The following is a 56,642-nucleotide window of genomic DNA, read 5'->3' as shown; positions in this document are numbered from 1 at the left end:
CACGTAGTTCGACCGAGGTGCTTTCCTCTCGGAGTTTGCGAGGGTCGATGGCCTGGTTGCAAAGAAGGCAGCCTCCGGCTGGCGTAACAAGCCGAGCGGCTGTGTGGACGTTCACAACATCACCAGTGACTTCTTCGACCTGTATCCGGCTTCCGAGCTGAACCCCCGGAACCAGATACTGATGGACCAGACTATTGAAGAGCAGTCGGGCGCGATGCCCGTCAGCGGCCAGAAAGATGTAGTCACAGGTCTTGAGTGCCTCGACAACAGCTTGCGTCTCCATCGAAGTGAAATGTCGCTCGACATGGGCGCTCCGGTTGGCGCGCTTGATGACTCTGCGAGAAAGGTCGACCTTGCGCGTCGCCATCCTCGCCCCCAGTCGTCGCAACCATTCAGGACGTCCTTCGGCTGTGAGCCACGACTTTGCATCCCATCCGGTCGCATCGACAAGCCGGGGTACGTTGCTGATTTGGACGCGATCAGGATCGACGAGAACAAACGAACCAACGCCAAGCCTACCGAGCAGTTCGGCAAGGAGGGAGCCAACGCCACCGAGGCCGATGATGGCAACGCGGCTTTGGGAGAGGATTTCCTGGCCACGTTCGCCGAAAATCCGAACCTGACGGTCATATCGTTCGCGCCTCACAGGATCGATGACGCGCGGGGCTGGCATGAGTTCATTCCGCCGAGGGCCGACGACGATCATCCGACTGACCTCGAGGCGCTTGCACCCAGGCAACCAAATATCTCCGGCGACGGCTTGGTCCGCAAACACGAGAGATCCCACCGGCATACCCTCGACAAGGTCGAGAAGTGCGGGAAAACCCCGCTCATGGGACTCCAAGTCAACGTCGGAGAATCCGACGCGGTTTCCGGGGCCATGATTGTGAACAGCGATGTAGACCAGCTTCTCATCGCGACAGCGCCGCGCCTGCTTGGAAATAAATGGTGCGATCAGTTTGCGATAACCACGCGTCCCCGGAACCCAGTCCCTGCCTTCGACCGCCAAGACGACTTCGCGAACGGTCAGCACGGGGCCGCCGGGCGTATGAATGAGGCCAGCATGTATCACGGCGCCGTGCTCATCGCCGTCGCCGGGAAACAGATGCGCATGCAGTTTCGCGTACATTTCCGAAGAGATGCGAATTTCGCATTGGGTCATTGTTGCACCATCCATTTCAAAACAGTCTTGAGTTTGAGAAGCGGGGACTCGTAGGCAAACGATCCCCGATTTCGCTGCCGCCTCGAAACCATCACGGCGTCCCGGGTTTCCAAAGACGAGCCATCCGCGGGGAAGCGTTGGTTGATGTGAAGAGGCGGACAAAGTGCAGTGCCGTCGGTGCGCGACAAATTGCCGGTGACGTAGAAGGGGTAGGTGTCGTCATACGGACAGGCGTCCGAAAGATAGAAACCCACCCACGTTTTGGCTTGGTTGTATGGGGGGCCAAGCGGAACATCTTCGATGATCACGTTGGCCCCGCCGCTGGGATTCGGCAGGACCTTCACGTCGGAATGACGAAAGTGTTCCCGGATCGCTTGAATGGCCGAGGCAACCCCAGTCTTGAGTTCGGCCATTTTAGCTGTCCTCATGGTGGTCGACCGCGCCGAAGCGCTCGCAGCCCTCAATGAAGGTGCGGTCGTCGTCACCGATGATCTGGGTGTCGCCCCCGCCAGCAGGTTCTTCATCGAGGGTGAAGTCGAGTTCGATCTTCACCCCCTGGGCGATGGCGGCGGACTTGATCTCCAACCCGGTCATCCAGCCGCGCGGAAGATTGACCGGATTGCCGTTGACCGTGACCTTTACAACGGGCCGGGCGACAATGCGCAAACGCTCGGTACCGCTCTCGCCAAGCTGGATTTCACCGCCGTCATTGACGAATTCGTCGGGTCGGTCCTCGCGGTCGAGCTTGAAGACCTGATCCTCGCCGATCTCGCAAATGCCGCGGAGGTCATCTTCGTCGATAGAGGCGTTGCCCCAGTCGAAGCCACGTCCGTCCACGGTGAAGCGGTAGACGCGATCCGCGTGAAAGGCGCGAAATACCTCTTCACCCTTTTCGCCGAGGTCTGTCTTTCGCTCGAGATCCAACGCGAATGTGCGGCGATCGGCGATACGGATGAGGACGTGCTCATCCGCCGGATGGTTCCCGGATATATTAAGGATTTCGCGCGTATCGATATGGCGATCGATCGATACGTGCTCGTTGCCGCTTACACTGAAGCGAAATGCCTTTCGGGCGTCGCTGCGGTCTTTCTTTTCTACCACGGTCATTTCTATTTCCTCTCGGAAGCGCAGCGACATGCCGGGCTTTCAAAGAGTCAATCGTTGGGCGTGGTGGATTCCGGAACGGGGGTCGTTAACTTTTTGGGGGAGCAGGGCAGATGAAGAAGTGTTTGCAGCGCGGGCACTGAAAATCGCTTCGATTAGCTGGGTAAAACCCGTCCTCCATGGCTTTCACCGCATCTCTAGCCGCCGCGACACGGTTGCTTTTCTTCGCAGGCGTCTGATCGACAAGACCAGCGTTTCCCTCGATGACGTGAAACGTCTCAAGACGGAACTGGGAGCCATATTCAAGACGCGCACCCTCCAGGAGAAGGGAATAAGAGATCCTGTCTGCCTCAGACGAAGAGCGCTTTCCGGAACGTACGACGGTCAGGGTTGGACTTTGGGCTGACTCACGTACAAAGTCCGCAGCAACGATGATTTCGCGGCCTCCTATAGAAACGGAGAACGACTTGGCCTTGGCCGCAGACAGGAGCATGGGGGTCAGGTTCCCAAGCATCTTTTCGACCAGGTCTCGGTACGGTTTCTCGAAGGGATGCCCCGGCAGCTTTGTCTCGTTCCAGGCCCGCTCGAAGACTTCACGCATGTCATCACTGGTCAGTGGTGCGTCAGCTGCGCGTGCAGCGTCAACGACGGCGAGAATGCATCCATGAGCCTGGAGGTATGCAGAGCGCGCCATCGAGCCGCCGAGCGCTGCCACCCGATCGTAGAAGAAACGCCGGGGACATCGTTCGAAAGCCTCTATGTCCGCGGCTGTCAGAGTTGCCGGGACGTCCATGTCTGCAATGGGTTCGAGGCCAACTTGCGGAAGAATCCTGAGCACAGGGACGGGGTCGTGCGCCGTCGAGACGGGTAGACGATCGAGGAACTTTGAAGGGTTTGAGTTCTTGCCGCCCGACATGGAAGGGCGATAGAGCTTGAGATACGATCTGGCCCGGGAAAGAGCCACGAAAAACAGGCACTCTTCTTCTGCCTCGTGCGCGTCGACCTCTACGTTCTCCGCAATCATACCTGCGACCGGAGGACAGGCGTCCGGTCTATTGGCGGCGGGGATCGCGCGCCGGGTCAATTGCGGCAAATGGACCGCCTCGAACTCAAGTCCTTTGCTGGCGTGAATCGTCATCAAATTCACACCATCAATATCCTGCATCTCGTCCGGCAGCCGTCGAAGGTCGCGATCATCAGAGAGGAGAACCAAATGGCGGATGCGGTCCAGGCTGCGAACGATCGGAGCCTTGCTGCCACTCAACGGCATGGTTCTGAGTGCCTCGATCAGTTGGCGAACCGCGGCTCGGCGAACGTCGTCAGAAGGCATTTGTCCGCTCAAGACCGTTGCGACGTAGTCGCTTCGATTGAACAGGTAGTCCATCAGCACGAACCAGGGAGTACTTCCCGGTCCGTATTCGGCGATATGGCTCGATAGGACTGCTAGGCTTCTTAGTGATTGCCGATCCAGCCCCGCGACTTCGATCTGTCGCTCAAGCAATTCCCGCACAGTGATTTCACGCGACTTGGCTTCCTGGACCACCCGCGCGAGTTCCGGGGCACGGAGGCCGTATTCGGGAAACCCCCCGACCCGGAATACGCTGGAGCCGTCGTGCACTATAAGGGAAAGCAGAGACAGCAGGTCACGGACTTCTGGTCGGTCGAACAGAGGGCCGATGTACAGGACAGGTATACCGCGCGCCTCGAGTTCAGCGCCTAACGTTGCCAGAATGCCATTCGTGCGGGCAATCACGGCTTGATTTCTCAAGGGAACGCCTTCGCGTTCGAGTTCTCTGATGTTCCCCGCTATTAAGTCGATTTCGCCGGCTGGATCTGCTCCGATCGAAGTTGACGGACGGCTTGGTGCTTCGCCTCTTTTCGCTCTCAATTCGAGGGGCAGGGCATATGCCGAGACCAGCATTCTCGCGCCGAACGATTTGAAGGTCGAGACGATCGGCTCTGTCGAGCGATAATTCACCTTGAGCTGACCGCGGACGCCCTTGGGGTAGTCCCGGGTGAAACGGGCCATGTTTCTGCTGGAGGCGCCTCTGAAACGGTAGATCGATTGCCGCGCGTCACCCACGACCCACAACCGTTCGCCTTCCCCTACGATCCCCTTGACCATCATAGCGCTAGCGCGGTTGATGTCTTGGTATTCGTCGACGTGGACCCATTTGAATTTGGCGGAGAGAAGTGCCTGAAAGGGCGGGTCGGTCTGCATTTTCACCGCGGGCAGCCGGATTAAGTCGCCATAGTCCACGGCTTGGATCGACTCCAGAATTCTCTGGTAGTGCCGGTAGACGATGGCCACTTCCTTGCATTTTTCTGCAGCCTTCCAGGCGTTCGAGTCACTGCGGTCGGTGACCCGCATCATCTCTTCGGCCAGTGCGAAGTAGTCGTCGGGACCTACCAGTTCGTCTTTAGCCCTTGATATCGTCCTCAGGATGTCGCGCAGAGCCAGCGCCGGCTCAAACAAATTCTGCATGTGGACGATAGGAAGAGCGGGTAGGGCCTCTTCGAGGAGATTGATCGCCTCGCTCGTGTCGATAAGGCGTGGGTCTGGCGGGAGGTTAAACCGCTCGTGATGTTTTCGGAGGAGTTCCAGACCAAAGGCGTGGAACGTTCCCGTCCAAATATTCACCGCTTCCGGTCCAACCGCACGCTCCACGCGGTCGGCGATTTCTTCGGCGGCTTTGTTTGAGAACGTCAACGCCAGGACGTCGTCGGCGGTCGCGTGCTTTTCTCCGAGCAGCCAAACGATGCGCTCGACCATAGTCTTGGTTTTCCCGGTTCCCGGGCCGGCTTCAAGCAGGAATGGCGAACCTAGATGCATGGCTGCCGTGCGCTGGGATTCGTCCAGCCCCTGGGGCGCTTGTGCCTTCTTCTGCTTTGGTTCTGCAGGCTCCGGCAACAGAAGGGAATCTCCCAGTTGCTGGTAGACCGTTTCGAGTTTCAGCCCCAAGGAGGTTGCGATATCTCCCGCACGCAGTCCTTCCTGGAAAAGCCGGCGAGCAAGTCTTCGCGGTAACAGCAGTTCGCGTGCGAACGTATTGGCCTGGGCTTCACGGCGCTCCCGTTTGCTATAAGCTTCAACCCGCTGCACAGGGTCGCCGGCGCCAGGGGCCGTGTAGGCGCGTTCAATCCGAACCTCGCTCTCGAGGTGGATCACGAAATGGGCGATCTCGTGCGCAATTACCTCCGCTTTTTCGTCCGGACGGAGCGCGTTTGAGACAAAGATCGTCTGGTATTTCCGCTTGAGGACGCCCAAACCACCCCCAAGAACGTCATCATCGGCAGCTAGTTCCTCGACGGACAGCTCCTGGTCAGCCAGCGTGCGGTTAAGGACTTCCGACGCTTTCATCCGTTGGAATTGCGGATCTATCTTTTCTCGTAGTCGATTTGCGGCCCGGCGAACGGCGTTGATGTTTTCCATGGCATCATTCCGAAAGCTCTAGCCACTTCTGCCTCTTCCCCTCCGGCATCGAAGTTTTGCGGATCGCATCGGCAAAGGAAAGCTTCGCCCTCTGGACAGGGGCTTTGTCAGAGCGGAAATCCGACGCGGTCATCGCCTGATCTTGCTCAAGAAATTGAAGTAGACTGGATGCAGTGGTTTTCAGTTCCTCGGCAAGTCTTCGGATCAGGATCAGCGGTACCGATGTGGCGTGGATGGCCCGTTCTTCGATCCTAACCAAAATGGACAAGGGGATATCGCATTTTTCCGCAATGCTCTTGAGTACCGCAGGTCGCTGATTTTCGAAGGGATTTACTGCGTCGGTTTTCTGATCCCAGAGCTTTGAGAGGTCGGAGTCGCTTCCGACTGGAGGAAGCGGCGCAGCACCTTCTTCATCGTCGTCCGCCAGCCACTCAACGTAAAACGCCAGGATGGCTTCACGATGCTCCGGATACCGTTCTATGGTGGCAACGACCTCTTGTTCACCGAACCCGTCGGTTCCGGCAAGTTCAAGAAGGATGTCCTCAATGTGTTTGATGTCTGTCATTGTTCTTCCTCGTTCGCCGAGGCGCGTTTTTCCGCATTGGCGAGAAGCTTGCGGATGCGTCGATCGGATATGCCTAGTTTCGACGAAGCGGTGACTTCGTCGGGGTCGCTCGAACTTTCTGCCAGTCCCTCCCCATGAACGGCGAGGACGGCGTCCTTTTCTCTGGGAGTCAACTGCGACAGTACTCGGTTCAAATGCGCCGCGGCTTCACCACGAGGCATGCTGCGCCCGATATTTCGGAGGTTTATGGCGTCTACCCAGTCACGGTAGCTTCCATCATCATTCTGGAATTCTGCGTCATTTTTCTCGATTTGGTCACGGCGTCGGACTTTGCGGATTTCGTCGAGCGTTCTACGAATGATCACCTTCTTGAAGCAGGCCTCGAACACGTCAGCCTTATCAGTTCCGGAGAAAAGCTCCTCGCGGAACCAGTCGCAGACAGCTTGGCTAACGTCCCTAGCACGCTGCGAAGATAGCCCTTCTGCTTGCTTGTAGGCCATATTTCTGACGCGGCGACGCAACTCTTCCCACAGTTCAATGAACCATCTTGTTTCTTTAGATGGCCGAAGATTACGCATGACATAGACCAGGACCGCGCTCGAAACAGTACGCTTCTTGGCCACCAGATCGTCGATGGGACGCTGCAGGACCTCCCGAAGTTCTTCGACTACCTCAGTGGCTCTGAAAAATTGCGTTCCGTCCTTCTGTCGTCGTGTTAGGGGCCGCAGGTCTTCGTTACTCTCGTCATCCGCATTTGCCATCTAAAGATTCCATCGTCTCGGGAAGCCGCATCCGGAACCCTATCGAAAAAAATATTTTTGCCGCGAATCGCGTTGGCTTGCAGCTTCCCATTAGCATAGATCCATTCTTCTAATATACGTTGCAAAGCTCTGTTCTAGCGGTCGAAGAGCTTGGACGAACTTGCGAGCGTCTGACGTCTTCCTATGGGAGACGGAACCCCGGGCATCGAGAAGCTATTCAATCTTTGCCTCTTTGGCCCCCGAAGAGATGCAGTATCGTGCACAAATCTTCTCGCAGTCTTGCGAGGCTCCGCGCAGGGATACGCTGTTGCGTGGAGATCGGCGCTAGCCAGTCTGCTTTACAAAGTACGCGAGAAGCGCGCGACGCCATTTCTGTCGCGCGCTTCCGATGGAACTGGAAGAATTGATTTCGGTGGCGGTCAGTCCAGATCTGTAAGATGCAGCGGTTCCGGGAAGTATTCAAAACCGTCTCCGGCTTTGCCGATATGACCGTAGCCGGGCCATGGAAAATGATACGACATGAATGGAATTCTGTTTGCAGCCAGCATATCGAGAACACGCACACGCGACCGGGCTGATAGTTTGGAGTCTGTGTCGAAGGCGAACTCCATCCGAGGCTTTTCCAGAAGCAGAACTGGGTGATGAGTGAGGTCGCCGCCGTAGCATATCGTTTTGCCTGCCGATTCAATCATGAAGCAATGATGGCCAAGCGTGTGTCCGGGCGCGCTGAGGGCATGCACACCCGGCAAGAACTCCTGTTCGTCCTTGAAGAATATCGTCCGGTCCCGGACCGGCTTGAGATTATGGATTGCTGCTTTCACGAGGCCGTCAAGGTCGGTCCCAAGTTTGCTCTCGTCGGTCCAAAACTCATAGTCTGCCTGGCTAATGTAGACTTGGGCATTCGGAAATGTCGGCTTGCCATCGTCGCCCCAGATTCCGCCAACGTGGTCCCAGTGAGCGTGCGAGCAGACGACGGCGTCAATGTCTTCCAGCGCTACGCCCGCGGCCGCCAAACAAGACCTTAGGCGGCCGGTCGTTGGACCGAACTGCTTGAGGGATCCCATGCCGGTATCGAACAGGACGAGCTTCCCGGAAATGTTCACAAGAGGCGCGTTCTGAGCGAGGACAACCTCGGATGTTGGCAAGAAGCTGCGGGTCAACATTGCTTTGACCTCGTCGGGACTTACGCCAAGAAAGCTCTGCGTCGGGTCGCCGAGCGGGAGGGGACCATCGGATATGATGGCTATTTCAGCATCACCGAGGTTGAATCGATAGAAGGCAGGTGACTGCTCGGTAGACATGGTGTGTGCTTCAGCTGAAGACGTGGCTAAGCCCGAGCTCAGAGCCGCTCCTCCGAGCGCGGCTACGCTTCCCAGAAGCACTTTGCGGCGCCCAATTTCAAGATCCTCGATACCCATTGTTCTCCTCCCAGGGGTGATTTCGTCGTGGTCACTCGAGCGTGCACCGGGAGCTATGTTCGCAACGCCGCTCGGGTGTCTGGCGAAAGTATTGGCCGGTCAGGAGATAACAATTGAATTCAGCGATAGCTCCAATGAACTGTGCTCAACAGATGGGATTTTTTGTGCGTTGAGATAACCCGCAACATGAGGCAGATGGATGCAGACTCTCTTCGTAAATCGACTAACGTTGATCTTCCCGTGCTGCTGTCAAACAGAAGTAGTGCAGAGCTGACCTTATAAGATCTCAAGCGCGTAGATTCCCGGCAAATCAAAGCCTTAGGCGGGAGTTCACATGCTGACTGAAGTAGGCGTGTCTCGGAAGATGTGACCAGGGATCCGGCCCGGTTCTTTGACGCCGGCGCAGGGCCCGACTTCAACCGCCCGGCCTCACCTACCCATTGAATCCCTTATGACCGGACGCCCATCGAGGGCCGGCTCAGAGGATTGCGCCCGCATCGATCGTGGGCTCCTAACAAAGCACTTGCCATTATGGGTATGACATCATACCTTATACGTGCGCGCTGAGGAGCGAGCGCAAAACGCCTGTGGGAAGGCGCTCTTCAAATATTGTTATGGGCCGGAAGCCGAGCGGCTTGCCGGGAGGAGGACCGTGCCCGCTAGGGCGTTGTCGGTGAATACGTGGGAGGACAAATCGTTGAGGAACACACGGCTGCGCTGCGTCAGCACGCAAACGAGATCGCTTGCTCGAATGGGGAGGCTGGCATGACTGTTCACGGAACTATCGAAAATGTCGTCGAGCCGCCGTCGGATTTGGCTGCCGTAGCGCGCCGGATCGAATACGCCCTTGTAAAGTGCCTCGAAATACCGGTGGCACTCTTAGTGCTCTGCGAGATACTTCTGCTGTTTTCCGCGGTCGCGGCTCGATACGTATTCCACGTGCCGCTGGTTTGGTCGGACGAACTGGCTTCAATCCTGTTCCTCTGGCTTGCCATGTTGGGATCGGCCGCCGCCTTTCAACGACAGGAACACATGCGCATGACGGCGCTGGTGACCGCGTTGAGGGGTGATACGCGTCGGTTCGTGGAATTGGTATCCGTTGCTGCGGCGCTTGCCTTCCTCGTGCTGATCATGCCCGCCTCTTTGGAATACGCGATCGAAGAGTCCTACATTTGGACGCCGGCGATGGACATTCAGAACTCCTGGCGTGCATCGGCGCTGCCAACCAGCTTTGGCTTGATGCTCGTGTTCGCGGTGCTGCGGCTTCTGCAGAGCTCGAACCTACGTCTCGCACTCGGCGCGGTTGCTGCAGTTGCGGCGATCTTCTGCCTGTTCTGGGCGCTGAAACCGGTGCTCGTTGGCCTCGGAAATCTGAACCTACTGATCTTCTTCGTCGGGGGAGTGGCCGCCTGCGTGTTTGGCGGCGTGCCGATCGCGTTCTCGTTTGCAATCGCGACATTCGGATATCTCATTCTGACAACCAGAACTCCACCTCTGATCATTGTCGGCCGAATTGACGAAGGCGTCAGTCATTTGATCCTTCTCGCGATCCCGTTGTTCGTCTTTCTCGGTCAACTGATCCAAATGACCGGCATGGCGCGCGCGATGGTCGCCTTCCTTGCCAGCCTTCTTGGTCATGTACGTGGCGGGTTGCACTACGTTCTGGTCGCAGCGATGTACCTCGTATCCGGGATCTCCGGATCGAAGGCGGCCGACATGGCTGCCGTCGCTCCTGTCCTGTTCCCCGAAATGAAAGCCCGCGGTGCAGACGAAGGCGACCTGGTCGCGCTCTTGTCGGCAACCGGTGCGCAGACTGAAACCATCCCGCCAAGCATCGTCTTGATTACGGTGGGGTCCGCGACGGGTGTCTCGATCGCCGCGCTTTTCACCGGCGGTCTTCTTCCGGGGCTCATTCTGGCGATTACCCTCTGCATCCTGGTTCGGTGGCGCTGCCGCAACGATGACCCGAGCCAAGTGAAGAGAGCAAGTCGAAAGCAGATCGGCAAGTTGCTCCTCGCAGCGCTGCCCGCTCTTGCGCTGCCGTTCGTCATCCGGTCGGCCGTCATCGAGGGCGTCGCCACCGCAACGGAAGTCTCCACGATTGGCATCGCATACTCGGTCGTTGCCGGCCTACTGTTCTATCGTCAGTTCGATTGGCGGCGGCTCAAGCCGATGCTTGTGGAGACGGCGAGCCTATCCGGTTCGATCCTGCTAATCATCGGTGCGGCCACGGCGATGGCTTGGGGTCTGACCCAATCAGGATTCTCGACAGCTCTTGCTCAGAATCTCTCCACTCTGCCGGGTGGCGCCGTTACCTTCATGATCGTCTCGATCGTCATCTTCATTATCCTTGGAAGTGTACTCGAGGGGATCCCCGCAATCGTCTTGTTCGCACCATTGCTGTTCCCGGTCGCCCATCAGTTGGGCATCCACCAGGTGCACTACGCCATGGTCGTTGTGCTGGCGATGGGTATAGGGCTCTTCGCGCCACCATTCGGTGTTGGCTATTACGCTGCCTGCGCGATCAGCCGGGTCAGCCCGGACGCGGGCATGAAGCCGATCGTCGGCTACATCATCGCCATGGCCATTGGTCTTGCTGTCGTTGCTGCGGTCCCGTGGCTCTCGATCGGTTTCCTGTAATCCGCCGTCGCTTAATCAACATTCACAGAGTTCATTTGGAGGAGAACGAAATGGTAAATCTGACTAGACGCGCATTCACCATGACGACAACGCTGGGGCTAAGCGCCACCGCGCTCGGCTTTTCGGTGAAGCGCGCAGCGGCAGCCGAATACTCTTTGAAATTCGCGTTCAACCTGGCCGAAACCCATCCGATTACTGCGCGTGCCAGGGAGGCTGCCGCACGTATTCAGCAGGAGACGAACGGACGGGTGGAGCTTCAGGTCTACCCGAACAACCAGCTCGGCAGCGACACCGACATGCTGTCCCAGGTGAGGGCGGGCGGCATCGACTTGTTCCTGAACTCAGGCATCAACGTGCTTTCGACGATGGTGCCATCGGCATCGATCTATGGTCTCGGGTTCATTTTCCCAGACTACGATACGGTCTGGAAAACGATGGACGGCGAGCTCGGTATCGCTCTGCACAAGCTCATCGAAAAGGTAAACCTCCTCCCGATGGAAAAGATGTGGGACAACGGGTTCCGGCACATCACTACTAGCACCCATCCCGTAAACTCTCCGGCGGACCTCGAGGGCATGAAGATCCGCGTTCCCGTCGGCGCCCTCTGGACCTCTATGTTCCAGACGTTCGGCGCTGCTCCCGCGTCTATCAACTTCAATGAGCTCTACTCCGCGCTGCAAACGAAGGTCGTCGACGGCCAGGAAAACTCCCTCGCCAATATCAAGACGGCGAACATCGTCGAGGTGCAGAAGTACTGCGCGTTGACCCGCCATATGTGGGACGCCTTCTTCTGCGTCGCGAACAAGCGCAACTGGGAGAGTCTGCCTGCTGACGTGCAAGAAGTGGTTAGCCGCAACATCAACCAGGCCGCGCTCGACGAGCGGCAAGACATGGCAAAACTATCCGAGTCCCTCAAGGACGTACTTGCGAAACAGGGACTGGTCTTCAATCAGCCGGACACCGAGCTCTTCCGTCAAAAGCTTCGGGATGGCGGCTTCTATACCGGTTGGCGCGAGAAATACGGTGAGGAGCTTTGGGCCATTCTGGAGAAGACCGTCGGAAAGCTCACCTAAGTTCGGTCACATCAGGCTCCCAGCGGACGGAAACCCTCCCGTCCGAAACTCAAGGTCCCGCGAACACCGCGGGACCCTTTTTTGAAAGCAGAGGTACTTCCAAGCGGTCATTTATGCCACCCTAAGAAAGCGGGACCATGTCTCAGAGGCGCGCGCTCAGTTCTGGGTGCCAAGGGCTGCGGGAACCAACGATCGATCGGGGCGAAGCGCGGACTTAGCGAAAGCGGCCGGCGCCCGTCACGTCGCAAGATCGACGTAACTACGAAAGCGACAAGCGAAAAATGACCGAACGAATGAATGCGATACTGGCGCCGGGCAGGGTCGCGGTAGTAACGGGCGCCGCCAAGGGGCTCGGCGCAAGCGCAGCTCGAGCTTTCGCAGCCAAGGGCATGGACCTTGCTCTTTTCGACAATGACGAGCAAGCGCTGGTAGCCTTTGCGAAAGAGCTAGGCGTCAAGGTCCTTACGATTGCCGGTGACGTCGCCGACGAAGCCGATTTGCGTCGGCTGCGGGACGAAACCCTCGAGAAACTCGGGGACGTCGCGATCCTGATGAATAACGCCGGGATCATTAAAGGTGCTGGTCCGTGGGATGCGCCTTCGGCGTGGAGGCGGCAACTCGATGTGAACTTCGGCGGGATACTCTCAGCCCAACATCTTTTTGTTCCTCACATGATTGGGGTGCCGCGTCCGTCGGCCGTCATCAACCTCGGCTCCAAGGAGGGCATTACCACTCCTCCCGGAAACGCCGCATATTCGGTCGCGAAGGCCGGAGTGAAAGTGTTGACAGAGCAATTGTCCCACGAGCTACTGAAGGCCACCGGCGGCCGTGTATCCGCTCACCTTCTCGTGCCGGGCTACACCTGGACCCCAATGAATTTTCCCGGAGTGAACCCGGAAACCGACGAAAAACCCACAGCTCCATGGACTGCGGAACAGGTAATCGAACGGCTTTTCCAAGGGCTCTATAACGACGATTTCTACGTAATCTGCCCTGACAACGAGGTCACATCGGCAATGGACGCCAAACGCATTCGATGGGCCGCAGACGACATGATCGAAAACCGTCCGGCCCTGTCCCGTTGGCACCCGGTGTGGAAGGAGGCGTTTGCGGCATGGTTGAAGGGGTGAATGCCAGCGCGATTGCCGGTTGACGATCCCATACGGCGAGCCGAATACAGCGGCAAGGTTGGCCGACGTCTGAGCGCTCTGCTCTACGCGGGGATAGGGAGCATTTTTCAAAACCGAAGGAAACGCTGGCCGTCCGTGACGATTCCGCTTTGACATGGCATCTTTCGACCGCGTGTGCCGCGCTGTTAAAGCCAAAAGTTCGCGAAGATCATCAGACAATCCAAGTTGATATCTAGCTGGAAAGCCGCCATATGTATTCGAAATACGTTGGCGCGGTGGTGAAGCCGCTTCTTGGTGATGGTGATGCAGACTGATCTACAGATTGTGAGACAAAGTGCCTCCCTGCGCGTGAAAGTCGAGGAGACTCTTCGCCAGGCGATCGCAACCGGACGCTTCAAGCCCGGCCAACGCCTCGTTGAGCGCGAGCTGTGCGAGATGCTTGGGGTGGGGAGGACCTCCGTTCGAGAGGCCCTACGCCAGCTTGAGGCTGAGGGCATTATCACCAGCTATCCGCACAAGGGCCCAGTCGTGAGTACGATCACGTACGAGGAGGCTGCCCAGCTATACACCGTCCGCGCGCTTCTTGAGGGATTTGCCGGACAGCAGTTTGCCGAACACGGGACGGCTGCGGATATTGCAACGTTGCAAGCCGCTGTAGTCGAGTTCGAGGCGGCCGCTGAGAGCGGGGTCGGGAGTCGACTGATCGATGCGAAGAATGCATTCTATGACTGTTTGATGGATGGCAGCAAAAACACATTCGTCAGGCAAATGCTCATCTCCTTGCACAACCGGATCAATCTACTTCGTATGACGTCGATGACGCAGCCGGGACGGCTGGCGCACAGTATCGCGGAGATCAAGGAGATCGCCGAGGCTATCAAGAATCGCAACGGTCCATTGGCTGCCGCCGCCTGCAAGCATCACATCGATCAGGCTGCAAAGGTGGCATTGGAGTACCTTCGGAAGAACGCTTCTACCGAATCCTAATTTTATGATTGACAGATTGTCTGATAATCCGTTTATTCGCTCTTGAAGAAAGCGAGCGACATCGTCGCTCGTCTGCACTCGGAGGATAAATTGCCATCGACAATCAATACGCCACGCGTGGCCTTCATCGGGCTGGGCGCGATGGGCCAGCCTATGGCCCAACATCTTATCGCGGCAGGTTTCGACGTCGCCGGGTTTGATCTCTCGGAAGATGCCAAGCGAAGCCTTGCCAAGGAAGGTGGTCGGGCTGCTCAAACGGTTTCCGAAGCCATGGATAATGCCGATTTCGTCATTACCATGCTGCCGAACGGCAAGGTCGTTCGGGAGGCCCTTCTGGGCGGAAATGCGTTCGCAGCGTTAAAGCCCAATGCCCTCGTTATCGACATGAGCTCGTCCGCTCCGAATGACACACGAGAGCTAAGTGCGGAGTTGGTTTCGTGCGGACTGCGGCTGATCGATGCTCCGGTATCGGGCGGCGTGAAGCGAGCCGTTTCCGGCACTTTGACCATTATGGCGGGAGGTGCAGAGGCCGATGTTGATGAGGCGGAACCTCTGCTGAAACCGCTTGGATCACAAGTATTTAGGACCGGTCCTATCGGCTCCGGGCATGCGATGAAAGCCATCAACAATTTCGTTTCGGGTGCCGGCGTCCTGGCGGCGATCGAAGCTGTGATCCTTGGTCGTACCTTTGGACTTGAAGGCGAAACGATTGTGGACATCCTCAACTCTTCCTCGGGCAAGAACAACGCCACCGAAGTTAAGATGAAACAGTTCATTTTGTCGGAGACGTTTGGCTCCGGTTTCGCTCTGGGGTTGATGGCGAAGGACATCCGTATTGCTGCAGACCTCGCCCAGACCCTCGGGCTTCGTCTCGAGGCTTTGGCAAGTACTGCCGACGCATGGGATGCAGCGCAGAAAGAGCTTGGATCAGCGGAAGATCACACTCGTATCATCCAGTATTTGACCGACCACGCGGACTAGCGCGAGCGCGTGGCCGATGCGGATAAAAATGAATTGACAGATTGTCTGACAATCTGTCAATGTTGCGAAACCGAAAATGCTTAGGGAGCTTTGTGGAATGACCGCTACGGAAGCAGCGAAACTCAAAACAAACGGCAGGGAGCGGCCGGTGCCGTCAGAGCAGTTTGCTCACGGACTCGCGACGCGTCGTGAAGTCATGGGCGATGCGTATGTCGATGCCGCTCTCGGAAAGGCCACCGACTTCACGTGGCCGATGCAGCAACTCGTCACCGAATACTGCTGGGACACGATCTGGAACCGTCCCGGCCTCGACAGACGTTCGCGGTCGATCCTGAATTTGGGAATGATCTCGGTTCTTAACCGTCCACACGAACTCAGAGGCCACGTCCGGGGCGCAATTAACAACGGTCTCAGCAAAGACGAAATCCAGGAAATCTTCTTACAGGTCGCGATCTACGTGGGCGTGCCTGCGGCGATCGACAGTTTCCGCCACGCCCAGGAAGTGTTCAACGAAATGGGTATCTGAAGCCGTCGCCGCCCTTGGAGGGGCGGCTGAGACAATAGTCGCGGAATTGTCCGCGTCGATCGATTAGGGAGGAGCCGAAGTTGGCTATCGATCTCGAGAAGTTCACCCGACTCGCGCAAGAGGACTTCGAATTCAAGCGCGAAACCCGTTACCTGAACGGCATCATCAAATGCGACTTTCCCGACCGCAGCGTCGCTCTTCATTTTGAAGAGGGCAAGTTGGTGAATGTCGAAGTGGCCAGCTATGACGACGACAAGTGCAAGATCGTCATACGTGGTACGGCCGAGCAGTGGGACGCTCTGCTGCAACTCAAGCCGTTGCCATTCTATCAGTGCCTGCAGTCTTCGAACATCAAGCACGGCCTCCACCTTAGCACGAACAACGAAACCTTCGCGTATCTGCCTGCTCTGAACCGCATGACGACCCTGATGCGCAACGCTCGTCCGGAAGGAGCAGCAGCATGACCAAGCACGATCCGATCACTGGCCGCTACATCTACCTCACGATCGAAGATATCGAATACCGCGTCTACTATGAAGAAGCCGGACAGGGCATTCCGTTGCTCGTGGGTCACACGGCCGGTTCCGACGGGCGACAGTACCGCCATATGCTTTGCGACGAGGAAGTGACGAAGAACTTCCGCGTTATCGCATTCGATCTGCCCTACCACGGTAAGTCACTCCCGCCCTACGGCGTCCGCTGGTGGGAGAAGGAATACAACATGACGAAGAAGTTCATGATGGACTTCCAAATCGTGTTCTCGAAGGCGCTGGGTCTCGATCGGCCGGTCTACATGGGTAGCTCCATGGGGGGCCATCTCGCGATCGATCTCGCTTCGAACTACTCCGACAACTTCCGCGCCACGATCTCGGTTGAAGGCGCATTGCGCTCGGCAGCTGAGTATGTCGATGTCGGTATGGCGGGCATCCGCAAAGAGTTCGACAACCCGAACGTCAACCGCACATCGATCGGTGCGGCGATGATGCTGAACATCTCCCCGTATTCGCCGGAAGCCAATGTTCGCGAAATCCAGTGGGAATACAGCTGCGGCGGTCCGGGCATCTTCGCGGGCGATCTCTATTACTACTACTACGACCACGACGTTTCTCCGGAAGAAGCGAGCAAGATCGATACGTCGAAGTGCATGCTTTACTTCCTCACGGGTGAGTACGACCCGAACACCTCGCCGGCGGACACCAAGATCGCCGCCGACCTCGTCAAGGGCAGCAAGTTCTGGACGATGGAGAAGCTTGGGCATTTCCCGGTCACCGAAGACTACACGGAGTTCCGCAAATACTTGCTGCCGATCCTGGACGAGATTCAGCAGTCATCCGACACACGCGCAAAAGTCGCCTGAAAGCCCTTCGGGAGGAGGTTATCGAATGAATGGTTTGCTGAAACATACCCTTGGGACACTGGCCGCTGCCTGTGCATTTGCAGGTGTGGCAGGTGTGGCATATGCCGACGGGGTAGACCAATTGCCGGGGTCCGAGCAGGCAATTTACGCGGTCGTCGATCCGCAAATTCCGCTTGGTGCCAGCGTTTACAAGGATTTCAAGCCTAAGAAGGGGCCTCCTTGGAAAATTGGCTACGCGAGCAGCTACGCGGGCAACACTTGGCGCGCCGCTGCGCTTGACGCGATCTTGACCGATTTGCTGCCGCGTTCCAAGGAGGCCGGACTGGTTTCTGATGTTGTAGTGACCCAGTCCGATCTCAAAGACGCCGTGCAGATCCAACAGATGCGTCAAATGGTGGACGACGGGGTAGACGCGATCATAATCTGCTGCTCCAACGTCACCGCGCTAAATCAGACGATCGAGTACGCCTACAAAGCTGGGGTCCCTGTCTTCTCGTTCTCCGGCTATGTGACGTCGCCCTATGCGATCAATGGAGCGGCCAACCATGCTCAGGGCGGCCGGGAAATGGCGGCTTGGCTAGCAGAGAAGATCGGCAAGAAGGGCAACGTCCTTCTGGTATCGGGCATCCCTGGCTTTGCTTCGTCGGACAGCTTTGACAAGGCCGCCAAGGAGGCTCTCGCCACATACCCGGACATCAACGTCGTCGGGGAAGTCGCGGGTAAGTGGACTGATCAGGTTGCTCAGGTTGAGGTTCAGAAGTTCCTGGCGACCAATCCGACCCAGATCGATGGTATCCTCACCCAGGGAGCGCAGGAAAACGGCGTTCTCAACGCCATGATGCAGTCGGGCCGACCTATGGTGCCGATCACGCTTGGCGGTGAAGCGTCGGCAGCTTGCTACTGGCGGAAGAACCCCGACTGGGTAGATGCCAGCTTCCATATTTGGCCGCCGCGTCGCGAAATGCAGCAGATGTGGGAGATCATGCTCCGTACACTGCAGGGGCAGGGACCGAAGGTGCAGTCATTCCTGCGTCCAGTGCTGCCTTACTCGATCGAAGACGTGAAGGCGACGCTACCCGAGGATTGCGATCCGAACTCTACGGACTTTGTCGAACCCAAGGCCGATGGTTGGTTCCCGGCAGCTGTTGCCGACCAATATTTCGAGCGGCCGGCTGATCCTTGGAAGCCCGTGGCCAACTAGGCCCGATCCGCCCGGCGACCGTGGTCGTCGGGCGGCCTTTCCCCACGATAGGGATAACCGCCCATGGCGGACGTTGCGGGTGGAGATTCTGCGATGGACAACGAGATTACAATCAAGATGGTCGACGTCGCCAAGGCGTTCGGCGAGACAAAGGCACTCAAGAAGTGCGACTTCGAGGCGCGTGCTGGAGAGGTGCATGCGATCGTTGGAGAAAACGGAAGCGGCAAGAGTACCATGGCCAAAATCATGTCGGGCGTGTTGCATCCCGACGCTGGCAAGGTCGTTGTGCTCGGAGAGCGCGTAGGCTCGCCGATAGACGCCAAGAGGGTCGGGCTTACCACCATCTTTCAAGAAGTACTGGTGGCTGAAGACGCCAGTGTTTTCGACAATCTGTTCGTCGGGCGAGACGGCATTTTCAGGGTGGAGAGCAACAAAGGCGACCGCCGCTCGGAGGCGCGGGAAATCCTGACGCGTCTTGTTGGAAAGCCTGTCGATATCGATCAAGTCGTGGGCAGTCTGCCGCTCAGTATCAAACAATGGATCGTTATCGCACGCGCAATTTTGCGTAGCCCGCGGGTGCTGATCCTTGACGAGTCATCTGCGGCTCTTGATCTCGATTCTACCATTCGGCTTCATGCTGAAATCGATCGTCTCCGGGCTGGCGGTGCTACGGTTCTTATCGTCACCCACCGCATCGCGGAACTTGTCCGCATCGCGGATCGCGCAACAATCCTCAGAGACGGTGTCACCGTCGGAGTCCTTGAGAAGCACGAGATCACCGAGGAGAACCTCCTTTCGATGATGACGCCTGCTGATCGCCGCGCCAGCGACACCGCTGAATATGCTTCGAAGGGCCGTGGAAGTCCCGCGCCTGCAGTCTTGACCGCACGGAGCCTTGCGACGCACAGGACGGCTTCCGCCTTCGACTTCGACCTTCCTAAGGGTTCAATTGTCGGCGTGGCGGGCCTAGACGGTCAAGGGCAGGATGCCTTTGTGAGGGCCGTTGCCGGAATCGTCCAGCCGTTTGGCGGCGAAGTGCAGGTCCGCTCCCCTGATACAGCCAAGATGATTGCAGTCAGCACCCTGGCCGACGCAGCGAAGGGTGGAATCTTCTACGTATCCGGCGACCGGAAGCGCGAGGGCATCTTTCCGCAGCAGAGCATCTTCGAAAACCTTGCCATCGGCGTCTATCGGAAGAGCCTCGGTCCGTTCGGCGTGATTAAGAAGCAGACGATCAAGCCCATGTTCAAACGTGAGGTTGATCGCCTCCGGATCAAGATTGGTAGCCCATCGAACAGGATCACGTCCCTCTCGGGCGGGAACCAGCAGAAGGTGCTCATTGGACGTGCGTTTGCCAACGATCCGGAGGTAATCGTCCTCAACGATCCCGCGCGCGGTGTCGACCTCGGTACAAAGCGGGACTTGTATCGCGAACTTCGTCTGTTCGCCGACAAGGGCGGAAGCGTCGTCTACCTTTCAAGTGAAATAGAAGAATTCATCGGGTTCGCCGATCGCGTAGACGTCTTCTTCGGCGGCAGGCTGTTCCGGTCACTTGCGGGTGACGAGATTTCCGAGGAACCCATTCTCGCGGCGATGTTCGGAAAGTCGAAGAACGCGTCCGTGGAATTCGAACTGGAAAGGATCGCATGATGTCCGGCAATGCAATCCGCCAAGTCACTCAGGATCGCTCTCTATTCGTTCCAGCGGGTCTCTTTCTAGTCCTTCTGGCGGCTGTCGCCATCCGGGGCCCGGGTCTTTTCACAAACAACGGTGTTGCGGGGGCGATATTGGTCGCGACGCCGCTCATGTTGACCGCGCTTGCCATTACCCCGATCGTGATGGCGGGCAGGGGAGCCGTGGACCTTTCCGTGGGACCGCTCATGGGGTTCATAAACGTCACCCTGATCACTTGGCTCGTCGGAAATGGCATCACCAATCCGGTTGCGATCGTCTGTTGGGCGATCGGCCTCGGGGCGGCATTCCAGCTCCTCCAGGCGCTCGTGATCATCTACGTTCGGGTGGCACCGATAATTGTTACGTTGTCAGGTTTCCTCGTTCTTTCGGGTATCAATCTCATGGTGATGTCCCGTCCCGGCGGCGTTGCACCCGACTGGATGCTGAGTTGGGGGGCGGGCACTAGCGTCCTGTCACCAGTGTTATTGCTGCTCGGCGCAGCTTACGCGATCTGGGCGATCCTGCGACGCACGATGTTTTACCGGAATCTGCGGATGACGGGAGCCGACGAAAGAATGGCCTACACGAGCGGTGTACAGGTCGATGCGGTGCGCATTATCGCTCACGTCGTTGGCGGTGCTTTCGCTGGCCTAGCCGCACTTAGCTACACGGCGCTGATCTCCTCCGGGGATCCGACGCAGGGAAGCACTTACACGCTACAGGCCGTAACTGCCCTCGTTCTTGGGGGAGCCAGTCTGTCCGGAGGCCGAGGGGGCGCCTTGGGGTCGACGCTCGGTGCGATCAACATGTTTCTCATCTCGTATCTCCTTTCCACGTTCAACTTCGGCACCGTCTCCGGCTTTGTCACGCAGATGGCCTTCGGCCTGATCCTGGTAGGGTCGCTTCTCGTGAACGTATTTGTCATCAGCCGGCGCGCCATAGCGTGAAGGAACAGAGAAAATGGTTTCCACGGTCATGAAATCCGAAATCAGCACGGCCCAGAAGGCCAATCCGATCCGTACGCATAGGAGTATCTCCATCGGTTTCGGATTGCTTGCATGCTTGCTAGTCCTCGGCGCGCTGCTCGTGCCAGGCTTCGTTTCGTCGCAAAATGCGCGATCGATCCTGCTCCTCGCCGCGTTCCTCGGGCTTGCGTCTGTCGGTCAAACCCTTTGCGCTCTTGTTGGTGCGCTGGACCTCTCTATCCCTTATGTCATCGGGGGTGCCAACATTTTGCTGCCCAGCTTGATGACGGCAGGACTTCCCGCACCGATGGCGATGGTGGTTGTCGTTATCCTCGGCGCTTTCGTCGGGGCGGCGAATGGGGCGCTGAGCTTCAAACTCCAAGGGCAGGCCTTGATCATGTCTCTGGGAGTTGGTTTCGCGGCAGTAGGTGCTGTGCAGATCTACACTTCGTTGGGTTCCCAGTTTGGTGGAACTGTGTTCGCTTCGGTCCCCGAATGGCTCCGCAACATTGCGGCGTTCAATGGGACGTTCTTCGGTCTTCCCATTCCTCCGGTCATCATCATCTGGGCCGTCATAGCAATCGGGCTTGGTTGGTTTATGCACAACACATGGTTTGGCCGAAGCATCTATGCGATCGGAGGAAGCCGGACCGCTGCGGCCCGCCTTGGCATCTCGGAGTTCAAGGTTTGGACGGGCATCCATACCTTCAGCGGTGCAATGTCGGCAATCACCGGCATGTTGCTGCTGGGGTTCTCTGGAGGAGGCTTCGTGGGCGTTGGTGACCCATACCTTTTCACCACGGTCGCGGCCGTCGTCATTGGGGGGACTTCGCTTCTCGGTGGCGCGGGCGGATATGGGGCCACAGTACTCGGAGTTCTGGTCCTCACCGTGCTGACATCTCTGCTTGTAGGCCTCGGTCTGAGCTTCTCGGCACAGCAGGCGGTTGTTGGCCTTCTGATCGTTCCCATGGTCGCGATTTATGCGCGATCGCCGCACATCCGAAATCAAATCTGATCCGCTACAGCATTGAAAGGAATACCAATGGCAATCTCCGGCACTCTTCTGAGCCGCTTAAAGGATTCGTCTCTCGTCCGCGAAGAAATGCTGGTTGGAGGCTCTTGGCGCGAAGAGGGCGCTAGTGGCAAGCGGGTCGAGGTGCAGAATCCCTCGACCGGCGATCTCCTCGCTTCCCTCCCCAGTGCCGGGCTCGAAGATGTAAGGATTGCGGTCGACCTCGCAAAAGTCGCGCAGAAAAAGTGGGCCAGCCGTTCCGCCAAGGAGCGGGCCGCCGTCATGCGGAAATTCTACGACCTTGTCGTGGCGAACTCCGAGGATCTTGCGGTCATTCTGACATCAGAAATGGGCAAGCCACTCGCCGAGGCTCGGGGGGAAGTTGCTTACGGCGCTTCATACATCGAGTGGTTCGGTGAAGAGGCGAAGCGAGTTTACGGGGACACTATCCCCGGGCATCAGGCGGACAAGCGTCTCCTCGTGTTGAAGCAGCCGGTAGGTGTAGTGGCGGCGATTGCGCCATGGAATTTTCCGTCGGCGATGGTGGCTCGAAAGGTCGCGCCAGCACTCGCTTCCGGTTGCGCAATCATCTTCAAACCTGCAGCGGAAACCCCACTGTCGGCGCTCGCTCTCGCGATCCTCGCGGAACGCGCTGGAGTACCTGGCGGCCTGTTCAGCGTGCTTCCTACACAAGACGCGCGGATGTTCGGCGAAGAGGTCTGTTCAAATCCGACAGTCAAGAAGCTCACTTTCACCGGGTCAACGGAGGTCGGACGCATCCTGATGGCGCAGGGCGCGCAGAAGATCATGAAACTCAGTCTCGAACTCGGCGGAAACGCCCCGTTCATTGTCTTCGATGATGCCGACTTGGATGAAGCTGTTGAGGGAGCGATGCTCTCCAAGTTTCGAAATGCGGGGCAGACCTGCGTGTGCGCCAACCGCCTCTACGTCCAGAGCGGCATCTACGACCGTTTCGTGAGGAAACTCGCCGAACGTGTTTCAGCGCTAAAGGTGTCCGACGGCTTTGAAGATGGGGCAACGATCGGTCCGCTGATTAACGGCGAGGCGGTCGCCAAGCTCCACAGTCATATTGACGATGCTGTGAACCGCGGCGCCACGGTTGTAGTGGGCGGGACGCGTGACCCGAGGGGCGGCACCTTTGTTCAGCCAACCCTGCTCTCTGGCGCGACTAAGGAAATGAAGGTTGCCCGCGAGGAAACGTTCGCGCCGCTCGCTCCCGTCTTCAAATTCGAGACCGCTGACGAAGTGATCGAGTTGGCCAATGACACCGAGTTTGGCCTAGCTGCCTACTTTTACGCAAATGACCTTCGCAACGTCTGGAAGGTAACCGAAGCGCTCGAATACGGCATGGTCGGTGTAAACACCGGTCTGATCTCCACCGAGGTTGCCCCGTTTGGCGGTGTCAAACAGTCAGGCTTCGGCCGCGAGGGTTCGAAGTATGGTTTGGACGACTTCTTGTCGATGAAATACGTATGCATGGGCGGTATCCCGGCCTAGTCCCGTGGTGCGGCGGCATCCGCATCGACTGCCTTCGCTCACAATGTAGCAGAAGCCGCATGTAGGCCGACGTGCGACAAACGCGGTGGTGGAGCGCGCGTAGAACAAAGGAGCCGGTATGTCTGAACATCAATCCGACGAGCACAATGCAGGCACTGGTCATGGTGAGGCCGATATCGCCAGTTCACAAGCCCTTTTCGGACAAGTGTTCCCAGAGGGGCAGGAATGGGCAGACGTTGCTGCCAGGGCGAGCATCGAGGGGAGAGATCAAGCTGTGCGACCGGACGGGCCGCGGCTAAAGGTCTATTTCCCGTCTGGCGCGCTTTAGCAGCCAAAACCTTCGATCGTAAATCCCGAGATATTAGAGATTACCGAGGGCTGCCTCGAAGAGACATGGTTGTCCTGCTTCGACGTCTCCTCGTAGGCCGCGACATGGTCGCGGCCTTTGGTTCGGCAGTGCGGGCAGCGCAACTACTGTTGCATTCGCAAGATGGGCTTGATGACCTTTCCACTTTCGGAATCGGCCATTGCTTCGTTGATTTGGTCCAGGTCGTAGAATTGCACGAGCTTGTCGAAGGGGAAGCGACCGCTTTTCCAATACTCGATCAATTGAGGGATGAAGTCAGCCGGAACGCTCTGGCCCTCGACCACCCCAATCAAAGTTCGGCCGAAAAGAAAGCTGCCAATATCGATAGAAGCTTCGGTCCCGAGTGGCGACGAACCGACGAGGCCACACGTTCCCGGGATGCCCAGGCAGTCAATCGCCTGCCGAAACACCTTCGGAGAGCTGGTGCATTCAAGGCTGAAATCGACGCCTGTCGGAACAATGTCTCGAATTGCCGTAACACTGCTCGCTTGGCGGGCGTTCACTGTATGCGTTGCGCCGAGCTCCATGGCGAGGTTGAGCCGCTCGTCATTGAGATCTACCACGATGATCGTTGAGCATCCCGCGATCTTGGCGGCCATTGCAGCGGCGAGCCCGACGGCGCCGGCGCCGAAAATCGCAATGGAAGAGCCTTCCTTCGGCTTGAGGCAGTTTAGAACAGCGCCAGCACCAGTCTGAAGGCCGCACCCGAGAGGACCAATGAGCTCAAGAGGAACGTCTTTCGGGATTTTGACTGCGTTGCGCTCAGTTGCGATTGCATAGGTTGCGAAAGAAGACTGCTCGAAGAAGCAGCCGCTGATCTGATTTCCGTGTGAGTCATGGATGGGGCAGGTACCATCCATGCGAGCGCCTCTGAAATTTCGCTCATAGAACTCGACGCAGTAATAGGGTGTCCCACTAAGGCACTTTTCGCATTTTCCGCAAAAAGCGTAGCTGAGCGCGACGTGATCACCGGGTTCAAGTCCGGATACATCGCTTCCGACGGATTCTATGACGCCAGAACCTTCGTGTCCTAACACGAGGGGAAGCGGAACCTCGTAGCCTTGGTCTCGAACAACCATGTCCGTATGGCAGACTCCCGAGGCGACAATTCGAACGAGAATCTCGTCAGGACGAGGGTCGTCGATCCCGATGCATTCAAGCACCAGTGGTTTGGATTTTTGTCGTGCGATCGCGGCATATGCTTCTTTCATAAAGTATTTTCCTCCCAAGGCATGCATCAGCGTTTGCGGCGATGAAAATAACGATATCAGACAATCAGTCAATTATGATTTGCTTCGACAGTCGCGACATCGAGGTTCCGGCCCTTTGCGCCCATGTGTATTTTTATATACCATTGAAATTATTATGATAAATTAATGTTAGCACCATAACCCAATTGACGGTCTTCTCAGCTTATTGACTGACGAGTTGGTTGAAACGATTTACATACGATGCGTCGAAGTCCGAAATTTGGCTCGAACGTGGAATTTCGGCCGTTCTCAGGAACGTTTGAGGCGTCGATAGATAGTTCGAGAGTGCTGTTCTGCTCTCAGTTGTCTTATTGATGGAAGTGTCCGGAGGTGAATCAATAAAGGCTATAAATTCATATGGATAGGAGAAATATTTGAATCAAGTCGATTCGTTTCACTGACTCTAATTGACAGATTGTCTGACGATTTATAAAGATGCTCCGCGCCGAAATGAGGAGAGTTTCGGCACAGAAGATAGATTTCTTGATTTTTTAGCAGACGAAAAATCGACCGCGTTGAACGGCAAGAGGAGGAAAAATTCATGAAGAGACGTACGTTCCTGCAAACGGGCGGGGCGCTTATCACGGCTGCTGCGTTCGGCGTTCCACGCATCCTTCACGCCTCGGACACACTAAATATCCTTCCCGACACATGGCCTTCCGAAGGGGATAACCCGATTGTCGAAACGGGAAAGTTTGCCAAATCTGGTCCCTGGAAGATTGGCCACAGCCACTACGGCTTGGCGGGTTCCACTCACACCTACCAGACCGCTTTCGAAGCCGAGTATGAGATCGCCAAGAACAAGGATCGTATCTCCGACTACCAATTCCGGAGTGCGGACCTGAACCCTTCCAAGCAGGTCGCAGACATCGAGGACCTGATCGCCCAGAAGGTCGATGCAATCATTATTGCTCCCCTTACGACAGGGTCGGCCGTCGAGGGGATCAAAAAGGCCAAAGCTGCGGGCATTCCGACAGTCGTTTACCTTGGTCGCGTCGATACGGAAGATTTCACTGTTCAAGTCCAGGGGGACGACTTTTACTTCGGTCGCGTCATGGCGCAGTTCCTCGTCGACAAACTCGGAAATAAGGGCAAAGTCTGGGTTCTGCGTGGTGTGGCGGGGCATCCGATTGATGCTGACCGCTATGCTGGCGCGATGGAGGTCTTTAGCAAGTCCGGCCTCCAGATCACGTCTACTCAACACGGCAGTTGGTCCTACGAGGACTCCAAGAAGATCGCTGAAAACCTTTACCTGGCAGATCCCGATGTTGCAGGCGTGTGGACTGACGGTGCGAACATGTCACTCGGTGTCCTGGACGCACTGCAGGAGGCAGGCGCAGCGACGATCCCCCCTATCACGGGTGAGGCGCTGAATGGCTGGATGCGTCGCTGGAATGACGAAAAGCTCTCTTCGATTGGTCCGATTTGCCCGCCAGCCCTTTCCACCGCCGCTTTGCGGGCGGCGTTCGCTTTGCTGGACGGAAAGCCGATCCCGCGGAACTGGACAAACCGTCCAAAGCCGATCACCGACGAGACCTTGCCGCAGTTCTACAGGGCCGATCTAACCGACGCCTACTGGGCGCCGACCGAGATGGCGAACGAGAAACTCCTCGAATACTTCAAGGCGTGAACAAGCCGGGCGCGGACGACCCGCGCCCGCATCTCACTCGAAAATGGAAGTTTCATGAGCTTGCTTGTCGAAATGGTCGGTATCAACAAGTCGTTCGGTGCCACGAAGGTGCTTTCAGATGTCCGGTTTTCCCTGGATCGCGGTTCTATCCATGCGCTCATGGGTGAGAATGGAGCGGGCAAATCAACTTTGATGAGGATCTTGGCGGGCGTTCATCAACCAACGTCCGGGAGCGTCCGGCTTCGGGGCACCGAGACTCACTTCCGTAGCCCTAAAGAGGCGCGCATCGCTGGCGTGTCGACCGTGTTCCAGGAGTTTACGTTAATCCCCAACCTGACGGTGGCAGAGAACATGTTTCTCGGTCACGAGCCTCGTCGCGCCGATGGGTCGATCAACGCCAGTGAAGTCGTCGAGCGGTCCCGGCAGTTGCTGGCGGATGTTTTTCCCGAGTTGGACGCGACGGCGATCGTTGCGACATTGACGGTCGCTCAGCAGCAGGCGGTCGAAATTGCCAAAGGGCTCACCTCGAACGCCGACGTGTTCATTTTCGACGAGCCGACTGCCGCTTTGAATTCTGCAGATGTCGAACACCTGTTCAAAGTCATCCGCGATCTCAAGTGCCAAGGCAAAGCCGTCGTCTATATTTCGCATCGTATGAACGAGGTTTTTGAACTTTGCGACATGATCACCGTCATGAAGGATGGTGCTTGGGTGAAGACGGCAAAGGCACAAGACTTCAGTCTTCAATCGCTCGTAGCCACGATGGTCGGGCGCGAACTACAGAGCTTTTTCCCGCCGCGGTCTGATCGGATCGGCGAGATGATGCTCGACGTGGCTGATCTTCGGCTCAACGGCGATGGATCGCAGATCCAATTCTCGGTAAGAAAGGGTGAAATCGTAGGACTGGCTGGTCTTGAAGGACAGGGGCAGCGGGAGATCATGCGCGCTCTTGTAGGGGCGGAGACCGCGAAGAACGTGATTGTCCGTCGTCGCGGTGCCGATGAGGCGATGCACGATGTGCATGTGGCCTCCGGCTTTTCTCGGGCGATTGCGTCAGGCATCGGCTTCATTCCTGAGGACCGTAAGCAGGAAGGCTTGTTCCTGCGATTGCCAATCTACGACAACATCGCGCTCGGGAAGCAACTCAATCGGAACATGGTCAGCGTCGCGTGGCGTTCTGTTTCGAGGGTCCGCGAAGTCATCAATTCGCTTCGTGTCGCCGCAGCAGATCCCGACGCCCCCGTCGGCAAGCTTTCAGGTGGAAATCAGCAGAAGGTACTTCTCGGCCGCTGGTTGCTTTCGGGCGTTGATGTCCTGGTCATCGAGGAGCCGACACGTGGGGTGGATATCGGGGCGAAGGCGGAAATCTACCGCTTGCTCCGGGATTTCAGCGAACGAGGTGGTGCCGTGATCGTGTCGTCACGTGAACTCGCAGAGCTGATCGGGCTTTGCGACAACATTCTGGTGGTGCACGACCGGAAGATCGTCGGTCAGTTACCCGCGGCGGACGCCACCGAAGAGAGCATTCTTGGAACGGCGTTGGGTTCTCACTCCCCGCACGCACGGCGCGTTGCGGTTCATTGAGGAGCAATTGATGAATACCATCGCAAACTTGATCAAGGCTCCTTATCGCGCTGGCGCGATCCGCCTCTCGATCGGGACCCTTCTCGCATTGGTCCTAGCGTCCATCGTCTTCCTGCCCGGCTTTCTTGCGGCTGATAACTTGTCGAACCTACTTGCACAGTCGACAACACTCGTCATCTCGGCGCTGGGACAGACATTCGTCATCCTGACCGGAGGGCTCGATGTTTCCGTTGGGTCGATCATCAGCGTGACCACCGCGATTATGACGCTTGAAATGCCGGCGTTCGCACGGATCGTGCTTTGTGTCGCGGTAGCAACGGCATTTGGCCTGGTCAATGGCTATGGCGTGGCGAGGCTTAATGTCCATCCGATCATTATGACACTCGCCACTATGGGCATTGGTCAGGGCCTCGCGCTGATTATCCTGCCTATCCCGGGAGGGAAAGTTCCCGAGTGGCTTTCTGTCTCAGTTTCTGGTTCGATCGGTCCGGTGCCGAGTTCCGTTTTTTGGCTTGTCGCGACGTCGTTCATCGCCGCGTGGACTCTCTACCGGAGGCCGTTCGGGCTCTATCTCTTCGCGGCGGGTGGGAATGAACACAACGCGCGCCTGAACGGCGTTCCAGTCGAACGGACAATCATCAATGCATATGTCCTGTCGGCGCTGTTTGCTTGTGCCGCCGGACTGTTTCTCGCAGGGCGTCTTGCTTCGGGCGACCCCAAGGGCGGAGCGTCCTTCGGTATCGAGTCAGTGACAGCCGCCGCGCTCGGTGGTGTCCACCTCGCGGGAGGCATTGGAAGCATCCTCGGCACAGTCGTCGGAGCAGCCATCCTCGGCATCGTCAACAACGTCATGAACCTCGCCAACGTCTCGGCGTTCCTGCAGTCGGTGGTGAAGGGCCTGCTGCTGCTTGTGCTCGTGATCTCACAGCGTCGCAAGACAATCGGGCTTTAACAGAGATGGACAACTCGATGACAACGGTCAATTTGAAGTCGGGATCGTCTTCGACCTCGATCAGCGCTAAGCGCGCATTAACTTGGATCCTTGGTCTGCCGCCCGCGTACCACGTCCTGGCGATCCTCATTGCACTCGCGCCAGCCGTCAGTGCAACGCTCGTCAATCCGAACTATTGGTTCGTGATCCTCAAGCAGTCAGCTCCGCTCGGCATCGCGGTCTTGGCGCAGTCCTTGGTCATGCGGGTCCGATCAATCGATCTTTCGGTTAGCGGTGTGTTCGCATTCTCAATTTATCTCGCCAGCTCAGGCCTACTTAACGATCATCCACCCATCGTCACGGTTCTAATGCCGATCGCCGTTGGCTTGGTTGTCGGTCTAGTCAATGGCGTGCTGGTTGCTTACATCCGTGCCTCGGCAGTTATCTCCACGCTTAGCGTATCCGCTATCCTCATCGGCACGGTCCAATACATGAGCGCGGGCAGGGCGCCTGGTTCGACACCTAGCTGGCTGCGTGTGTTGACGAGCGGCCACATCCTTGGCCTGTCGTACTCAGTCATAATTTGGATTGCGATTTCGATTGTTGTAGCGGTCGCCTTTCGTTTCCTCATTGTCGGCAAGTATTTTCGCGCAGTGGGTGATAATCCGCGCGCCGCGGAGACGACAGGTATCCCGCTCGCACGGACCATCTTCATCTCGCATGCGATGGCCGGAGCACTGACGGGTATCGCTGCTCTCATTCAAGTTTCGGCTTTGGCTGTAGGCACGATCAAGCCCGGCTTCGATACCTTCATGAACGCGCTCGCCGCGACCATCCTGGGGGGTGTGACGTTCGGTGTCGACAGAGGTGGCGTTGCAGGTCCCTTCGTGGCCGTTGTCGCCTTTAGTTTTCTGTTCGCGATGCTAACGGTCTTCGGCATCCAGGAGCCCGGCAAGCTGATGGTTCAAGGCGTGATCATTGCGCTGGCCGCAATCATCTACGGAACTCGCACGGGCCGCATCTGATCTTGAGTTGATACTTCGTAGGTCAAGACCCATTCCCACAGTCGACGTGGGAGAATGCAGGAGAAGATTATGGTGAAAATCACTGCGGCTGTTGCCGTCAAGCCGAAAGCTCCGCTGGAGTTCCGCGAGCTGAACCTGGCCGATCCAGAAGGCAACGAGATACTCGTTCGGACGGTTGCGACTGGAATCTGCCACACCGACCTACTTCTCAGGGACGGAATCTTCGGGCCTCCGTCTCCAGTGATCCCAGGTCATGAAGGCGTGGGGATTGTCGAAGCGGTTGGCGCGAACGTTCAGAGCCTCAAAGTAGGTGACGCTGTCGCCCTCAGCCAGAGTTCCTGCGGCTTCTGCGCCGACTGCCGACGTTCCCATCCGATGAATTGCCAGAACTACGAGCGATATAACCTGACGGGTCTTCGACCGAACGGAAAGAAGGCGCTTGTCTGCGACGAGATCGGCATCGGTAGCAATTTCGTCGGTCAGTCGTCGTTCGCCACGCATATTCTCGCGACGGAGAACAACGCGGCGCTTCTGCCCAAGGAAAATTTTGATCTCACAGATGCAGCACCGCTCGGATGCGGCATGGCAACTGGCGCCGGCACAGTGATCAATGCCATGAAGCCCGAGGTTGGGGCGACGATCGCAGTGTTCGGAGCGGGGGCGGTTGGTATGGCGGCCGTGATGGCCGCGAAAGTCCGGCGTTGCAGCAAGATCGTCATCGTGGATTGGAACCAACAGCGGCTAGACATGGCCATGGAACTCGGAGCGACCCATGCCATCAACGGCAAAGATCCCGACGTCGTCGAGCAGATACATGCCCTTACCGGCGGCGGGGCCGACTTCGCGATTGATGCTGTCGGCATCGTGCCGGTCATACTGAGCTCTATAAAGTGCACCCGGGCGGGTGGGCACGTAGTTCTGCTCGGCCTCGACGCTCTGGGTCATGACATTCCGATCCCGCTGGACCTCATGGTGTTCAATCGCAAGATCCAGGGCGCAATTCTCGGCGACCAAATCCCGCAGATCTTCATCCCTCAAATGGTCGAGCTTAACCAGGCTGGGTTGTTCCCGTTCCAGAAGCTGATCACGAAGTATCGCTTTGAGCAGATCAACGAGGCGATCGCGGATGCAGAAGCCGGTCGTGTGATCAAGCCCGTCATCGTGTTTAACTAGGAGCCATTCAATGTCATCTACGAGGTACGAGGAACAGCATCTCATCGTCGAGTTCACTTGTGAGTCTCCGAACCGCGACCGCGTGAAGGAACTTTTGCAGGAATTCATAGGGCCGGCCCGCGAGGAGCCTGGCTGCCTCTACTATCACCTGTACCAACGGATGGACGACCCGAACACTTTCTTCATTCTGGATGGCTGGGCGAATGAAAAAGCGGCTGCCGCACACGGCGAGCACCCGAACGTCAAGCGCGTCCTGGTGCCACTGTTGCCGCTACTTTCCCGCCCGCCGACGATCGTCGTCAACAAGTGCGTCAGTGCCTGACGCGCTTCGAGGTGGGAGCGTTGGCATGCGCCCGGAGTGGGCGCTTTCTTAGGGAGCATTATGGGAAGCAAGATGGCGCAGCATCGAGTTGTTATCGTGGGTGGCGGGTTCGCAGGTCTTCAATTGGCCAAGGACCTAAAATGTCCAAACGTCTCAATAACAATCATCGACCGACGGAACCATCATTTGTTCCAGCCGCTCCTTTATCAGGTCGCGACAACCGTGCTGGCGACCTCAGAAATCGCTTGGCCTATCCGCGCGGTGTTTCGTGGTCGGAAGGATGTTTCGACGCTGCTGGGCGAGGTTGTCGACGTGGACAAGGAAAAGCGCCTTGTCTCCCTGAAGGATGGGAATACGATCCCGTACGATACGTTGGTGCTCGCGACTGGAGCGCGTCATGCTTACTTCGGACGAGACGAGTGGGAACCTTTCGCTCCCGGTCTCAAGGCCCTGGAAGACGCGACTACTATACGCCGGCGCCTTCTCCTCGCGTTCGAAAAGGCGGAGCTCGAAGCAAATCCTGAAGCGCGAAGGGCGATGCTAACGTTCAGTATCATCGGCGCGGGGCCGACAGGCGTGGAAATGGCTGGCATCATCGCAGAACTGGCACATAGGACGCTCGTGGAGGAATTCAGAAGCATCGATACCTCGTCGGCCCGCATACTTCTGGTGGAAGCGGGGCCGCGTGTTCTCCCAGTGTTTCCGAAATCGCTGTCCGAATACGCCGAACGGTCGCTTACAAAAATGGGCGTTGAGGTGCGGACTGGCCGGCCCGTCACCGCGTGCAACGAAGAAGGAGTATCGATCGGGGATGAGTTCGTCCCCAGTCGAACCGTTATGTGGGCTGCGGGCGTCCAAGCATCAAACGCGGCTAGTTGGGTTGGTGCGGAGAGAGATCGTGCGGGCAGGGCGATTGTGCAGCGGGATCTGACAGTCGTCGGGGAACCGAACATTTTCATCATTGGCGACACTGCGTCGGTCCAGACCGAAGCGGGCGTTCCGGTGCCAGGGATAGCGCCCGCTGCGAAGCAACAAGGTAAATATGTTGCAGCCGTGATTAGGGCGAGGTCTTTGCAGTTGCCCGCTCCAGGGCCGTTCAAATATGTGCACCTTGGAAACCTGGCCACGATTGGTCCCAGTTCCGCGGTCATCGACTTCGGCCGACTGAGGCTGAGGGGATGGCTAGCGTGGTGGATCTGGGGACTGGCCCACATCTACTTCCTGATTGGTACACGAAGCCGTATGGCAGTGGCTCTCAATTGGCTCTGGGTCTTCGTTTCAGGTCATCACTCGGCGCGTCTAATCACTCAGAAGGAGACGCTAAAGGACGAGGTCTGAAGCGGCAGGTAGGCGGCATGGCAGATCGTCAGCCCGTGACGCGGTGAGGCCGTGCCCCGATTATCGCCCTCGAACTCCGGGAGCCGTTTAGGGTAATGCGGGGCCGCCAGGGGGGGCGGGCCCCGCAATCGCTGAGCCCCAGTTTGGTCAAGGGAATAGCGACCGCGAGCCGGCGCTATTCTTGGTCGAGTGACTGTTTGAAGTGTTTCATGTTGGCTTCGACACTCATACGGCTGGGCACCCCAACTTCCTGGTTGAGGATCGAAGCGTACATTTGCTCGTGAAGGTCGACCGCGCGGATGCGTCCGCTCACATCGAGCGATTTTTTTACCCACGGCGCCACCATGTTGAGCACAAACTCAGCGACCGTTGTGATAAGTTTGTTTCCGGTAGCCTCGTAAATCGCGCGGTGGAAGTCCAGATCAGCCTTCAACATGTCGTCCAGGGACGCATTTGGCTGTTCCGTAAGGGCTCTCAGCCTGTCGATACACTCACGCATTTTGGCGAGGTCGGCGTCCGTTCGACGCTGTGCGGCCAACTCGGTACAATTGCGGTCGAAAATGTCCCGCAGCTCCATCAGCATCTCTGGGGTTGAATCCTGGAGATAGAGCTGAAAAAGGTTCAACGGCAATGCCGGCGCGCCCTGTTCACCTCGCACGTAGCTACCGTGGCCGTGCCGGATGTCGATCAGTCCCGCTACTGCAAGCGTCTTCATGGCCTCCCGGATCGGGGTTCGGCTGATGCCCAGCTGTTCAGCAAGGTCCTTTTCGTTGGGGAGCTTGTCGCCAGCCTTGAGATTGCCCTGAGCGATCTCCTGGGTAATATAATCCAAGGCGAATTCGACTCGCGTCTGATACTTCTTCGGTCCGTCCAGCACTCAGCTTTCCTTTCAGCACTCCCCAGCAGAGTCGGGGTGGTCATTATACGTTATACCACCCCGCCGGATACACCTAAAAGAAATGTTGTTTCGCGCCGGCGCTTTAACGTTCGTCGGCGAGTTTTGTCGAGGTTTTCGAATCGAACGGGAAAAGTAGCCCAGCGGCAAGGAAGCCGCCGTCCACGTTCAAGGTATGACCGGTGATGTAACGGGCCTCATCGCTCGCGAGGAATACCGCAGCATCAGCAATCTCCTCGGGCTCTCCGTACCGACGCTGCGGTACGAGACGATGGTAGGCCTCTCGGGTTTCGATCGTGTGCATCGTGCGGGAAACCTCGGTCAAGATCGGCCCAGGTGCGATGGCGTTGACGTTAATGCCGAAGTCGGCGAGTTCGACGGCCATGACCTTGTTGAGCAGTTCGACGCCTGCCTTGGACGCGCCGTACGCTGATCGGCCGACCCCGCCTTTCTGGCCGGACAAGGAGGCGATGTTCACGATTGAGCCGCGCTGGCGCTCGGCCATCGTGCGCGCGACTGCCTGGGACACAAGGAAGGTGCCAGTCAAGTTGATGCGGACGACCCTCTCGAACTCCTCCCTGGAGCTCTCGAGGAACAAGGTGGTGGCACCGATCCCGGCATTATTGACCAGAATGTCGATCTTTCCGAATTTGCCGACCGCCTGACTCACAAGTCCATCTACGTCTTCATCGACGGAGATGTCGGCCCGCACCGCGAATGCCGCCGAGCCAATTTCCTGAGCGGTGGCTTGTGCCGCCTCCGCATCGCGGTCGCACACCACAACCTGTGCGCCTTCGCGGGCGAATGCCACGGCAATTGCTTTGCCAATGCCTCGCGCCGCACCCGTTACGACTGCCGTTTTTCCATTCAAACGCATTGATGACCTCCCGAAAATAACACCGGTCAAACCAAAGGTATGAGGTATGACCTTGACCAAGATATGATCCCTCCTTATGAATAATGTCAAGAGCTGGAGGTCGCAGGTCGCGGCCCGGGAGGAGGCAATATGAGAACGAAGCGGCCACTCGTTGGCTTTTATGGCGATGACTTCACGGGTTCTTCCGAGAACCTTGCGCAGTTTCACAGGAACGGTCTCAGGGCGCGGCTCTATCTGAAAATGCCGTCGACGGAAGTGCTACACGAGGTAGCCGCGCACTTGGATGTGGTGGGCTTTGCTGGAACCGCCCGGGCCTTGAATAACGCCGAGATTGCGGAGGAGGTGCGCCCCGCTTTCGAGGCGCTCCAGGACTTAGGCTGCACGTTCCTTCAGTATAAGATCTGCTCCACCTTCGACTCCGCTCCACAGGTGGGCAACTTTGGCTACGTCGCGGAAACGATCGCGCCCACCGGATTCGACAAGGTCGTCCTCGCCGCTACCCCGGACTTCGGTCGATACACGGCGTTCGGCAATCACTACGCAAAGTTCGGCTCAGAGATTGTCCGTTTGGACAGGCATCCAAGCATGTCCAACCATCCTCGTACGCCTATGAAGGAAGCAGATCTGCGCGAGCATCTGGAGACACTTTGTTCGCTGCAGTTCGCGAATATCTTCCTGCCGGAGGTTCGAGATCAAGGTATTCTATCTGCTCGTCTGAGGGAGCTACTTGCTCAGAGCAAAAGCGTTGTCTTCGATGGAGTCGAAAACAGCGATCTCGATAACATCGCCATTGCGTTGTGGGACCATCACAGGAGCCATCCGGTGTTTGCGGTCGCCGCCCAGGGGCTAGCTCAGCGACTTGGCAAACATCTGGCAGATCAGAAAGAGCCTTCCGACCTCGCCGAAGTTCATACCTCGATGTCCCCGGCTTCTAATCTCCTGGTGCTATCGGGAAGTTGTGCCATTCAGACGGGTCGCCAGATCGATACCGCAGCTCAGGCAGGCTGGGCGACGATCCACCTCGATCCTTCGAAACTGAGCGACGAGCGCGCTGCAAATGAAACGATCGAACTCATGAAGCCGGAGATCATGGGGAATCTGGCCAGTAATCGCCCGACGATCGTCTACACCGCTCGCGGAAATGACATGGATAGAGCACGCTTCGAAGACATTCCGCCGCAACGTATCGGCTCCATTTACGCCAGGCTTATGATCGCAGCGCGGAAACAAATGGGCATTCAGCGTGTCGTTCTCGCCGGAGGCGATAGCTCCAGCTATGCCGTTCGCACGAGCAATGCCGACTCGCTTGCCATCAAGGTTTTCGACAGGGTGCAACACGGACATCTCTGCGAACTGATGGGTGGCGGACTTGATGGACTTGAGACCCTCCTCAAAGGAGGTCAGATCGGCGATGACGACTATTTCATCCGCGTTCTTCGCGGCACCGAGAAATAGCATTCCGGGAGAGAGAGATGAAAAAGCTGATCCTTGAAGCGCGTATCAACGAGTACGCGATGCGAGACCACAACAAGAACGTTCCGTGGACCTCCGACGAGATTGCGGAAACCGCGGCCCGAGTACGCGAGGAGGGCGCCTCGATCCTGCATTTCCATGCCCGCATGGTCGACGGCCAACCACTCAACACTTTCGAAGCCTATGACGAGATTATCCGAAAGGTGAGGGCGAAGTCAGATATTCTCATTCTTCCTACGCTTGGCTTCTTTTCGAACGATACGGATGCCCGCAAGCGGATCGACAACGTCGTGCGGCTCGCGCAAGACCCGATCACCAAGCCGGACATCGCTCCAATTGATACCGGTAGTGCGAATTTGGAAGTCTATCATCGCGAAACGGGTGAGGCGTCTTTTTCGGATCGCATTTACATCAACAAGACCGACTCTCTGATGCACTACGCGCGTGAGCTTAAACAGGCGGGAGTGAAGCCCAAAATGGTTAGCTGGTCTGTCGGATTCACCCGGCGGGCGCTGATGCTCATGGAAATGGGTTTGACCGACGAGCCTGGCTACATGTTGTTCCACATGACGGACGGCAAGGTCATCACCGGGCATCCGGGCACGGTTCAGGGGCTCGAGGCACACCTTATGTTCCTACCGCCGGGCCGGAAGGTAGAATGGACGGCGAACATTCTTGGAGGCAATTTGCTCGCTCTCGCTGACACCATCGCGCGACGCGGTGGTCACTTGGCCATGGGGATCGGTGACTACCCCTATCCTGAACTGGATCACCCGACCAATGAGATGCTCATCCGCGAGACAGTTCGCGTCATCCGCGCGGCGGGACGAGAGCCGGCGACACCGCAGGAAGTTCGGGAAATGCTCGCTCTGAGCACTTGAGTTAGACGGCGGCGCGGCCGGGAGGAGTTCGCGCCGAATTATTCCAGTCATCAACTTTGCAAACTGGGCGCCCCCGCGCCTAGCAAGGGAGGTTTTATGCTGTCAATCAAGCGGTGGAAGCCCACGGCATTGCTGCCGAAGCGTTTGACGAGAGCGTGATGCGCCGCGTCATGTTCGCGAGTATCTTCGGCACGGCGCTAGAAGCCTATGATCTTTATCTGTTCGGAACCGCAGCCGCGCTTATTTTCGCTCCGCTTTTCTTCCCGTCGACCGATCCGAATGTATCCTTGCTGCTGTCGCTGAGAACTTTTGCGATTTCGTTTGTCGCCCGTCCAATTGGTTCGATCGTCCTTGGCCACTACGGCGACAAGCTGGGCCGAAAAAAGCTGCTATTCCTCACGCTGGTCGCGATGGGATCGAGTACCGCGGCGATCGGTTTCCTGCCGACGTATGCCAGCGCGGGCTTCATCGCGCCGCTCCTGCTATGCATCTTCCGCTTTATCCAAGGCTTCGCTTATGCGGGCGAATACTCGGGTGCGGTGCTCATGTTGCTGGAACACGCACCGGCGAGGCGACGTGGGTTCTATGCTGGCCTCAACAATCGGCCCGGTATTCGGTTTTGTATTGTCGTCGGGCATGTTCCTTAGGACGAACTATCTCATGGAAGAGGCCGACTTCATGGCGTGGGGATGGCGGATCTCATTCCTCGCGAGCCTGCTCCTGCTCGTCGTTGGTATCTACGTACGCAGCCGCGTACCGGAGTCGCCAATGTTCGAGGCGCGCAACGCGAACCGTTCCGCCGGCGAGACGAGGAAGCTTCCTATCTCGGCACTGTTCAAGAAACACCCGAAGATGCTCCTTCTCGCAAGCGGTGCGAACACTTGCCATTTTGCGACGTTCTACACCTTCACGGTCTAAGCTTTGCAACGAAAACGCTGGGCATGACGCGTGCGGAAATCCTGATGATATCCATGCTCGCAGTTGCGGCCCACCTGTTTGCAATTCCATATGCTGCGGCCAGGTCGGACCGACTGGGTCGGCGGAAGTGCCTGATGCAAGGCTTCGCCTTCATCTTTCTTAGCATCTATCCGTTCTGGCTGCTTTTCAACACGGGTATGTTCCTTCCGATGCTCGCGGGGTCTTGCCTGTTGATGATCGCGTACTCGGCGGTTTACGGAGTTATCCCGTCGTTCACGGGCGAGTTGTTTCCAACCGACGTCCGCTTTTCCGGATCCGCGATCGCATACAACATGGGTGGCATTGTTGGGGGCGGCTTGGCTCCGCTATTGGCTGCTGGTCTGGTTGATCACTATCAGTCAGCATACCCGACCGCAGCATTTGTAGCCGGTCTAGCGCTCCTCTCGTTGATTTGCACTGCATTGCTGCCAGAAACAGGCAAGCGTGACATCAGCAAATAGTCGTCGCAAACCGCCATCGCGCCAGTGAAGGGTGCGATGGCGCCTTTTGAACTCAGGACAGGACACCTGCCGACGAACCGCCGGAGAGTGCACGTTGTGGCTGGTACTTCAAACGGTCGCCTGTCCGTTTGGTAAGTTGCGTCAAGTCATGACTTTCATTATTAGACCTCTTTGCGTACACTACCACCAGGCAATCGTTGGCCACACATGCCTTGTGAAGAGTTGAAAGTCCCTTGGATAAGACAGACACGACCCCGCTGAGTTTCGATCAGGCTCCTAAGGACGAAAATAAGCCAAGCCGGCTAATGCAACGACAGTCGTCGGTGCGCCGGACTATGGAGATCGTCCTCGACACTTGGAACTTTTTGATTTTGCGAGAAGCCTATTTCGGGATCCGCCGGTTCGACAAATTCCAACAAAGGCTTGGCATCCCTCGCCAAACTCTGTCGTCCCGGCTTTCGGCATTGGTAGCCAACGAGATTCTGAGCGTAGGCAAACGGCCGGGAGAGCCGGGACAACAGTACTTCCTGACTGTCCGCGGGAAAGATCTTTTCCCCACGATGCTTTCGATGATGGAGTTCGGCGACAAGTGGCTGGCAGGTGGTAAGCAACCGCCGCTCCAATTGATTCATAAAACTTGCGGCTGTGAATGTCATCCGGTGACCGTTTGCAGTGAGTGCCTTGAGCCATTTACAGCACGGGAAGTTTCTCCCCGGGACGGACCAGGTGCCGGTTATGCGCCTGTCGAGAACCGGCCGACGTCGCGTCGAAGCTCGGATGCCACCTTGCTTGAAAGGGTCAGGCCTTGTTCCGTGGCGCGAACCTTGAGCATCATCGGGGACCGTTGGAGTTTCCTGGTGCTCAGGGAAGGCTGGAATGGGGTCCGTCGCTTCGAGGAGATGCGCGAAAATCTAGGCATTGCGACGAATATTCTCGCCGATCGTCTGGCAAGGTTGGTGCAGGCAGAAGTGTTTCGTAAGGTCCCTTATAACTCCGGTGACCGGTTTGAATATCGGTTCACAGAGATGGGCCTCGACCTCTACAAGCCAATGCTCGTCATGATGGCCTGGGGCGATCAGTGGCTGGCAGATGGCAAGCCACCAATGCGGCTGCGGCACAAGACCTGTGGACAGGATTTTTCGGCGATCGTTGTTTGCTCGGAATGCAAAAAGCCGATTGCGGCGAAGGACACAGACTATGTTCTTCGATATCCTTTCGATCTCTAGCCGCGTGCATGCGAGGATCACTTGGGCGTTGTAGAGCCGGCCTCTGTGGGGCGATCGCGAAGCATCTGGAAGATTCGTTCCGGCGTTACAGGAAGCGTTTGCACGGAAACATGGAGATGCGAAAGCGCGTCCGATACCGCATTGGCGATTGTGGCCGGAGCGCCGATCGTACCGCCTTCGCCCATACCGCGGAAACCGCCCACATTGTTGGGAAGGTCAGCTTCGATATGCACGATCCCGATCGGGGGAACACTGCTTGCCACGGGAACAAGGTAGTCGGCTAGGCTGGCCGCAACGGCTTGTCCCTGATCGTCATGGATGACCTCTTCCAACAGAGCGGCACCAATTCCCTGCGCGACAGCTCCGTGAACCTGGCCATCGACAATCATCGGATTTATGATCTTGCCGCAGTCTTCGGCCACCACATACCTCAGGATTTTGACGCCATAGGTCTCTGGATCAACTTCCACCATGGCAAGATGCGTCGATGAGCAAGCTGTGCCGAGATAGGGGTCGTAAGTCTCCGAAGCGATCAGGTCCTCTCTTTGGTCGCGGGGTATGCGCCCCATCTGAGTATAGACCGCCGAGGCGACCTCTTTGAGTGTCATCGATAGGTTAGAGCTTCGGCTTGTTATGATGCCATCCTGAATGTCGAGATCATCGGCGCTTTGCTCCATTAGATAGGCCGCCGCACGAAGCACCTTCGCCTTTACCGCTCGAGCTGCAAGGGTCGCAGCGCCACCGCCGAGGACTGCCGAACGGCTGGCGTAGGTTCCGCTCGACATCGGAACGAGCGCGCTGTCGCCATGTTTGACCTCTATGTCCTCGAGCTTGCAGCCAAGCTCGTCGACGATCACTTGGGCAAGCGTGGTCTCAAGCCCTTGTCCGTGAGATGAAATGCCAAAAGAAGCAGTGATGGAACCGGTCGCATCAATTTCGATCTTCGACGTTTCCGTGCCCGTGTTGATAGGCATGCCGGGCGCTACCGAGATACGTGAGCCAATCCCGGTTAGCTCGGCGTAGCTTGCGAGGCCAATTCCTACCCAGCGGCCATCCTCCCGAGCCTTGTCCCGCTCTCGAACCAGATTGGGGTAGTCAACGTGATCGCAGGCACCTTCCAGGCATTCCTGGAATGCCGACTTGTCCCAGATGATCCCGGAGGCAGTGCGGTACGGGAACTCCTCCGCTCTGACCAGATTCCTTCGGCGAAACTCGACCGGATCGATGCCTAGCTTCCGGGCCGCCATGTCGATGAGACGTTCCATAGCGAACGTGGATGAGGGGCGGCCGACGCCGCGATAGGGCCCAGTAGGGGGTTTGGGGGTGAGAACGCCTCGGATACAGCCCCGGTAGTGCTCCATTCTATATGGGCCGGGCAAAAAACTGACGACCTGCACTGTCTCGAGGGCGGCAGTCCAGGGATAGATCGAATATGCTCCGACGTCGCCGATGACGTCAGCTCGCAGCCCGATCAACATCCCGTCCTCCGTCACCGCAAGTTCGGCTTCGATCAACTCGTCAAAGGCCTGACTTGTTGCGGAGAGGTCTTCGAGGCGATCGCTGATAAATTTTACTGGCCGTTTGAGTTTGCGCGCCAGCAGGCAAACCAGCATTTCCTCGCCATATAGTGATCCCTTGCCGCCAAAACTGCCGCCCACATCCGGTGCTACCACTCGGAGACGGGTACCGGGGAGTCCCAGACATCCGGATAACACGTCCCGAATTACGCCCGGGATGTTGGAGGATGTGTAGAGGGTGAGAGACTGCTTCCGGACGTCCCATTCGGCAAGATAAGACCTATTCTCCATCGCGACCGCGGTCTTTCGGGTCATCCGAAAACGGCCCTTGACCGTGACGGCTGCATCCTCGAATGCCGCATCGACGTCTCCGCGCTTGAATTCGCGCCGAATGATCGTGTTCGTCCCTGCCTCTTCGTGCAGCAGAGGTGCATCGTCTTTGACGGCATCGACCTGCCTGATGGCAAACGGCAAGGGTTCGTATTCGATGTTTATATGTTCCAGCGCGTCCTCGGCTGCATAGCGGCTTTCGGCGACGACGGCGACGACCGGTTCGCCAACATATCGCACTTTCTCCCGCGCCAATGGCCAGATGGGAGTGGCGTAGTAACCCGCCATCCGCGATGCCGGGATGGCCGGCTCGATTTCGCCTTCGAGATCTGTGGCATCGTAGATCGCGACGACTCCTGGAACTGAGAAGGCATCGCCCACATCGATGCCGACGATGCGTGCATGTGGCTGATCAGAGCGCCGCAATGCTACATGGATCATTCCCGCAGGTGCCATGTCGTCTACGTACTGTCCGACTCCCGCGAGAAGTCGAGGGTCTTCAGTGCGCTTGATCCGCTGGCCGACGAGTTTCGGGCGGAACTCGACGGAGTGGTCGTGTTGGGTCATTCGTAAAACTCCGTGCCTTTCCGCAACGCTTGCCACTGCGCGTCATCATGCCCGGAAATGACTGTGTCGCCGCCGTCCCTGAAGGTCTTGAGCTGTCCAAGCGCCTGGGCCGCCAGATCCAGGTTCCAGGTGTTTTTGGGTGCGATACCTTCGTCAATATTCTTCTGCAGAGGCGCGGCATCGGACGCGAGAATGAATGTCCCATCTCGCTCGAGGGCTAGGCGGGCCACCGTCATCCCAGGGGTATGTCCGGGCATTGGTAAAAGCACGACACGTGCGTCGCCGAATACGTCGTGCTCGGCATTGAAGGTCTGGAAGCCTTGGGGTTGCTCCCACTCACTCCTCAGATAGCCCTGTTGCTCAGCGCCTTCGGCCTTCGCGGCAGCGAGTTCCGCCTCGTGACAGAGAATTGTCGCCCGTCGGAAATTCACATTGCACCCGCAATGGTCAGGGTGAAGATGCGAACAGACCACAACGTCGATATCGTCAGGTTCCAATCCAAGTCGCTTGAGTTGCCAGAGGACGGTCTGCTCGGGCGCGAAGATCGGGGTCATTACCTTGCTCAGCCCGCCCCAGCGCGCCTGGGGATCGATAGCGGCTTCGGGGTTGCAGCCGCTGTCGAAAAGGACGTTTCCCCGGGAGTGTCGTATAAGAGTTGCGTGCACCGGCAACTCCATCGTTTCGTCTTTTGCAGCCCCGGCGAAGTAGATGGATCGGCGCATGCGCAAGCGACCGCCCTCAAGAAAGTGCATCTTCATTTCAGGCATCCTCTTTCCTTTGCCAGTTCGCGAACCGCGTCGACGATGTGTTCGTAGCCCGTGCAGCGACAGATGTTGCCTGACAGGGCCTCGCGGATCTGGTCGTCGTTCTCAAGTGGGTGGTGGCGCAGCAAATCGGTCACGGCCATGATGAAACCGGGTGTACAGAACCCGCATTGGAGCCCGTGATGCTCCCGGAATGCCTCTTGAACGCGGCCCAGGTTTTCGACATCGCCCTGTCCTTCGATGGTTTCGATCTGCAATCCGTCAGCCTGTACCGCGAGCGTCAGACAGGATCTGGCGCTCCGCCCATCCAGAATGACCGTGCAAGCCCCGCAGACCCCATGCTCGCAGCCGACATGCGTGCCTGTTAGTCCCAGTTCCTGACGCAGGAAGTCGCTGAGCAACAAACGTGGCTCAACCGACCTCGTGAAGGTCAAGCCGTTGACGTTGACGGTGATCGCTCTCTCAGTCATCTGCCTTGCCTTCCTGAAGGTTTGCTCGTTTCCAAGCGCTGCGAATGGCGCGCCCTGCAAGGACCCCGGCAAGATGCCGTCTGTAGTCGGCTGAGGCATGAATGTCCGTGTTGGGATGAAGTAGACCCCCTAATGCTTCCGCTATGTCGGCTATCAGGTCGTCGGATATCGTCTTGCCGTCGAGAAGCTGTTCAATTTCCGCCAGGCGCAGTGGCGTCTCACCGACCCCCATCATCCCGAAGCGAACGTCGCGCGCAACGCCGTCAACACTACGCATTGTCGTTGCGACGCATGCCAGAGCGAAATCCCCGTGACGTTTGGAGAACTCCTCGAAGCCCCATCCAGTGTCAGGAGGTAGCGTGTCGATTTCGATCGCTGTTACGAATTCGTCTGGCTCAAGTGCGTTCATAAGCGAGCCAATGAAGAACTCGGGAGCGGGGATCTGTCGCTCGCCCCGGATGGAGCACGCCGTGATAGTGCCATTGAGAAGGAGTGTCATCATAGGCATTTCGGCGGCAGGATCCGCGTGGCACACGCTACCGCAAAACGTCCCGCGATTGCGCACCGTCATGTGCGCGACGTGGTGCATGGCGTCATGCACGATCGGGGCATGCTGCTGAACCAAGACGTCGGTGGCAGTCATGTGATGTCGGACGGTTGCCCCGATGCGTAACCGAGCACCGCGCAGTTCGATGCGATCAAGGCCGGCGATGCGATTGATATCGACGAGGATGGTTGGCTTTACCAGGCGGAAATTGATCATCGGCATGAGGCTTTGACCTCCAGCGATGATTTTGCCTTCGCCGCCTGCAGCGGCCAACGCCTCCGCGGCTTCCGCAATTGTGCTTGCGGCAAGGTAGTCAAATTGGGCCGGTTTCATATCCTCACCCTATGAACGGTGTCACCCCAAATGAGCTGGAAAACCACCGGCAGCGTTGGGTCGACATGGTCGCGGCGCAGCAAGCTTCCATTGAAAAACACGCCACCCAGCTCTCCTCCGATGTTAGTCCCGGCGAACCGGGCAGTTTGTCAATTTAACTTGCATTATTAGACTTAAAGTAGGAATGTCAAGCGATCCCGCTGGCGTTGGTTGGAACGTCAGGCGCAATGATACATGAGGAGGAAAGTCCATGGACATGACAGGCCAGCAGCACATTTCCGCGACAAAAGAGGAGGTGTGGAGTGCGCTTAACGATGCTGAAGTGCTAAGAGCATGCATCCCCGGCTGTCAGGAGCTTACGAAGTCTTCTGATACCGAAATGACGGCAGTAGCGGTGATCAAAGTGGGCCCCGTGAAGGCGCGTTTTCAGGGGGCTGTCACGCTATCCGACCTCGATCCTCCGAACGGCTATCGGATCACGGGTGAAGGGCAGGGTGGTGTGGCTGGCTTCGCAAAAGGCGTTGCGGTTGTCCGCCTCGAGTCGGCTGAAGGCGGTACGATCTTGCACTACACGGTCGACGCTCAAATAGGCGGAAAGCTCTCGCAGCTTGGAGGCCGTCTTATTGACGTGACGGCCAAACAGATGTCCGGACAATTCTTCAAGCGTTTTGCGGAAGAGATCCAGGCCCGCCAGGGTGCGCGCGAACCAGTCACTCAGACGGTTTCGGCTGGTACATTGCCGAAACAGCCAAGCGTCACACCCGTCGGGCACAGCTCCAATGCGAGTGCCGCGTCGCCCCTTCGATCTGCATCCTCGTCGGGGGCCACGCCCGCACCTGCCTCTCTGAGCCTTCCGGTCCTCGCTGCGGTAGTTTTTGCGGCGGTCGTGGTCGCCATGTGGGCAATTTATGGCGGATTGCTTCCCAGCCTCGCCTCACCGGCGGGTGCCGGTTCGCGCATATCGCCAGACCTCGCAAGCGTCGTGCAGCTGATTATGGCCGCCGCCATTGGCTATCTGTTCGGTACGCGTTCCGGCAGTCGCACCTGAAATGCAATAAGCCGGGGCTGAAAACAGCGCCCCGGCTTAAATTTACTTGCATAACGAGACTTTGTGATTAGCCATAACGGCGCTCCAGCATCGCTTTTAGCTCTCCGAACACCCCACGCCTGAATACCATCACACATACGACGAAGGACAAGCCGATGACGAAGGTGATTGGCAGGCCACTCGTCGATAGGAAGTGTTCCAAACCGACAATGATGGACGCCCCCACAACCGGTCCGATTAGCGTTCCCATGCCACCTAGCAGTGTCATAAGAATGGCTTCACCAGACATATGCCAGGTCACGTCGACGAGGGAGGCGAGCTGGAAGGCGATCGCTTTCAAAGAGCCCGCGAACCCAGAGAGGCCCGCCGAAAGAGTAAACGCTATAAGCTTGTAGCGATCAGGTTTGAGGCCGAGGGAAGTCACGCGGGCTTCGTTTTCGCGGATCGCCGCCAGAATGTGGCCGAAGGGGGAGTTCACTGCACGCCAGATGACCACGAGACCGATGACGGTCCCGCCGAGGACCGTGTAGTACATTGCGGTGATGCTCCTCAAATCGATAGTCCCAAGCAAATACCCCCGGGGCACTGCCTGAATTCCATCCTCTCCGCCCGTGAACGGCATTTGCACGGCCATAAAGTAGACCATTTGCGCGAGCGCCAATGTGATCATCGCAAAGTAGATTCCACGGCGGCGGATGGCCAGCGCACCAAAAACCAAGCCGAGGATGGCTGCAAAAAGCGTTCCGGCAAGAACGGCAAGCTCAAAGGGAAGGTGCCACTCTTTGGCTGCGTGCGCCGCGATGTACGCCCCCCCGCCAAAGAAGGCCGCATGTCCGAATGAAAGCAGGCCAGCATATCCGAGCACGAGATTGAAGGCCGCAGCGAACAGCGCGAAGCATAGAATTTTGATGAGGAACAGGGGATAGACCATCAGCGGGGCGCAAAGCATCAGCAACGCCACACAGATGAGGAGTACAGGTCCCGTTCTTCGGACGAAGGGTGGCGCCACCATGGAAGAGGATAGGGTAGAACTGTTCATGATTATGCCTCCCGACTAAATAGACCGGCGGGACGGATAAGGATGACCAAGACCATGGCGACGAACACCGCGATCGAGGATGCCGCCGGATAGAACGTTTTCGTCAGTCCTTCGATGACGCCCAGGGCCAGCGCAGTGACGATCGCCCCGCCGATCGATCCCATTCCGCCAATGACGACAACCGCAAAGACGACGATGATAATGCTTGACCCCATGCCGGGGCTGACTTGGTAAAGCGGCGCGGCGAGCGCACCCGCGAACCCCGCAAGGCCTACGCAGAACGCATATGTCAATGTGAGCATCAGCGGCACGTTGATCCCGAACGCTTGCACTAGAGCCGGGTTCTCAGTCGCTGCTCGCAGGTAGGCCCCGAGTTTTGTGCGTTCGATGGTCAACCAGGTCAGGAGACAAATCACGAGTGAGATTACGATCACCCAAGCGCGGTAGATCGGCAGAAACATGAAGCCGAGATTGATGCCACCGGACAGTGATGGAGGTACCGGATAAGGCTTGCCTGCGGCTCCGAAGACGTGGCGGAAGAGCCCCTCGAGCATCAATGCTATCCCGAAGGTCAGTAGAAGACTGTAGAGATGATCCATCCGGTAAAGCCGCCTGAGGAAGAGCCGCTCTACGACGATGCCGAACAAGGCGACCAGCAGGGGAGCCCCAACCAGCGTCGCCCAGTAGTTGAGGCCGAGCGTTGAGAGCAGGAACCAGGCGGCAAATCCTCCAAGCATGTAAAATGCGCCATGCGCAAAGTTGATCACGTTCAACATGCCGAAGATGATCGCCAGCCCCAGGCTTAAAAGGGCATAGAAGGAGCCGTTGATCAGGCCGAGCAGCAATTGGCCGATTAGGACGGGTGTCGGAACCCCGAAGATATCAGTCATCGGCTTCCACCTGTTTTGAGATTACGATCATGGTTCAAACTCCAAGATACCGGTTCAGTCGATCCATATTGGCGTCGAGCGATCCGTTGGGGATTTCGTCGATCACCTTTCCCTGGTCGAGGACGAAGTGGCGATCCGCGACTGACGCGGCGAAACGGAGATTTTGCTCGACGAGGATGATGGTCATGCCCCTGTCCTTGAGTATTCGCAGTGCGGCACCAATCTCGTCGATAATGACGGGTGCGATTCCCTCCGTCGGTTCGTCGAGCAGGATAAGGTCGGCCCCAGTGCGCAGGATTCGACCGATTGCCAGCATCTGCTGTTCGCCTCCGGACAAGCGCGTCCCGGGCGTGCTGTCGCGTCCCTTCAGGTTAGGGAATAGGTCGTAGATCTCGCTGACCTCTATGCCTCCCGACTGCCAGGCGGGGGGAAACAGTAAGTTCTCGAGGACGCTTAAAGTTGAAAAGATCCCTCGCTCTTCCGGTACGTAGCCGATACCGAGGCGGGCTACCTTATGAGGTGGAACTGTCAAAAGGTCGACGCCCTTGTAGATGCCGGTTCCGCGCCGTTTGTTGACCACGCCGATCAGGCTGCGAAGGGTCGTCGTCTTTCCCGCGCCATTGCGCCCGATCAACGTGACGACTTCGCCCTTTTTCACGTCAAAGTTGACGCCATGCAGAACATGGCTTTCGCCGTACCATGCCTCAAGTTTGCTGATTGTCAGCAGTGCGGGCTCAGCCATGGGACCCTCCCAGATAGGCCTTGCGGACTTCATTGTCCGCGGAGACTTCTGAATACGTTCCCTCCGCGATGATCTCACCGCGTCTTAGGACCGTGATTTTGTCCGAGAGATCGGCGACGACGCCAAGGTTGTGTTCGACCATGAGGACGGTTCGCCCTTGTCCAGCGGTGCGGATGAGATCTGCAGTGCGGCCGATGTCTTCCGTCCCCATTCCTGCCATGGGTTCGTCCAGGAGCAGCACGTCCGGATCCAGCGCTAACGTTGTTGCCAATTCCAGCGCCCGCTTCCGTCCGTAGGACAACTCGCTCGCTCTGGTCCGAGCCCTGTCGGCCAAGCCGACGCTGTCCAGAAGATTGGTAGCTTCATCGTTGAGGCGTTTAAGTACCCTATTGGACTTCCAGAACGCGAACGTTTCTCGCTCGCGAGCCTGCAGCGCGACCCGGACGTTCTCCTGCGCGCTGAGATGGGGAAAGACCGACGAGATCTGAAAAGATCGAACAAGCCCGAGACGCGCGATCTCCGCCGGAGCGAGATTCGTAATGTCTCGATCCTTGAAAAAGATCCGCCCACTGCTCGGCGAGAGGAACTTCGTCAAGAGATTGAAGAGCGTGCTTTTGCCTGCGCCATTGGGTCCGATCAGGGCGTGAATGGTCCCGGCGCCGATCCTCAGATTGACGTTGTTGACGGCAACAAAACCGCCAAATGCGCGCGTCAATTCGCGCGCCTCGATGATGGGTGCGTTATCCGGCACGAGTCCTCCCTTACCGAATTTTTGTTCTCCTCCGACGGGCGCGCATTAGTCGGCCCGCAACCTTCTTTTTTCTCCGAAGGCAAAATCAGAAAAACACACAAAGTCTAATAATGCAAGCTTGCGCAATTTTAAAAACTCTGCTTACATTTCTCTTGCGCCCCTTTCGTACCGCACTCATTTCCTAAACAGCGATAATCATAAGTACGATAGCGCAAGTTTATAATCAGGCGCCTTGAGGAGCGCCGGGATTGGGAGGATCGATGATGAAGCGTTTGAAGATGTTGCTGTCGTGTGCTGCTGCCTTTGGGGCCATGGCTGTGTCGGCCGCGGCTGAAAGTGCGGGGCCTGTAAAGATAGGTGTGCTCACTGATGTTAGCGGTCAGTTTTCACATGAGGCCGGAGAGGGAGCAATCGCCGCCGTGAAAATGGCAGTCGAGGATTTCGGCGGAAAAGTTCTGGATCGGCCTCTGGAGGTCGTCGTCGCCGACCATCAGAACAAGCCTGAGGTCGCTGTGTCGACCGCACGCGAATGGTATGAATCGCAGGGCGTCACCATGATCAACAATCTGATCAACTCGGGCATTGCGCTTGCTGTTGCCCAGGTCGCGAAGGACGAGGATAAAATCGCGATCGTCAACGGATCTGGATCGTCGCGGTTAACCAACGATAGCTGTACGCCGAACAGCATTCACTACTCCTACGACACGTACGCTCTCGCAAACGGTACGGCAAACGAGCTGATCCGGCAGGGCTTGAAGAACTGGTTTTTCTTGACGGCCGACTATGCGTTCGGCCACGCCCTCGAAGCCGACGCAGCGCAGATCGTGAAGGCGAACGGCGGCGAAGTGTCGGGAGCCGTGCGATATCCGATCGAAACTTCTGATCACAGTGCTTTCATGCTGCAGGCGCAGGCGTCGCCTGCTCAGGTCGTGGCGTTGGCGGGTTCTGGCACGACATTCGTCAACGCGGTTAAATCGGCGGCCGAATTTGGTCTCGCCTCATCCGGAAAGACGGTTGCCGGTCTGCTCGTCTGGGACACTGACGTGCATTCCCTCGGTCTGGAGACCGCGCAGGGAATGATCCTCACGAACGCGTTCTACTGGGATCGAGACGACGAGACGCGGGCTTTTGCCAAGAAGTTCGAGCAGCGTGTTGGCCGCCCGCCGCACATGGGTGACGCCGGAGACTACTCGTCGACCATGCACTACCTGCAGGCTGTTCAGGCCGCCGGAACCACCGACACACGACAGGTCATGGCGAAGATGAAAGAGATGCCTGTCAACGACTTCTTCGCGAAAAACGGAAAGATCCGCGAGGACGGCCGGTTCGTGCACGACATGTACGTCTATCAGGTCAAAACCCCCACCGAATCCACCGGTGAATGGGACCTGCTGAAGCTGGTCACGACGATACCGGGCGAAAAGGCCTTCAGGCCGCTTTCTGAAAGCCAGTGCCCACTGGTCAAGGGATAGGCCAAAGTGGTGTCCGGCGGTTCCTGCGCCGGACACCCACCCCGAAAAATGCCGGCGCATTATGCGGCAGAACGTCAGTCGAGCAGGCACATGAGCAATATCCTAGTAGAAAATGCCGATGGGATCGTGGTGGTCACGCTGAACCGACCTCAGCAGCGAAACGCTGTTACGTATGAGATGTGGGAGCAACTGGCACACCTATTCCGACAGTTTGACCGCGACCCTGCTGTGCGATCCATAATCCTGACGGGCGCGGGGGCTGATTTCTCGGCGGGAGCAGACATCAGCGAATTCGCTGCGGTCCGCGAGGGACTGGAGGAAAGCAAGCGATACGAGGTTGCCGTGGATGCTGCAGGTGATGCGATCTATGGCGTCTCGAAGCCGACGATTGCGGCCCTGCATGGCTATTGCCTGGGCGGCGCTGCGCATCTGGCTATGTCCTGCGACTTCCGAGTTGCTGAGCGTGGTGCCACCTTTGGTATTCCCGCGGCTCGCCTTTCAATCGTCTACGGGGTGTCCGCAACACGCAAGCTCTTATCGCTTGTTGGCGTCACACAGGCAAAGCGTATCCTCTACACTGGAAAGCACTTCACCGCAGAGGACGCTGTTGCCATTGGTTTTGTGGATGAGATCGCGAGTGATGCGCTCGCCGTCGCCCGCGACCGCGCAACCGAAATGGTAGAGAACGCGCCGCTCACCATTAAGGGAGCCAAGTTTATTTTGAACGGCTGTGCGCGCGGCGAACTCGATCGTGCAGCGGCAGAGCGGCTGATCGACGAGGCCAGCGCCAGCCATGACTATGTCGAGGGTCGCAATGCTTTCAAGGAAAAGCGTTCGCCTCGGTTCTTGGGAAAATAGCGGAACACGTCAGCCTTCTGGCGTCCGTCGTGTGACCGCAATTCGCGCTGCCGAGGCAGCATTTCAGACTTCAAGGAGACATCGCAGTGCAAACTAATTTGAATGGCAAGGTCGCGCTGATTACAGGTGGTGGTCGGGACGTCGGCGGGGATATTGCTCGCGCGCTCGCAGCCGAGGGCGCAGTTGTCGCCATCAACTACAGCCGCTCGCATGCAGAGGCCGAAGCTGTTGTCAGATCCATCCAGGATGCTGGCGGCAGGGCGAAGGCCTACCAAGCTGACATCAGCGACAACGCGCAGGTCATAGCGATGGTCGCCGCTGTGAAAGCAGACTTCGGAACGGTCGATGTTCTCGTCAACAATGCCGGATACGTTAAGTACCAGCGGTTCGTAGAGTCGACGCCGGAAGACTGGAAACGGCAAATTGATGTGTGCCTCTACGGCGCGATCAATTGCTGCCACGCCGTCGCGCCGTTGATGATCGCGCAGAATTCCGGCCGCATCGTAAATCTCGTTGGCGACAGCTCGCGCATTGGGGAAGCCAATCTGGCGCTCGCGGCCGCGGCACGCGGTGGCACTATCGCTCTGGGGAAGTCCCTGGCCAGAGAATTCGGCCGCAACAACATCACCGTCAATACCGTGTCGCTCGGCCTCATAGAAACGTCCCATTCCGATCCGGAGTTCCTAGCGAAGAACCTCGATAAGATCGTCAAGGCCTATCCGCTGCGCCGTATCGGTAAACCAGACGACGTCGCCCCAATGGTGACGTTCCTTTCCTCGGAAGCAGCGTCTTGGGTGACCGGGCAAGTCATCAGTGTGAACGGCGGCTTTTGCATGGTGTAACCCGGAGGAGCGGGAGGAGAACATGATACACTTTGAGCTTATAGCGCCCGTCGGAGAGATCCTCCGCCGGAATGCCGGTCTGCACCCGGAGAAGCTGGCTTTTGAGGACAGGACGAGGTCGGTCTCATATCGAGAGCTAGATATCGAAACACAGAACTTGGCTTCGCAATTGACCGCTCTGGGCCTGAGAAAGGGACAAGCGGTTGCTATATTCCTGCCAAATTCCGTCAATTGGGTCGTCGCGTGTCTTGCAACTGTGCGTGCGGGAGGCGTCGCAGTACCAGTCAGCATCGAATCCACGGAAGCGGAGCTCGACTATCGCGTCGCCGATGCTGACTGCGCCATCTTGATAGCCCCACAGGAAAAGCGCGCGATGGCGGAAGCTCTGCTGCTGCGGTCGGGCCGGTCAACCATGATCGTCACCCCGGGTGAGACGCATTTCCAGACGCCGGGGCAAGAAGTTAGCCCTTTCGAGGACGATCAGGATATCGATCGCCCGGCGTACATCGTCTACACGTCGGGGACGACCGGACAGCCTAAGGGGGTCCTGCTGTCAACGCGCTCCATGCTCTGGGTCACCGCTTCGTGCTGGGCCCCGATCGCCGGTCTGAGCGAAAACGATGTCGTCCTGAATACGCTTCCCCTCTACCATTCGTATGCCCTGAATATCGCGGTTCTCTCAATCATTGCGACCGGCGCGAGCGAATACATCATGGAGAAGTTCTCAACTTCCCATGCAACTGAATTACTCCGGACGGGTCGCTTTACGTTCATGCCGGGCGTTCCGACGGTGTTTCATTACTTCCTGTCTTCGTGCCAAAGCAGCGGCGAGAAACTTTTGTCTTCGGTTCGGCTTTGCGTGTCGGCAGGAGCCATCTTGCCAGGGCCTTTGAACAGCGAGTTTGAGACGTTCTTCGGCGTGCCGTTGCTTGACGGCTACGGAATTACCGAGACGTCAACGATGGTCACCATGAACTGGCCGGGACAGTGGCGCATTGCCGGATCCTGTGGCCTGCCCCTTCCAGGGCTAACTGTACGTCTCGTTGACCCCAAGACGGGCCTCGACGTTCCTGCCGGTGCCGAAGGGGAACTGATCTGCAAGGGTCCCAACCTGATGCAGGGCTATCACAACAAACCGGACGAGACGCAAAAGGCCGTGGTCGATGGATGGTATCATACGGGTGACTTGGCCAGATGCGATCCAAATGGGTTCTTGACCATCACGGGTCGTCTAAAGGAACTCATCATTCGCGGTGGGCAAAACATCGCCCCCGCAGAGGTGGAGGAGACGATACTCCTTGTTGAGACGATCATGGATTGCGCGGTCATCGGCATGCCCCACGCGATGTTGGGGGAGGTGCCCGTCGCGTGTGTGGTCCTCAAAGCATCAGCCAGTTTTGACCAGGTTGCCTTGATTGACCACTGCAGAGCGCGTCTATCCGCATACAAGGTTCCCGACAGAATCTTTGTCGTGGACGAAATTCCACGGACGGGGTCAGGCAAAATCCTGCGAGTCAAACTCCGGGAGAGGCTTCCAGCCGCATGACGCAGCAGACAGTTAGGAGATTTGAATGAATCCCTTTGCATTCAGCACGACCGCACAGATCGTATTTCGCCCTGGTGCCGCGTCGGATATCGGCAGCCTCGTAAAACCCAAACTTGGAGGCCGGATCCTCTTCGTCACCGATCCGGGCATCCGAAAGCTCGGCCTTTGCGAACCCGCGCTGAAATCGCTTGCAAGTTCAGGTGTCGAAGCGACCGTGTTCGACGAGGTCGAAGCGGACCCGTCACTTGCAACGGTTCTGGCTGCAACCGACGCTGCGAAGGCGGCTGCTGTGACCGGCGTTATTGGCTTCGGGGGCGGCTCGTCCCTCGACGTCGCGAAGGTAGTCGCCCTTCTCTGTGGATCGGGCGAAGATATCGACGAAGCTTGGGGCGTCGGCAACGCGAAAGGACCGCGGCTTCCGCTGGCGCTCGTTCCGACAACTGCAGGCACCGGATCGGAAGTTACTCCGGTGTCTATCATCACAGTTGGAGGCGACGAGAAGCGGGGCGTTTCGTCACCAATTATTTTGCCGGATCTCGCAATCCTAGATGCGGACCTGACATTGGGCCTTCCACCTCACATCACCGCGGCCACGGGCGTTGATGCAATGGTGCATGCGATAGAAGCCTATGCATCCAAAAATGCAAATAACAACCCGCTTTCGAAAATGCTCGCCAGGCAAGCCTTGCAACTCCTTGGAGCAAACATCGAAAAGGCCGTACTCGACGGCAAGGATCGCGAAGCGAGGGGAGCGATGCTTCTGGGTTCTATGCTGGCCGGTCAAGCTTTCGCAAACTCACCTGTGGCGGCCGTGCATGCGCTCGCCTATCCGATCGGCGGAACGTTTCACGTCCCGCATGGCCTTTCAAATGCGCTCGTCCTACCGCATGTGTTGCGCTTCAATATTCCCAATGCTGCTGACGCCTACGCCGAGATTGCCGCAGACGTCTTCCCAGACCTTGCCTGCGAGCAAAGCGCTCAAAGCCGTTGCGCAGCCTTCATCCAACGACTGGCGGACCTCTCGGTCAGACTGGGACTGCAGCCTCGTCTGCGAGATGTCGGCATTGGCGAAGAGAGTCTTGTCGGCATGGCGCGCGATGCAATGAAGCAATCCAGACTACTGGCGAACAATCCACGCGACGTCAGCGAAGCAGACGTGCTCTCTATTTACAAGGCGGCTTGGTGATGACGGAACGGGTAGGGCCGGGCAAACGGTCGGCATACAAGGTCTTTAGGACGATCGGTACGCGGTGGTCGGATAACGATACCTACGGACACATGAACAACGTCGTGCACTACAGCGTGTTTGATACGGCGGTGAACGGCTTCCTGATCGAAAACGGCGTTTTGGACCTTAGCCGCAGCGCGGAAATCTTCCTCGTTGTCGAAACTGGCTGCCGCTACTTTGCTGAGATGACGTTCCCGGATGTGATCACGGCAGGGATCCGCGTATCGAAACTGGGAAATTCGTCCGTTCGATATGAGATCGGGCTCTTCCGCAATGATGACGAAGTTGCGGCGGCAGAGGGTTTCTTCATCCATGTGAATGTTAATCGAGACACGCGGCGGCCGGTTCAATTTGGTGATGCCGCGAGGAGGGTGCTTGAGCCATGCCTAGCTGAGCCGCGAGCGGATTGACTGTCGAAGCCGTTGCCGTTCGAGCCGCCAGGAACGCGTGCTCGACCATTTCTCGCATCGGTCGCCATGGCGTGAGTTGGCAAATGGCTGCCCGCAACGCGGCGACCGATGACCAGGACACGTATAAAGGAGGAGTTTGGTAATGGCCAATCTAGTGTTGATCGGGGCGCCCGGGGCGGGCAAAGGGACACAGGCGGAACGTCTCGTCAGAGATCACGGTTTGCTTCACATCTCCACCGGGGATCTCCTACGCCGCGCAATCGCAGCGGGTACACCTCTTGGTCAGAAGGCAAAAGCAGCAGTAGACGATGGGAAGCTCGTCCCAGACGAAGTTGTAATTGGTCTGGTGAACGAAAGCCTCTCACAAAAAACCGATGCGCAAGGCTTTATCTTGGATGGCTTTCCGAGAACCCTGGAGCAGGCCACTGCTCTCGAAGTGCTTCTGGAAGAAATGAGTGAACCTCTACACCACGTCATTGTGTTCGAAATTCCAATCGTCTCCCTCGCTGATCGGATCGCTCAGCGAGCTGCTCAGTCGAGAGGTTCGGGCGCGGACGTACGTTCCGACGACAACGCTGAAGCGTTGAGCAGACGGGTCGATGAATTTGCTCGCGCCACTGTGGCGCTCTTGCCTTTCTATGATCAGCGAAACCTGGTGCGGCGCATTGATGCTACCCAGAGCATCGAAGACGTTGCGACCCAGATAGGCAGCTTGTTTGCCAAATAGCGCGAGACCGTTCAACCAGCCACAGTTCAAAGTCTCGGGAGGCGGAAATGTACCCTGAGAAGGGCGACATTGGGGGATGCGCGCCGGTAGTGGCGTGCTTGACCGATGATCCGATTGAAATACTTCGCTTCGCTTATGAAGCTTGGTGTTCCGGAATTCCGGTGGCGCTGGTTACCCTGGTTGAGGTACGCGGCGGTAACTCCCGCCCAATTGGAGCGCAAATGGCCGTGCGGGCCGACGGTCTCTACTGTGGCTTCGTCTCGGGTGGGTGTGCCGAGGCAGCCGTCGCCGCGGAGGCCTTAGAGGATCATGTGCCAGGGAGTGGTGTAGCAGGAAGGCGGCCATCAGTGTTTTTCCGGTAGGGTCGGGTTGTTCAAGCTCAACCTGATGGAAAGATCACCGATGACCGACGAGATGATGAACCTGCGCTCGCTTGTTGAGAAGAGCGCGGATTGGGAAAAGGGTACGCGCGCTACACTCCAGCTTTATCTGGACGACAAGCTCTCTGGAGGCTAGCGCGCGGCCTTCAGCAGGGCCGCCACCAGACCCGCGGTCGAAGAATCGTGGCCGGCGGCACTCTCCTTGCCTTCGACGACCGGCAGCAGGCCGGTTGCCAGCTCCTTGCCGAGCTCGACGCCCCATTGGTCGAAGGAGTTGATGTTGA

General features: G+C 57.6%; 51 protein-coding genes and 2 pseudogenes (1 of these 53 running past the window's edge). 34 read left to right on the top strand and 19 right to left on the bottom strand.

Annotated features, from left to right (window positions below):
• The 7 genes from ACQ5BM_RS30545 to ACQ5BM_RS30515 all read right to left on the bottom strand — a co-directional run.
• Nucleotides 1–1,162 carry the 5' portion of a ThiF family adenylyltransferase gene (locus ACQ5BM_RS30545; RefSeq protein ID WP_429819342.1) on the bottom strand. It extends 275 nt beyond the left edge of the window, so 1,162 of the gene's 1,437 nt are visible here — the first part of the coding sequence; its start codon is at nt 1,160–1,162; the stop codon falls past the left edge of the window.
• On the bottom strand, nt 1,159–1,575 hold the full coding sequence (locus ACQ5BM_RS30540; protein ID WP_429819340.1) for a hypothetical protein: 417 nt from the start codon (nt 1,573–1,575) through the stop codon (nt 1,159–1,161). Before ACQ5BM_RS30540 ends, ACQ5BM_RS30545 begins: the two co-directional genes overlap by 4 nt.
• A 1-nt stretch (nt 1,576) precedes the next feature.
• Entirely contained in the window at nt 1,577–2,299 is a 723-nt protein-coding gene (locus ACQ5BM_RS30535; RefSeq protein WP_429819338.1) for a hypothetical protein, read from the bottom strand.
• 55 nt (nt 2,300–2,354) lie between these two features.
• Entirely contained in the window at nt 2,355–5,699 is a 3,345-nt protein-coding gene (locus ACQ5BM_RS30530) for a UvrD-helicase domain-containing protein (RefSeq protein WP_429819336.1), read from the bottom strand.
• Nucleotides 5,700–5,703: 4 nt separating this feature from the next.
• Complete coding sequence (locus ACQ5BM_RS30525) at nt 5,704–6,264, bottom strand: hypothetical protein (RefSeq protein ID WP_429819334.1); 561 nt, start codon at nt 6,262–6,264, stop codon at nt 5,704–5,706.
• On the bottom strand, nt 6,261–7,025 hold the full coding sequence (locus ACQ5BM_RS30520; protein WP_429819332.1) for a hypothetical protein: 765 nt from the start codon (nt 7,023–7,025) through the stop codon (nt 6,261–6,263). The genes ACQ5BM_RS30525 and ACQ5BM_RS30520 overlap by 4 nt, the downstream gene beginning before the upstream one ends.
• A 419-nt stretch (nt 7,026–7,444) precedes the next feature.
• Complete coding sequence (locus tag ACQ5BM_RS30515) at nt 7,445–8,443, bottom strand: MBL fold metallo-hydrolase (RefSeq protein WP_429819330.1); 999 nt, start codon at nt 8,441–8,443, stop codon at nt 7,445–7,447.
• A gap of 765 nt (nt 8,444–9,208) precedes the next feature.
• Here ACQ5BM_RS30515 and ACQ5BM_RS30510 point away from each other — a divergent pair.
• The 13 genes from ACQ5BM_RS30510 to ACQ5BM_RS30450 all read left to right on the top strand — a co-directional run bounded on the left by ACQ5BM_RS30510 (nt 9,209) and on the right by ACQ5BM_RS30450 (nt 23,507).
• On the top strand, nt 9,209–11,083 hold the full coding sequence (locus tag ACQ5BM_RS30510) for a TRAP transporter large permease subunit (protein ID WP_429819328.1): 1,875 nt from the start codon (nt 9,209–9,211) through the stop codon (nt 11,081–11,083).
• Nucleotides 11,084–11,163: 80 nt separating this feature from the next.
• A complete protein-coding gene (locus ACQ5BM_RS30505; protein ID WP_429819326.1) occupies nt 11,164–12,156 on the top strand; it encodes a TRAP transporter substrate-binding protein in 993 nt (330 codons plus the stop codon).
• Nucleotides 12,157–12,437: 281 nt separating this feature from the next.
• Nucleotides 12,438–13,286: an SDR family NAD(P)-dependent oxidoreductase gene (locus ACQ5BM_RS30500; RefSeq protein ID WP_429819324.1), complete on the top strand. Its 849-nt coding sequence runs from the start codon at nt 12,438–12,440 to the stop codon at nt 13,284–13,286.
• Between the two features lie 303 nt (nt 13,287–13,589).
• Nucleotides 13,590–14,273: a GntR family transcriptional regulator gene (locus ACQ5BM_RS30495; RefSeq protein ID WP_429819322.1), complete on the top strand. Its 684-nt coding sequence runs from the start codon at nt 13,590–13,592 to the stop codon at nt 14,271–14,273.
• Between the two features lie 141 nt (nt 14,274–14,414).
• Nucleotides 14,415–15,254 (top strand): NAD(P)-dependent oxidoreductase, encoded by an 840-nt coding sequence (locus ACQ5BM_RS30490; RefSeq protein WP_429819386.1) that lies wholly within the window; start codon nt 14,415–14,417, stop codon nt 15,252–15,254.
• A gap of 97 nt (nt 15,255–15,351) precedes the next feature.
• Nucleotides 15,352–15,780 carry a carboxymuconolactone decarboxylase family protein gene (locus ACQ5BM_RS30485; protein ID WP_429819320.1) on the top strand — a complete coding sequence of 143 codons (429 nt, stop codon included), beginning with the start codon at nt 15,352–15,354 and terminating at the stop codon, nt 15,778–15,780.
• Nucleotides 15,781–15,860: 80 nt separating this feature from the next.
• Nucleotides 15,861–16,244: a hypothetical protein gene (locus tag ACQ5BM_RS30480; protein WP_429819319.1), complete on the top strand. Its 384-nt coding sequence runs from the start codon at nt 15,861–15,863 to the stop codon at nt 16,242–16,244.
• A complete protein-coding gene (locus tag ACQ5BM_RS30475) occupies nt 16,241–17,137 on the top strand; it encodes an alpha/beta fold hydrolase (RefSeq protein ID WP_429819317.1) in 897 nt (298 codons plus the stop codon). The genes ACQ5BM_RS30480 and ACQ5BM_RS30475 overlap by 4 nt, the downstream gene beginning before the upstream one ends.
• A 25-nt stretch (nt 17,138–17,162) precedes the next feature.
• A complete protein-coding gene (locus ACQ5BM_RS30470; protein ID WP_429819315.1) occupies nt 17,163–18,338 on the top strand; it encodes an ABC transporter substrate-binding protein in 1,176 nt (391 codons plus the stop codon).
• Between the two features lie 93 nt (nt 18,339–18,431).
• Complete coding sequence (locus tag ACQ5BM_RS30465; RefSeq protein ID WP_429819313.1) at nt 18,432–19,988, top strand: sugar ABC transporter ATP-binding protein; 1,557 nt, start codon at nt 18,432–18,434, stop codon at nt 19,986–19,988.
• Nucleotides 19,985–20,959, top strand: a complete 975-nt coding sequence (locus tag ACQ5BM_RS30460) for an ABC transporter permease (protein WP_429819311.1) — start codon at nt 19,985–19,987, stop codon at nt 20,957–20,959. The genes ACQ5BM_RS30465 and ACQ5BM_RS30460 overlap by 4 nt, the downstream gene beginning before the upstream one ends.
• Before the next feature lie 13 nt (nt 20,960–20,972).
• Nucleotides 20,973–21,992 (top strand): ABC transporter permease, encoded by a 1,020-nt coding sequence (locus tag ACQ5BM_RS30455; RefSeq protein WP_429819309.1) that lies wholly within the window; start codon nt 20,973–20,975, stop codon nt 21,990–21,992.
• A gap of 27 nt (nt 21,993–22,019) precedes the next feature.
• Nucleotides 22,020–23,507, top strand: a complete 1,488-nt coding sequence (locus ACQ5BM_RS30450) for an NAD-dependent succinate-semialdehyde dehydrogenase (protein WP_429819307.1) — start codon at nt 22,020–22,022, stop codon at nt 23,505–23,507.
• A gap of 471 nt (nt 23,508–23,978) precedes the next feature.
• Here the strand turns inward: ACQ5BM_RS30450 and ACQ5BM_RS30445 are convergent, their stop codons facing one another.
• Nucleotides 23,979–25,085 (bottom strand): NAD(P)-dependent alcohol dehydrogenase, encoded by a 1,107-nt coding sequence (locus tag ACQ5BM_RS30445; protein WP_429819305.1) that lies wholly within the window; start codon nt 25,083–25,085, stop codon nt 23,979–23,981.
• 580 nt (nt 25,086–25,665) lie between these two features.
• Between ACQ5BM_RS30445 and ACQ5BM_RS30440 the strand changes: the two genes are divergently transcribed.
• The 7 genes from ACQ5BM_RS30440 (at nt 25,666) to ACQ5BM_RS30410 (ending at nt 33,127) form a co-directional block, all read left to right on the top strand.
• Nucleotides 25,666–26,754, top strand: coding sequence for a substrate-binding domain-containing protein (locus tag ACQ5BM_RS30440; RefSeq protein ID WP_429819303.1), 1,089 nt, complete (start codon nt 25,666–25,668; stop codon nt 26,752–26,754).
• Nucleotides 26,755–26,808: 54 nt separating this feature from the next.
• The gene (locus tag ACQ5BM_RS30435; protein WP_429819301.1) at nt 26,809–28,338 is read left to right on the top strand and encodes a sugar ABC transporter ATP-binding protein; all 1,530 of its coding nucleotides are present in this window, start codon (nt 26,809–26,811) and stop codon (nt 28,336–28,338) included.
• A gap of 10 nt (nt 28,339–28,348) precedes the next feature.
• A complete protein-coding gene (locus ACQ5BM_RS30430; protein ID WP_429819299.1) occupies nt 28,349–29,290 on the top strand; it encodes an ABC transporter permease in 942 nt (313 codons plus the stop codon).
• 5 nt (nt 29,291–29,295) lie between these two features.
• A complete protein-coding gene (locus ACQ5BM_RS30425) occupies nt 29,296–30,294 on the top strand; it encodes an ABC transporter permease (RefSeq protein WP_429819297.1) in 999 nt (332 codons plus the stop codon).
• A 69-nt stretch (nt 30,295–30,363) separates the two neighbouring features.
• The gene (locus tag ACQ5BM_RS30420) at nt 30,364–31,467 is read left to right on the top strand and encodes an NAD(P)-dependent alcohol dehydrogenase (protein WP_429819295.1); all 1,104 of its coding nucleotides are present in this window, start codon (nt 30,364–30,366) and stop codon (nt 31,465–31,467) included.
• A gap of 10 nt (nt 31,468–31,477) precedes the next feature.
• Nucleotides 31,478–31,789, top strand: a complete 312-nt coding sequence (locus ACQ5BM_RS30415; protein WP_429819293.1) for a putative quinol monooxygenase — start codon at nt 31,478–31,480, stop codon at nt 31,787–31,789.
• A 72-nt stretch (nt 31,790–31,861) separates the two neighbouring features.
• The gene (locus tag ACQ5BM_RS30410; RefSeq protein WP_429819384.1) at nt 31,862–33,127 is read left to right on the top strand and encodes an NAD(P)/FAD-dependent oxidoreductase; all 1,266 of its coding nucleotides are present in this window, start codon (nt 31,862–31,864) and stop codon (nt 33,125–33,127) included.
• Nucleotides 33,128–33,302: 175 nt separating this feature from the next.
• Here the strand turns inward: ACQ5BM_RS30410 and ACQ5BM_RS30405 are convergent, their stop codons facing one another.
• Together ACQ5BM_RS30405 and ACQ5BM_RS30400 are read right to left on the bottom strand one after the other, a co-directional pair.
• Complete coding sequence (locus ACQ5BM_RS30405; protein ID WP_429819291.1) at nt 33,303–34,004, bottom strand: FadR/GntR family transcriptional regulator; 702 nt, start codon at nt 34,002–34,004, stop codon at nt 33,303–33,305.
• A 103-nt stretch (nt 34,005–34,107) separates the two neighbouring features.
• Nucleotides 34,108–34,899, bottom strand: coding sequence for an SDR family NAD(P)-dependent oxidoreductase (locus ACQ5BM_RS30400; protein WP_429819382.1), 792 nt, complete (start codon nt 34,897–34,899; stop codon nt 34,108–34,110).
• Between the two features lie 129 nt (nt 34,900–35,028).
• On the opposite strand from ACQ5BM_RS30400, the gene ACQ5BM_RS30395 reads away from it, so the two are divergent.
• The 5 genes and pseudogenes from ACQ5BM_RS30395 (at nt 35,029) to ACQ5BM_RS30375 (ending at nt 39,897) form a co-directional block, all read left to right on the top strand.
• Nucleotides 35,029–36,354, top strand: a complete 1,326-nt coding sequence (locus tag ACQ5BM_RS30395) for a four-carbon acid sugar kinase family protein (RefSeq protein WP_429819289.1) — start codon at nt 35,029–35,031, stop codon at nt 36,352–36,354.
• Nucleotides 36,355–36,371: 17 nt separating this feature from the next.
• Nucleotides 36,372–37,253 (top strand): 3-keto-5-aminohexanoate cleavage protein, encoded by an 882-nt coding sequence (locus tag ACQ5BM_RS30390; protein WP_429819286.1) that lies wholly within the window; start codon nt 36,372–36,374, stop codon nt 37,251–37,253.
• Between the two features lie 158 nt (nt 37,254–37,411).
• A pseudogene (locus ACQ5BM_RS30385) lies at nt 37,412–38,171 on the top strand (MFS transporter).
• A gap of 23 nt (nt 38,172–38,194) precedes the next feature.
• Entirely contained in the window at nt 38,195–38,671 is a 477-nt protein-coding gene (locus tag ACQ5BM_RS30380) for an MFS transporter (RefSeq protein ID WP_429819284.1), read from the top strand.
• A 233-nt stretch (nt 38,672–38,904) separates the two neighbouring features.
• Nucleotides 38,905–39,897, top strand: coding sequence for a winged helix-turn-helix transcriptional regulator (locus ACQ5BM_RS30375; protein WP_429819282.1), 993 nt, complete (start codon nt 38,905–38,907; stop codon nt 39,895–39,897).
• Between the two features lie 17 nt (nt 39,898–39,914).
• Here ACQ5BM_RS30375 and ACQ5BM_RS30370 read toward each other — a convergent pair whose 3' ends face one another.
• From ACQ5BM_RS30370 to ACQ5BM_RS30355, 4 genes are read right to left on the bottom strand one after another with little or no spacing between them, the layout of a single operon-like run.
• The gene (locus ACQ5BM_RS30370) at nt 39,915–42,311 is read right to left on the bottom strand and encodes a xanthine dehydrogenase family protein molybdopterin-binding subunit (RefSeq protein WP_429819280.1); all 2,397 of its coding nucleotides are present in this window, start codon (nt 42,309–42,311) and stop codon (nt 39,915–39,917) included.
• Nucleotides 42,308–43,069, bottom strand: coding sequence for an N-acyl homoserine lactonase family protein (locus ACQ5BM_RS30365; protein WP_429819380.1), 762 nt, complete (start codon nt 43,067–43,069; stop codon nt 42,308–42,310). Before ACQ5BM_RS30365 ends, ACQ5BM_RS30370 begins: the two co-directional genes overlap by 4 nt.
• The gene (locus ACQ5BM_RS30360) at nt 43,066–43,545 is read right to left on the bottom strand and encodes a (2Fe-2S)-binding protein (protein ID WP_429819278.1); all 480 of its coding nucleotides are present in this window, start codon (nt 43,543–43,545) and stop codon (nt 43,066–43,068) included. The genes ACQ5BM_RS30365 and ACQ5BM_RS30360 overlap by 4 nt, the downstream gene beginning before the upstream one ends.
• Nucleotides 43,538–44,425 (bottom strand): FAD binding domain-containing protein, encoded by an 888-nt coding sequence (locus ACQ5BM_RS30355; protein WP_429819276.1) that lies wholly within the window; start codon nt 44,423–44,425, stop codon nt 43,538–43,540. The genes ACQ5BM_RS30360 and ACQ5BM_RS30355 overlap by 8 nt, the downstream gene beginning before the upstream one ends.
• 250 nt (nt 44,426–44,675) lie before the next feature.
• Between ACQ5BM_RS30355 and ACQ5BM_RS30350 the strand changes: the two genes are divergently transcribed.
• Nucleotides 44,676–45,473 carry an SRPBCC family protein gene (locus ACQ5BM_RS30350; RefSeq protein ID WP_429819274.1) on the top strand — a complete coding sequence of 266 codons (798 nt, stop codon included), beginning with the start codon at nt 44,676–44,678 and terminating at the stop codon, nt 45,471–45,473.
• 67 nt (nt 45,474–45,540) lie between these two features.
• On the opposite strand, the gene ACQ5BM_RS30345 is transcribed toward ACQ5BM_RS30350, so the two are convergent.
• Genes ACQ5BM_RS30345 through ACQ5BM_RS30330 form a run of 4 tightly spaced genes read right to left on the bottom strand, consistent with a single transcriptional unit; the run spans nt 45,541 to nt 48,895 of the window.
• On the bottom strand, nt 45,541–46,512 hold the full coding sequence (locus ACQ5BM_RS30345; protein WP_429819272.1) for a branched-chain amino acid ABC transporter permease: 972 nt from the start codon (nt 46,510–46,512) through the stop codon (nt 45,541–45,543).
• A 2-nt stretch (nt 46,513–46,514) separates the two neighbouring features.
• The gene (locus ACQ5BM_RS30340; RefSeq protein ID WP_429819270.1) at nt 46,515–47,402 is read right to left on the bottom strand and encodes a branched-chain amino acid ABC transporter permease; all 888 of its coding nucleotides are present in this window, start codon (nt 47,400–47,402) and stop codon (nt 46,515–46,517) included.
• Nucleotides 47,403–47,436: 34 nt separating this feature from the next.
• Entirely contained in the window at nt 47,437–48,144 is a 708-nt protein-coding gene (locus ACQ5BM_RS30335; protein WP_429819268.1) for an ABC transporter ATP-binding protein, read from the bottom strand.
• Nucleotides 48,137–48,895 (bottom strand): ABC transporter ATP-binding protein, encoded by a 759-nt coding sequence (locus tag ACQ5BM_RS30330; protein ID WP_429819266.1) that lies wholly within the window; start codon nt 48,893–48,895, stop codon nt 48,137–48,139. The genes ACQ5BM_RS30335 and ACQ5BM_RS30330 overlap by 8 nt, the downstream gene beginning before the upstream one ends.
• Nucleotides 48,896–49,158: 263 nt before the next feature.
• On the opposite strand from ACQ5BM_RS30330, the gene ACQ5BM_RS30325 reads away from it, so the two are divergent.
• The 8 genes and pseudogenes from ACQ5BM_RS30325 to ACQ5BM_RS30290 all read left to right on the top strand — a co-directional run.
• A complete protein-coding gene (locus ACQ5BM_RS30325; protein WP_429819378.1) occupies nt 49,159–50,367 on the top strand; it encodes an ABC transporter substrate-binding protein in 1,209 nt (402 codons plus the stop codon).
• A 90-nt stretch (nt 50,368–50,457) separates the two neighbouring features.
• Entirely contained in the window at nt 50,458–51,225 is a 768-nt protein-coding gene (locus ACQ5BM_RS30320; RefSeq protein WP_429819264.1) for an enoyl-CoA hydratase-related protein, read from the top strand.
• An 86-nt stretch (nt 51,226–51,311) separates the two neighbouring features.
• A complete protein-coding gene (locus tag ACQ5BM_RS30315; protein ID WP_429819262.1) occupies nt 51,312–52,067 on the top strand; it encodes an SDR family NAD(P)-dependent oxidoreductase in 756 nt (251 codons plus the stop codon).
• Between the two features lie 22 nt (nt 52,068–52,089).
• Nucleotides 52,090–53,613, top strand: coding sequence for a class I adenylate-forming enzyme family protein (locus ACQ5BM_RS30310; RefSeq protein ID WP_429819260.1), 1,524 nt, complete (start codon nt 52,090–52,092; stop codon nt 53,611–53,613).
• A gap of 25 nt (nt 53,614–53,638) precedes the next feature.
• Nucleotides 53,639–54,799: an iron-containing alcohol dehydrogenase gene (locus tag ACQ5BM_RS30305; RefSeq protein WP_429819258.1), complete on the top strand. Its 1,161-nt coding sequence runs from the start codon at nt 53,639–53,641 to the stop codon at nt 54,797–54,799.
• Entirely contained in the window at nt 54,799–55,251 is a 453-nt protein-coding gene (locus ACQ5BM_RS30300) for an acyl-CoA thioesterase (RefSeq protein ID WP_429819255.1), read from the top strand. The genes ACQ5BM_RS30305 and ACQ5BM_RS30300 overlap by 1 nt, the downstream gene beginning before the upstream one ends.
• Before the next feature lie 142 nt (nt 55,252–55,393).
• A complete protein-coding gene (locus tag ACQ5BM_RS30295) occupies nt 55,394–55,978 on the top strand; it encodes an adenylate kinase (RefSeq protein WP_429819253.1) in 585 nt (194 codons plus the stop codon).
• A 47-nt stretch (nt 55,979–56,025) separates the two neighbouring features.
• Nucleotides 56,026–56,280: pseudogene (locus ACQ5BM_RS30290) on the top strand (XdhC family protein); the annotation flags it as partial.
• Nucleotides 56,281–56,490: 210 nt separating this feature from the next.
• Here ACQ5BM_RS30290 and ACQ5BM_RS30285 read toward each other — a convergent pair.
• A partial coding sequence (locus ACQ5BM_RS30285; RefSeq protein ID WP_429811173.1) for a hypothetical protein occupies nt 56,491–56,642 on the bottom strand: 152 nt, incomplete at its 5' end.

Source organism: Ensifer sp. B1-9, from assembly GCF_050474445.1.
Classification (GTDB): Bacteria; Pseudomonadota; Alphaproteobacteria; order Rhizobiales; family Rhizobiaceae; genus Ensifer.
The sequence above is the reverse complement of the archived record's forward strand: the minus strand, read 5'-3'. Positions and strand labels throughout refer to the sequence as shown.

What these genes read in the sequence shown, in the direction of transcription:
- ACQ5BM_RS30440 (WP_429819303.1), top strand. Translation starts at nt 25,666, where the DNA reads ATGAAGAGACGTACGTTCCTGCAAACGGGCGGGGCGCTTATCACGGCT.
- ACQ5BM_RS30365 (WP_429819380.1), bottom strand. Translation starts at nt 43,069, where the DNA reads ATGAAGATGCACTTTCTTGAGGGCGGTCGCTTGCGCATGCGCCGATCC.
- ACQ5BM_RS30435 (WP_429819301.1), top strand. Translation starts at nt 26,809, where the DNA reads ATGAGCTTGCTTGTCGAAATGGTCGGTATCAACAAGTCGTTCGGTGCC.
- ACQ5BM_RS30325 (WP_429819378.1), top strand. Translation starts at nt 49,159, where the DNA reads ATGAAGCGTTTGAAGATGTTGCTGTCGTGTGCTGCTGCCTTTGGGGCC.
- ACQ5BM_RS30535 (WP_429819338.1), bottom strand. Translation starts at nt 2,299, where the DNA reads ATGTCGCTGCGCTTCCGAGAGGAAATAGAAATGACCGTGGTAGAAAAG.
- ACQ5BM_RS30525 (WP_429819334.1), bottom strand. Translation starts at nt 6,264, where the DNA reads ATGACAGACATCAAACACATTGAGGACATCCTTCTTGAACTTGCCGGA.
- ACQ5BM_RS30505 (WP_429819326.1), top strand. Translation starts at nt 11,164, where the DNA reads ATGACGACAACGCTGGGGCTAAGCGCCACCGCGCTCGGCTTTTCGGTG.
- ACQ5BM_RS30415 (WP_429819293.1), top strand. Translation starts at nt 31,478, where the DNA reads ATGTCATCTACGAGGTACGAGGAACAGCATCTCATCGTCGAGTTCACT.
- ACQ5BM_RS30400 (WP_429819382.1), bottom strand. Translation starts at nt 34,899, where the DNA reads ATGCGTTTGAATGGAAAAACGGCAGTCGTAACGGGTGCGGCGCGAGGC.
- ACQ5BM_RS30445 (WP_429819305.1), bottom strand. Translation starts at nt 25,085, where the DNA reads ATGAAAGAAGCATATGCCGCGATCGCACGACAAAAATCCAAACCACTG.
- ACQ5BM_RS30420 (WP_429819295.1), top strand. Translation starts at nt 30,364, where the DNA reads ATGGTGAAAATCACTGCGGCTGTTGCCGTCAAGCCGAAAGCTCCGCTG.
- ACQ5BM_RS30390 (WP_429819286.1), top strand. Translation starts at nt 36,372, where the DNA reads ATGAAAAAGCTGATCCTTGAAGCGCGTATCAACGAGTACGCGATGCGA.
- ACQ5BM_RS30520 (WP_429819332.1), bottom strand. Translation starts at nt 7,025, where the DNA reads ATGGCAAATGCGGATGACGAGAGTAACGAAGACCTGCGGCCCCTAACA.
- ACQ5BM_RS30495 (WP_429819322.1), top strand. Translation starts at nt 13,590, where the DNA reads ATGCAGACTGATCTACAGATTGTGAGACAAAGTGCCTCCCTGCGCGTG.
- ACQ5BM_RS30510 (WP_429819328.1), top strand. Translation starts at nt 9,209, where the DNA reads ATGACTGTTCACGGAACTATCGAAAATGTCGTCGAGCCGCCGTCGGAT.
- ACQ5BM_RS30465 (WP_429819313.1), top strand. Translation starts at nt 18,432, where the DNA reads ATGGACAACGAGATTACAATCAAGATGGTCGACGTCGCCAAGGCGTTC.
- ACQ5BM_RS30470 (WP_429819315.1), top strand. Translation starts at nt 17,163, where the DNA reads ATGAATGGTTTGCTGAAACATACCCTTGGGACACTGGCCGCTGCCTGT.
- ACQ5BM_RS30515 (WP_429819330.1), bottom strand. Translation starts at nt 8,443, where the DNA reads ATGGGTATCGAGGATCTTGAAATTGGGCGCCGCAAAGTGCTTCTGGGA.
- ACQ5BM_RS30360 (WP_429819278.1), bottom strand. Translation starts at nt 43,545, where the DNA reads ATGACTGAGAGAGCGATCACCGTCAACGTCAACGGCTTGACCTTCACG.
- ACQ5BM_RS30485 (WP_429819320.1), top strand. Translation starts at nt 15,352, where the DNA reads ATGACCGCTACGGAAGCAGCGAAACTCAAAACAAACGGCAGGGAGCGG.
- ACQ5BM_RS30380 (WP_429819284.1), top strand. Translation starts at nt 38,195, where the DNA reads ATGACGCGTGCGGAAATCCTGATGATATCCATGCTCGCAGTTGCGGCC.
- ACQ5BM_RS30540 (WP_429819340.1), bottom strand. Translation starts at nt 1,575, where the DNA reads ATGGCCGAACTCAAGACTGGGGTTGCCTCGGCCATTCAAGCGATCCGG.
- ACQ5BM_RS30350 (WP_429819274.1), top strand. Translation starts at nt 44,676, where the DNA reads ATGGACATGACAGGCCAGCAGCACATTTCCGCGACAAAAGAGGAGGTG.
- ACQ5BM_RS30455 (WP_429819309.1), top strand. Translation starts at nt 20,973, where the DNA reads ATGGTTTCCACGGTCATGAAATCCGAAATCAGCACGGCCCAGAAGGCC.
- ACQ5BM_RS30295 (WP_429819253.1), top strand. Translation starts at nt 55,394, where the DNA reads ATGGCCAATCTAGTGTTGATCGGGGCGCCCGGGGCGGGCAAAGGGACA.
- ACQ5BM_RS30355 (WP_429819276.1), bottom strand. Translation starts at nt 44,425, where the DNA reads ATGAAACCGGCCCAATTTGACTACCTTGCCGCAAGCACAATTGCGGAA.
- ACQ5BM_RS30500 (WP_429819324.1), top strand. Translation starts at nt 12,438, where the DNA reads ATGACCGAACGAATGAATGCGATACTGGCGCCGGGCAGGGTCGCGGTA.
- ACQ5BM_RS30370 (WP_429819280.1), bottom strand. Translation starts at nt 42,311, where the DNA reads ATGACCCAACACGACCACTCCGTCGAGTTCCGCCCGAAACTCGTCGGC.
- ACQ5BM_RS30305 (WP_429819258.1), top strand. Translation starts at nt 53,639, where the DNA reads ATGAATCCCTTTGCATTCAGCACGACCGCACAGATCGTATTTCGCCCT.
- ACQ5BM_RS30430 (WP_429819299.1), top strand. Translation starts at nt 28,349, where the DNA reads ATGAATACCATCGCAAACTTGATCAAGGCTCCTTATCGCGCTGGCGCG.
- ACQ5BM_RS30530 (WP_429819336.1), bottom strand. Translation starts at nt 5,699, where the DNA reads ATGGAAAACATCAACGCCGTTCGCCGGGCCGCAAATCGACTACGAGAA.
- ACQ5BM_RS30345 (WP_429819272.1), bottom strand. Translation starts at nt 46,512, where the DNA reads ATGAACAGTTCTACCCTATCCTCTTCCATGGTGGCGCCACCCTTCGTC.
- ACQ5BM_RS30450 (WP_429819307.1), top strand. Translation starts at nt 22,020, where the DNA reads ATGGCAATCTCCGGCACTCTTCTGAGCCGCTTAAAGGATTCGTCTCTC.
- ACQ5BM_RS30335 (WP_429819268.1), bottom strand. Translation starts at nt 48,144, where the DNA reads ATGGCTGAGCCCGCACTGCTGACAATCAGCAAACTTGAGGCATGGTAC.
- ACQ5BM_RS30340 (WP_429819270.1), bottom strand. Translation starts at nt 47,402, where the DNA reads ATGACTGATATCTTCGGGGTTCCGACACCCGTCCTAATCGGCCAATTG.
- ACQ5BM_RS30490 (WP_429819386.1), top strand. Translation starts at nt 14,415, where the DNA reads ATGGGCCAGCCTATGGCCCAACATCTTATCGCGGCAGGTTTCGACGTC.
- ACQ5BM_RS30395 (WP_429819289.1), top strand. Translation starts at nt 35,029, where the DNA reads ATGAGAACGAAGCGGCCACTCGTTGGCTTTTATGGCGATGACTTCACG.
- ACQ5BM_RS30310 (WP_429819260.1), top strand. Translation starts at nt 52,090, where the DNA reads ATGATACACTTTGAGCTTATAGCGCCCGTCGGAGAGATCCTCCGCCGG.
- ACQ5BM_RS30460 (WP_429819311.1), top strand. Translation starts at nt 19,985, where the DNA reads ATGATGTCCGGCAATGCAATCCGCCAAGTCACTCAGGATCGCTCTCTA.
- ACQ5BM_RS30410 (WP_429819384.1), top strand. Translation starts at nt 31,862, where the DNA reads ATGGCGCAGCATCGAGTTGTTATCGTGGGTGGCGGGTTCGCAGGTCTT.
- ACQ5BM_RS30300 (WP_429819255.1), top strand. Translation starts at nt 54,799, where the DNA reads ATGACGGAACGGGTAGGGCCGGGCAAACGGTCGGCATACAAGGTCTTT.
- ACQ5BM_RS30475 (WP_429819317.1), top strand. Translation starts at nt 16,241, where the DNA reads ATGACCAAGCACGATCCGATCACTGGCCGCTACATCTACCTCACGATC.
- ACQ5BM_RS30320 (WP_429819264.1), top strand. Translation starts at nt 50,458, where the DNA reads ATGAGCAATATCCTAGTAGAAAATGCCGATGGGATCGTGGTGGTCACG.
- ACQ5BM_RS30425 (WP_429819297.1), top strand. Translation starts at nt 29,296, where the DNA reads ATGGACAACTCGATGACAACGGTCAATTTGAAGTCGGGATCGTCTTCG.